The following is a 56860-nucleotide window of genomic DNA, read 5'->3' as shown; positions in this document are numbered from 1 at the left end:
GGCACAAAGATAACAAATAGCATCGGCGATCGGCTGAAGCCGCTCCTTCTCAGTCTGCTGGCGAACCGCGTAACCGGGGCAGATTTCCGGGCGAAGGGGTTTGCAGGCGAGCGCGTTCGTGATTCACCCTATGCGTGACGCTACCACCGACTGATTCGTTTGAAGGCTGTCGCTCGCGGAACTCCGCGGGTTGGTTACTGCGCTGATCGGCGAAGTGCGCGGTCCAAACATGGTTCGAAGTGGTCGATCGCAGGGCCGCGTCGCACGGTGCAGAAGGCCATGCATCGTTGATTATGCGCAAACTGCTATCGCGCGCCTAGTCGGAACTCGCGCATCGAACAGTACATCACATCGTCCGTCCCCAGCGCACCGGCGGCCTCCCCGCTCGCAATCCAAATAGACGTCTTTCAGCTGTTTGATTGGCATGTCAGCGTGAGCGAACGCGAGGTCCTGGGCGTCAGAAGCCGACAATGAAGCCGGACTGATTGCGATCAGCACGGTGCCGAGCGTCACAGGCGCGAGGGACTTAACAACTGACATGATCATTTTGAGATCCTCCCCAGCTCCCGTCGGTCAACATCCAGTCCTTGGGGTCGCAGGTGTAGTGCCGTTCGAAGGTCCCGTCCGCGCGCCGCTGCTTGTCGAAACCTCGATGTAAGGCTCGATCGCGCGCTCGTGGACCAGCCAAAGGGGATCTCGGCCGAGGCGTAGCCACTGCCGGCGGCCAACCGTTTCGGGATCGAGGCCGAAGCGATCCTGGTGCGCTCGATCGTCGTGCCGGCCGCGCCTGCCTCCGCATGACGGATGGCGCGGCTTCGCAAATCGCACATGATTTCGTCACGTGAGATGCCGATGTCGCCAAGGACGTCATCGGGTAAACGGCTCAACTGGTCCGTTGCCGACAAGAGAGCTTTTCGCTCGGCGCGGAGGCGTAACCACCTGCGAAATGGACCAATGGCGGCAGCATGAATTATAACCATGATCAGATCCTCCCTTCATTGATCTGAATTGACCGGTACGGAACGGCGCGAACGGCACTCCGGGCGAGAGCGTCAGGCGTCCGCGAGGCAAATTAGGCGTAGTGGTCGATGGATTGGTTTTGCCGCGGCGTGCCCATACGGCGGGCGGTGGCTGGCCCCGGGCCACGCATGTAATAAAGCTCCGGGCGGTAGCGCGGCGCGACGAATTTGCGAAACCCCGCAGCAAGTTTTGTGACGGGAGCCAACAATTTCATGACTGTTCCCTTTCCCTTCGCCGGCTTGCGCACGAGCCGGCGGGCCTGACGTTGCAACAAGGATATGACAGTCGAACCAGGCTCGGCTGTGGGAATTCCCACACCGGGGAAAACATTGGCGAAATCCGCTCCCAGTTTGCATCCCGGAAAGCGGGACCTACGGCCATCAAATTTCCTTGGATAGGGAGTAAGGTGAAGTACACTTGATTGAACAAGAGACCGTTGTGACAGGCTCTCTGGCCTTCATCTCAAGACTTTGCGATGCCGACCTGGCCGCGCTGACCAAACGGTGGCACGAGCGCAGCTATCGACACAACGAGCTAATCATTTCCCACGGCGACACTGGTCGCGATGTCTTCTTCCTGCTGGAAGGACGTGCTCGCGTGACACTGGTTTCAGCGGACGGCAGGGAGATAGCGTATCGCGATGTCGAACCGGGTGACATTTTCGGGGAGCTCGGAGGCATTGACGGGATTGCACGCTCTGCCAGCGTAGTCGCGCTGGAGGCAACCCGCGCTGCACGGCTGTCCGGCACAGCATTCCGGGATATCGTGATGACCCACCCGACTTTTGCCTGGGTGCTGCTTGAGCATCTGTCTGCCCAGCTCCGGCGCATGACCGAGCGGGTATTCGAATACAGCACTCTGGTCGTGCGAAAACGGCTGATCGTCGAGATCCTGCATCGGGCGGAGAAAGCCGCACTCGTGGACGGCGAGGTGTCCATAAGCCCGGCACCGACGCATTCCGAGCTGGCGGCAACAATGAGCACGCACAGGGAAGCGGTCTCGCGCGAAATGAGCGACCTCGCCAAGAGAGGCCTGATCGAAAAGCGCGGCAGCAGGTTATTGCTGCATGACGTCTCGGCACTACGGGCGCTGGTCGACAAGAAGGAATAGCGAAGGCTGTCGCTGCGGCGGGGGGCACCGCACGTTTCATACTCCTCGGCCGCAAGTGAAGCGTTCCCGCATCTCCCGGTTCAAGGTGATAAAGGCGCTCCCGACATAGCGTCCTGTGCCACGCTCGGCCATTAGGGCGAAAGCCGGCTCGGCGTAGATGATCGACTGGATGTAGAACGCTTCGTGAGGGGGATAAATCCCGCCATACTGAACTGCAGTCAGCGTCTCCCGCCCTTTCCGAGTGTCTTCGTCCAAACCTTCCACGGCAATGCTCCCGATCCCGTCTTCTGGCCCCACTTAGTCCTTCCCGAGGACAAGGCGCAATCGTCGGTCGAAGTAACGCTTGTGAAAGACCTCACGGCCGCTCCGGAGCTTATAGGTCGTCCAGAAGTAAATGGCGTTTCTGTTGCTGCCGGCGAGATCAATCCCGGCCATTGCCTCCATGTTCGGCCTCGAAGCGGTTCGGCGGCATTCCTCAAGAAGTGCCTCGAATGGCACCGTCAGAAACTGCTTCAGTTCCGCTTCCGCGAACAGGTCCTCCACGGGATCGAACTTGCCGATGCCGACCCGCTCGCATTCGCCCAGCGGCCTAGCTGGCTTAATGCTGCGAAACGCTAGTTCAAAACCCCTGATTTCCCCCCTCCACCGGTCGCCGGTCCATCACCTCGCATACCCGCGCGGCGTGTTCAGGTTTGACACGGGGACCCAGGCACACGCGACGAAGCGCATCGTCGAGAAAGTGCTTAGGCCCGGCTTGGCCAGTAACGAAGCGCCATTCCTTCTCGTGAGCCCATTCACCGCGCTTGCGCGTGATGCGAGCAATCACCGCCTCTTCGAGATGCTGCGCCCCCATGTCGGCGAGCGTGAGCGATGGCAGAGCGTTGCGCGCGCATAGGTCACCGGGCGCAGTTTCTCTGCATGGAAGTCACTGATCATGAGGTCAGCAGTATCGAACTCTAGGCACATGCCCGCGAAGTTGCTGCCGTGATAAGCCCACATCGGCAGATGGGTGGGCCGATCTTGCTCATGAGGTTCTGGGCTTTGGTAACGTTCTCCAAGATCAGCGCCATCAAGCAATGCTCCGTTCGTAACAATCAAAGGCAACGTGGGACCCCCTGTCAGGAAGGCGCGGCGACTACTTCGGCACGGCTTTGAGCATTTCACCTTTAATCCTGACGGTCTCAAGCTTGTACGCCCCGCCGTCGTTGTTGAACCATTGACACATAAACCCGCCGGCACTCTGCGCCTCGTTGATCGTCATGTTAGGACCGCCAGACTTTAGCTCCACCACATCGCCAACTTTGAAATCAGACATAAATTCTCTCCCAATGTTTGAGAACGACCAGTAATCAGACGTGGGACGCGGTGGAAAGCGGAATGGAGACCTAGCTAGATTTAGCGTAGCACCCCCTCCTCCTCGGCAGCGGCCTCGAAGGCTTTACGAACATCCCTGGGTGACACCCGGCCCTCAAAGGCGTCGCTGCAGGCTTGCACCGCCAGATTCCACTTCGGTCCCCTCTCGGTCCACTTCATGAGTTCCTCGGCGGCACCCTCGACATTGTTGCAGCCGTAGGTGACCCCAAGTCGGTCAGTCTTGACGTACACCGGAGGGGAGAACCAATGGGTTGCCATGAGGGGGCCGCTCTGCGCTCATCATCGAAGACCGTGGGCATACCGCTTCGCGAACCTGAGGTCCGCTTTTCGTTGCCAGACGGGCAGAGCGCCTAAACTTCAAATCGCACGGCCCAGAGCAGATGAAACTACAGCCGCATGTGTTGCCGGCAGTTCGAACAGCATGGGCAGGTGGCGACACTCGGCTTCGTCCACGATCAGCGCCTCAATAGTCGCGATGGAAAGATGGCTTCTGAGGCGCAGCCGGACAACCGCGGCGAGCTTGTGAACGGGCACCGGTACCGCCCCGGCGTACTGGTCTAGAAGATTGTTGATCTCGGCAACTACTTTTGGATCGACGGCGTGGGGCAATGGCAGCATGAGAGCGCTTCCTTTCGGAAGTAACTCTAAGCCGATCGGGGCGATGAGTCTTGGCGGGTACGTTTTTAACCAAATGTCGCGGACATCATTAGACGTCAGGTCACGCTCGTTAGCGTTGCGCGCATTAGAGCGGCCAGCGCCCGCTGCACAGCCAATCGCAACGCAAGCGTGAACCATTCTCGCGTTACTGTGTTTGTAGGGATGCCGCGCTATTTCTTCGACTTCACCGACACTGGCAAAGTCTTCCTTGACGTTGTTGGTACCGATCTCCCGGACCTCGAAGCTGCAAAGGCGGAGGCGGTAAAGGCCTTGGTTGAGATTACCAAGGATAAGCTGCCGGATGGCCCTTTCGAGAATTTGTGATGACCGTTCGCGACGAGTCCAACGAAACGTTCTTAGAGGCTATGATCAAGTTTGAGATGCGGGCGCGCTAGCTCTGCAAAGATGGTTTCCGATTGGTATCACTTGATAGACAGCTCTCGCTTACAAATAGACAGTTCTCGGTTGAATGAGCGTCGCGCGCGCACAGACATCGATGACCTTCGGCTCTCACTTGATGAAACCCGCCGCGTAATTGCGGCATCCCGTAAGCTGCTGGACCGGATGGCGAACCGGTTCGATGAACACGAGTGGAGGGTTCCTACTCTGGTGAGAGATACACCTTGGCTTCCTTGGCGGCAGCCTCAAAGCCCTTTCGTACCACCTGAGGGTCAATCGGATCGCTCTCTAGATCTGACAGGCAAAGGTTCACCGCCTTGTGCCAGCGGGTCCTCTGCGGGTCCACCTCTTGAGTTGCTCAAGGGCTGCCCTCGCATTGTTGCAGCCATGCCTGTCGCCGGTCTCAGTCTTCACGAACACGGGAGGGACGAACCAATGGGTTGCCATTGAGGGATAATTAGAGGGGGTGGAATGTTTGGTAGAGATGTCTGGGCCGGTGATCGAATTTGGCTCGCGCGAAGAGCGATGCGACCTGCTAATCAGGAAAAAGCCTACCCTCCTCCTTAGCGGCAGCCAGGAATGCCTTACGGGCCTCCTCAGCTTCCATCTCGTCGAATATCACGGCCATGCAAACGCTCACCGCGAGGTCCCAGCAAGGGCCACGCTTCGTCCACTTCAGCAGCTCCTCGCCGGCTGTCTCGGCGTTGTTGACGTTGCGAAGGGTCCCGGGACGCTCGGTCTTGACGGGGACCGGAGGGGAGAACCAATGGAGTGCCATACAGTCACTCTTTGTCGGCCCTATCAAGTTCCTGCAGCAAATGCTTTTGCTCAGCCGGCAGCTCCCGTTCTACGGGCAGATTTAGCAGGTTGCGAAGGTGATTGCGGATTACCTCTGAAGTGATCCACCGCCGCACAACTTCGGCAATAACCTTCTGTTTGGCTTTATCGATTTCAGCCATGTTCGGGCCTGCATGCTTAAAAGGACCGAACTGCACCGCGAGCGGATTTGTTCCTTTGAATGATGGGCGGAATGTTTGGTAGAAATTTCTCAGCAGGGGATCGGATTACTGGCTCGCGCGAGGACCCCCTGCCCTCTCGACCCTATAGAGCGCGCCTCGATCCGCCTTTGGTCCCACAACCCCGGATCGGTCGTCCCGACGTACACCTGAGGTCGAACCAATGGGCTGCCGGGAGGACTATTCGTGGAGGTCGAACGCGACTGACAGTCCGAAGGCCGGGGCCGCAGTGACTATAAGGTAGACCAGCTCATCGTCAGTAACCAGCAGATACGAAGAGTCTCGGCGTATCTCTGCGATGGTCTCCTTTACGGATAAGACTTCACCGCGAGAGGCTTGCAGGATCACTTTCTGAACAAGGTCCTTCGTGGCAGCTGCGGCGGGTGGAGAGTTCGGTTGATCGCCCATCCTGGGAGCCCCCTCAAGCTAAACCCAAGCGATCATTGATGATCCACAGTGGTAAAAAATCAACATACGATTTCGTGTGAAGGGGGCGGAATGTTTGGTAGAAATTTCTGAGCGGGGGATCGGATAACTGGCTCGCGCGAGACTCCCCCATGCGCCCTTCGCTTTCCGCCAGCGAGGCCGTAACATGTTGTGTCGGAGAGTTGGACCCCAACATGGTGAGTCTGAGCCAGAAGTTACGGAGCAAGCAGCCGTTCTGCATCTATTGTGCCGGATCGACTCGCGGCGTCGACATCGACCACGTACCGCCAAGGGGGCTGTTCGATGGAAAGTGGCGACCGAAGGGCGGGGAAGTGACTACCTGCAAGCAATGTCACTGAAGGGACACGCGAGATGGACGATGTCGCGGCGTTCGCAAGCCGCTTCCTGCCCAACCCGACGACGGCTGAACAGCATGACGACGTCAAGCGGTCGATCAAATCTGTGTACCGAAACTATCCCAGCCTAATCGCCGAACTGGGCAGACCGAAGGAGGACGGCCGCTACGTTGAAGGGCGGAGGAGTGCTGGCGGCGAACGGGCCGATCATGTCCTCCGTAATGACTACCTTCGCCGCTCGCATGGGTTTGCCCTTCACCACTGGGTTACTGGGGAGATTGTCGGCCCGGCTGGTGGCGTGTTTGCGCGATGGCATTCAAACTATGAACGATTTCAAGGCCGGCTGCCCCAAGCATTTCTGGACATCCTCGGGGCGGATTACACCATGTCGCAGGGCCGGAAGAATGTGGGAGATCAGTTCAGCTTCAGGTTTGTCAAAGGCATGGAGCTTGGGGTGACCGGGTATTGGGCAACGTTTCGGCAATCGTTCGCGGTCATGGCGTCCGTCTCCCAAAACATGGCTGAACTTCGAGACGCGCCCCCTTACCTTGTGCGGCGACCGGGGTTCCTCAAAGGCCATTCCGTCAAGTTCTTGGGGTCTTGGCCCGGTCAGTACGGTCGGCCGTTCCTGACGCCCTATTCCTTCACCAAGTGACCCACCGAGGCGCCAGGACGGGCAAGGGAAGACCTTGAACGATTCGCAAAAGAGCGCGGTCTGGCGGTGGCCGCCTGGTATGAAGAGAACGAGAGTGGGGCAACCTTGAAGCGTCCTGAGCTGGATCGGCTCATGCGCGATTGTCATCCCCAAGACGTGCTGTTGGTGGAGCAAGTTGATCGTCTTTCCCAGTTGAACGAGGCCGATTGGGAGAAGCTGAGAGCCGACCTGAAGGCGAAGCAGGTGCGCGTCGTGGCGCTGGACCTGCCGACATCCTGGCAGGCTGTCAGTGATGGAGGCGACGAGTTCTCCCGGCGCATGGCCGAGGCGATCAATAGTATGATGCTGGACATGCTCGCAGCCATTGCCCGCAAGGACTACACCGACCGAAGAACGAGGCAGGTCCAAGGGATCGAGAAGGCCAAGGCCGACGGGCGTATGCGGGGCCGGCAGGAGGACGCGAAGCGGAACGCCGCCATCTCGGCGATGCTGAAGACGGGCGCAAGCTGGAATCAGATTGTCGACGTAATGGGCTGCTCTCGGGCGACCGTGGCGAAGCTGGCAAAGCGGGACAGGGCAGCGTAGCGAGGAGCGCTCCCGCGACACCTTGCCTGCTTATCGCCATTCATGCGACCGCGTATGCGGGGTGGCTATTTTGAAGACCAGAAATTTTGCAGATGGATCACACTACCCCTATCGTGACCGAACTCGATGACGGAGAGGAAGAGCGCGACAGTCCCTTCAATGCCTATCGGTTCGCCGCATCGGAGAACACCAAGGGTATCGTCCAGGAAGCGGATCGGGCTGCTCCTGAACTGCGAGGCCCATGTCGGGCTCAGGACGAACAAGCGCCGGAACCGGGATCAGGAAACATTCGACCTGACCGTTGACGCCGTTCTGTCGGGCCTCATGCACCATCACGTCGCCGAGGATCCAGGCGCTCCAACCGCGTTCTCGGCACAAAGAGCCGCTATCGACCACGCGTGTACAGCAAGATGTTCCCACACATTCTCGACCTCATGGCGAAGCCAGAGATGGATTATATCGAACAGCAGATCGCTGCGCCGGTGGAAGGCGCTGCCAGGGCGACGGTCATCCGGTCCGGTCTCCGGCTTCTTGACCGGATCGCTGAGCATGGGGTCGGAATCGATGACCTCGACGAACATCCGCACGGCGAGACCATTGTTCTGAAGCGCGTCAAGCTGGTGTCTACAAGATACTCAGCCAGAACAGGGCTGGCACCTCGATCTGCCGCCTTTTCTCGTTGCGGAAACGTGTATGCTGCAGCTTAGCGCGCTGTTTCCGCCCGGGTGGAGCTAGGCTGTCAGTTTAGTGAAGTCGTGGCGCCGCGCGCGAACATGTGCCAGCAAATTCGTTTCGTTTACGACCCCTGATTGAAAGAGATTCAGCGTGGTCGAGACCAGAATCTGACCGTCTATCGAAGTGCTGTACCATTTAGCGTCGGCGGTTATCTGGTCGACAACCCGCTGGCAAATCGCCCGATCTTTAGGTCTAAGGAACTGACTTTTCAGCACTGGTAGCATCTCGATGCCTTTAAAGGGGAGTCACTTGTCTCCCACGCGACCACGCGTGGGTCTCCCGAGAATGGATACTAAACGCATCTGGACAGAAAATTGCCATTCGTTTGAGCGGTACCGATGCGGGGCGTTGGGTCGATGACGTGGTTGCGATCCCGGCCGCGGTACGGAGGCGGGTCACCGACGACCGCCTCAGGGATACACGCACTTCCTTAGGGGGCGGCCCAGCGGCTTGGGTTAGGGGGCCGCTTGGCCTGACCAGCGAGCGTTCGGGAATGCTCGACTGACTGGTTAGTACATTAGACAAATCTAATGTACTTGAACCATGCGAACAAAGTACGCGGCGGTAAGAAAGTGGCTGGCACGATTCACTTACCGCGCGCTTTTGCCTTGGGTTCTGGCGAGCTTTCTGACGGGTTTGCAGCCAATTTTGCAGATCGCCGATCTGTTACCCACAGGGACTTTTTCCTCGCCACCAAATCATCACGATCGCCCTCAGCGGTCGCTCGGCTATGCATCGCAGCTGTGGCGTAGTCGGCTCTGTTGGTTCGATAGTCTTCTTTTTGGACAGTCATCGTTTGCTCCCAGTTTCATAGCCCGTCTTTTTGCCCTGGCGGGGAGATTAACTGCCGGTGCCTTACGCGAGTCAATCGATTAAACGACCACCCCGCAGTCGCGAGGGACGGGAAGCAAGCCGACAATTTTGACGTTGGAACGGCTTACAAAGTGCCGGCAACACAGCCGCCCTTTTGTCGGTGTGCGTTGATCGCGTCCATGTTGCCCTTCAGCTCCCCGATACGAGCATGCGCTGAGGGCGGGACGAAGTCTATGTGCCTTGATGGGATGCGGATTATATTCCTATTTTGTGGATGCCGCACCATCGCCGACACGAAGCCGTGCCGGTCCTACGTCCTTCCTCTACGACCGCACAAGATTGTCAACAATCTGTAAAAGTTTTGTTGACAGATAATTGATTTGAGCCTTGACTCACAAAAGTCCGCGTATCGGTCGAGTTCTGTCGCAACAATGCGCGGCCTCCAAAGGGGAAAGAACAATGATCAACAGACGTTCAATAATCACATTCGCCGCACTCGGCGCCGTCTCTGCGCTGGCAATCATGGCCGGCGGCACAATCACAGTGCAAGCCGCCAACAAGGAACTCAAGATCGGCTTTGTCGGCGTGACGAGTGGCGCGGCCGCTGCGTGGGGCACATCCAACGTCCGCTCGATGCAGACGCGCGCCGCCTGGATCAACGAAACCGGCGGGGTGAAGATTGGTGACGAGACCTATGACATCAAAATCGTCACCTTCGACGATCAGAAGGACCCGAAGCGGGCGATCGCCGGCATGGAGAAGATGGCCCAGGAGGGCATCCACTATGTCGTCGGTCCGAATGTCGACGACGGCGCGGCGGCGGTGCGTCCCGTGGCAGAATCCAAGGGCATCATCTATTTTCCTTACGCATTCCCGAAGGAACTCTACACCCCGCCGGCGTCCAACGCCGTGCTCGGCATGATCGCCAACTACCAGTCAGCTCCGGCGATCTACAAATATCTCATGGAAAACAGGGGCGTGAAAAAAGTCGCCTTTGTCGCCGCCAACGAATCCGATCCGCTGAGTCAACGGGATGGCGGTGTTGCCGCGGCAAAGGCGCTCGGGCTTGAGGTTGTAGCTGCCACGGACGTCTACCAAAACGATACCCGCGATTTCACGCCGGTACTGACGCCGATCGTTTTGCAAAAACCGGACCTGCTGGTGCTTTCGGGTGTCGCGCCCGGCAATGCTCCGCTGCTGATCCGCGCCGCGCGCGAGCTCGGCTACGAAGGTCTGATCTCCACCGAAACGGCGCAGGATGCCAAGGTGCTGGAAGAGGGCGCGGGCGAGTTGGCCAACGGTTTCATCTCAGTCGGCGGCGCATCGACGCCCGAAATCGCATCCGACATGATGAAGGAGTTCGTCGACCGCTATACGAAAATGTTTGGCGAATACAATGACGAGTCCAACACCAAGGTCTACGCGCTCGAATACATCATCGAGACGCTGAAGGCGAACCCGGCCGCGATCGACAATGTCGAGGAGTTCAAGAAGACGATCGACACTTTCTCGGCGCCCAATCCCTATCTGAAGGGCGATGCCAAGCTGACCTATGTCGGAATGACGTCGTTTGGCCAGAAGCGCCAGCTTTCGGTCCCGATGGTGGTCACGGAATACCGCGACGGCAAGTTCGAGACGCTCTTCGTCGCTCAAGTCGATTGACGCAATTGCACTGAAGCGGATTGCCGCAGAGGCTCGTGCATTCGCCTTGAGCCTCTGAATGGACGGGAACCATCCTGATGGAACAAGTCATCGCCAACGGGCTTTATCTTGGTGCGCAATACGCCTTGATCGCGCTCGGTCTGACCCTGATCTTCGCTCTGATGAACGTGCTAAACTTTGCCCATGGGCAGATGTACGTTCTCGGTGGCTTCATCACCTACACCGTCTATGGCCAGCTCGGCATGCCTTTCGTCGTCGCGCTCGTCGCGTCCGGGATCACGCTGCTGGTCATTGGAGCGCTGGTCGAGAAATTCCTTTTCAGAACGGTGATTAGGCGAAGCGTGCGGGAGGAAAGTACGATGCTTCTCGCGGCGGCGGTCGCATTCTTCCTCGACGCCGTGATCCTCCTCCTGTTCGGCGAAAAGCAGCGCGGCGTGCCGAAGATCGTCAACGGCGTCTTCGTCTCCGACAGCCTCATAATGCCTTACGACCGGCTGCTGGTCGGCGCACTCGCCATACTGTTCATCGCCTCCTTCGTGCTTTTCATGCAGTACAGCAAGCCGGGACGCGCCATGCGGGCGCTGGCGCAGGACCGGGTCGCGGCACAGCTTATGGGCGTCGAGGTCGACCGCTATTCGATGATCGGCTTTGCGCTCGGCGCGATGCTTGCCGGCATAGTCGGCGGGCTGCTGGTCGCCATCACCGGCGTCAATTCGGGCATCGGCGGGCCGATCTCGATCAAGGCGTTCTTGATGGTGATGATCGGCGGCGCCGGCGTGGTCAGCGGAGCGATCGCCGGCGGCTTCATCCTCGGCATGATGGAATCGGTCGGCCTGACGGTGCTACGCCAATATGGCGACGTCACTTATCTCGTCATCTTCGCCGCGCTGATGGTGTTCCTGAGCATCCGCCCGAACGGGCTCATGGGCAAGCCGTGGGGGTGATCGACATGAAGCGTACACGCAACATCCTCGGCGTCGCTGTCTTCCTGCTGGTCGTACTCATCGGCGTGCCCTGGCTGATCGAGGCGACGGGTCGGCTCGACCTCTACTACACGCTGACTTCGGTCGCGCTGCTCAGCATCGCCAGCGCCGGGGTGTGGGTGACTTTCTACATCGGCCGCATCAATATCGGCCAGGGTGCCTTCGCGCTTATGGGCGGCTATGTTTCGGCCATCCTTGTCGTCCAGTATGGTGTGTCGTTCTGGCTGACACTGCCGCTGGCTGGGCTATTCTGCGCCGCTGCAAGCGTGCTGATCGGGCTGCCCATCCTCAGGCTTCGCGGCGTCTATTTCGCCATGGTCACGCTGGTTTTGACCGAAGTGGCGCGGCTGCTCGCACTGGCACTGCCGATCACCAACGGAGCCAAGGGCATGGTCAGCATTCCGCTCCCCGGCGGCATCTCGATATTCGGGCTGACCATCCTTCCGGATTTCGCGACGCTCGCCAATCCGCGTCCCGCCTTCTATCTGGTGTCGGTTGTGCTGATGGTGCTGTGCTTTGCAGCGCTCTACCGCCTAGTCCATTCGCGCATCGGCAAACTCTGCCAGTCGTTGCAGCAGAACGAGGAACTGGCCTCCTCGATCGGCGTCAATATCGCCTATCTGCGCGTCATCGCCTACGCCATCTCCTCGTTCCTCGGCGGTCTCGGCGGCGCGATGTTCGTCGCCATCTCTCAGTCGATCTATCCGTCCAGCTTCACCGTCACCGACTCGGTGAACTTCATGCTGAACTGCTTCCTCGGCGGGCTCAGCTACGTCTTCGGGCCGATGATCGGCACCTTCGTGCTCTATTTCGGCTGGGATTTCCTGTTCGAGACCGGCGAGTTCCAGTTGCTGATCTTCTCGTCGGTGCTGATCGCGCTGATGCTGTTCCTTCCCAACGGCCTGCTCAGCCTCCGGCTGTTCGGCAGGAAGCAGGGCTAGGACCATGACTGACCTTCTCCAGATCAAGGCAGTGACCAAACGCTTCGGCGGGCTGGTCGCGGTCAACAATGTTTCCTTCGCGGTCCGCGAACGCGAGATCCTTTCCGTCATCGGCCCCAACGGCGCCGGCAAATCGACGCTGTTCAAGCTGATTTCCTCTTTTCTCAATCCGACCTCGGGCGAAGTGCTGTTCCGGGGAGAGCGGATTTCAGGCCTGGCGCCGCATATCGTCGCCCGGAAGGGCGTCGTGCGCACGTTCCAGGAGACGACGATCTTCAAGGGCATGACGGTGCGCGACAATGTCATAATCGCGCATCACCTGCGTTCCAATGCCAGCCTTGCCGGCTTCTATCTCGGCACGAATACCGCACGGCGCGACGAAGATGAATTCGGCCGCTCGGCCGACGAGATCATCGACTTCCTCGGTCTCGGCGCGCAACGGCATGAGATCGCCAGCACGCTGCCGCACGGCCATCTGCGCGCGCTCGGGATTGCCATCGGGCTCGCCACGAACCCGACCGTCCTTCTGCTCGACGAGCCCTTCGCTGGCATGAACCATGACGAAACCGTGCGCGCGGTGGAGATGGTGCGCGGCGTGCGGAAGCGCGGCGTGACTGTCCTGCTGGTCGAGCACGATATGCCCGCCGTCATGAACATTTCCGACCGAATCGTCGTCCTGAACTTCGGTGTGAAAATCGCCGAGGGAACGCCGAAGGAAATCCAGGAGAACGAAAAGGTCATCGAGGCCTACCTCGGCGCCGAAGATGAGACGATCGGATTTTAGCCATGAGCGAACTGCTGAAAGTCTCCGACGTCGAACTCTACTACGACCATGTCTATGCACTGAAGGGTGTGTCGCTCAACGTCAACGAGGGCGAGACCGTCGCGCTAATCGGCGCGAACGGCGCGGGCAAATCTTCGATCCTGCGCGCCATCACCGGCCTGAAGAAGGTCCGCAGCGGCGAGATTCATTTCCAGGGCCACCGCATCGACGGAACGCGCCCTGACGAGCTGGTCAGGATGGGCATCGCCATGGTGCCGGAGGGTCGGCGCGTCTTTTCCTACATGACGGTGCGCGACAATCTGATGATGGGCGCCTTCACCCGCATCGACAAGGCCGAAATCGCAAGGACGCTGGACATGGTGCTCGGGCGCTTCCCGCGCCTGAAGGAACGCTATTCCCAGACGGCGGGTACGATGAGCGGCGGCGAACAGCAGATGCTGGTGATCGGGCGGGCGCTGATGGCCAAACCGAAGCTTCTGCTGCTCGATGAACCCTCGCTCGGCGTCGCGCCGAAGCTCGTTCAGGACATCGCCCGCTCCATCGTGGCGATCAATCGCGACGAAAAGGTCAGTGTTCTCTTGGTCGAGCAGAATTCGCGCATGGCGCTGCGCATCTCGCAGCGCGCCTACGCACTGACGACCGGAAAGATCGCGCTGGCCGGACATTCGGCTGAGCTGCTTGGCGACGACCGGGTCAAGAAACTCTATCTCGGCGGCGAAATATGAAAGCGCAAATGGACGTACTCGTCGTCAATCCCAACACCACCGCGTCCATGACCGAAAAGATCGGCGAGGCGGCGCGCCGCGCGGCTTCGGCCGGCACCAGGATCATCGCCGTCAATCCGAAGGACGGGCCGCCGAGCGTCGAAGGCTATTTCGACGAGGTCTTCGCCATCCCGGGAATGATCGGCGAGATCCAGAGACATCCGGCGGCGAGCGCCTGCGTCATCGCCTGCTTCGACGACACCGGCCTCGACGCAGTACGCTGCGTCGGCGAGATGCCGGTGGTCGGCATCGGCGAAGCGGCGTTTCACATGGCGAGCCTGATTGCCGGCAAGTTCAGCGTGGTGACGACGCTGTCGCGTTCGGTGCCGGCGATCGAGCACAATCTGGTGCGCTACGGCCTCGCCAGCCGCTGCGCCAGGGTGCGGGCAAGCGACGTTCCCGTTCTGGAGCTCGAAGTGCCCGGCTCCAACGCCCGCCATCGAATTTCGGAGGAGATCGAGCGCGCCATCCGCGACGACCGGGCCGAAGCGATTGTGCTGGGATGCGCCGGCATGGCCGACCTCGCCGCCGCGCTCAGCCGCGAACATAGCCTTCCCGTGCTCGACGGCGTCGCCTGCGCAGTAAAACTCTGCGAGAGCCTCGTCGGCCTTGGCCTGTCGACCTCAAAGCGCGGCGGCTACCAGGTTCCACTCGAAAAATCCTTCGCCGGAATCTTTGCGCCCTTTTCGCCCTCCGGCCGTCTATCCTGATGCGTGCAAAATTGTTGACATTCCCACACAGGATGTTCGATGTGCGGCCGGAAACGCGGTGTTCGTGCCGCTATGCGATCCGGCCGCCGGGACAATGAGACGATGGACCTGCTTGGGCCAAAGCCACGGGATGGCGACAAGCCGACGATGCGCTGGTTTCCGGTCTATGCCGGCCTGCGCGACGCCATCGTCAGCCACCGCCTCGCACCGGGCACAAAACTACCCGAGGACGAACTCGCCTCGATCTATTCGGTGAGCCGCGCGGTGATACGCGCGGCGCTGCAGGCGCTGTCGCATGACCGCTTGGCTCGGCTCGAGCCGAACCGCGGCGCGTTCGTCGCCCAGCCGACCAAGCAGGAAGCGCGCGAGGTCTTCGAGGCGCGGGCGCTGATCGAGCCCAAGGTCGCGGCGCTTGCCGCCGAAGTGGCAAAGCCGGCCGAGATCGCGCAACTGCGGCTTCATCTCGAAAAAGAGCACGAGGCCCTGCATGCCGGCCGCGACAGCGACGCCATCATGCTGTCGGCAAAATTCCATGTCGGCATAGCCGAAATCGCCGGCCATTCTATCCTGACCGCTTTCGTCAAAGACCTGCTGTCGCGGTCGTCGCTGATCATCGCGCTCTACTGGCGCCGCCGCGACACCACCTGCGAAAGCCACGCCCATCACGCCCTCGTCGATGCCATCGAAAAGCACGACGCACAAAACGCGTCCGACCTGATGCGAAGCCATCTCGTCGAACTTCTGTCGGGCCTTGATCTGTCACTTGGCGAGAAGAAGCCCGAGAGCCTGTCGGACATCTTGCGCTGATCTGCGCTGTCAAACTCTTCGCCAAGCTTCGCATTGCAGATGTCGTCGCGATGCTGGACGAATATCGGATCACCCGCAACCGACACCGGCCAACGAAGCTCGCGCGTAAGTGGCCGCTCTCAAAGGTAGTTAAGCCGAAGTGCCATACTTGATCGCCCCCGATTGGGCGCTCACGGCGAAGCCAGGATGCACGTCACCCCGCAATCCTGACCTGGCGCCTACCCCTGAAACGTCCCAATGCGACATTTCTACTTGCCAGCAACGCGACATTCGAACTTGGTTGCAACATGATCCCCGGTTGATTGGCGATCCTGCTCCCGGTCCACCGGGTTCCGAAACGGCACTATCGCCATCTTGGGACGTTCAATGCAGGGAACTTCGCGATCCGACCCTTCTCGGACCTTCCCTGAATGCAAGATCACGGGCAGGTTCTGACCCTCATTCCCGACCTTGACAGCCAAGTGCAATATGCGCCAGTTGCGTCTTCGGTCGTTGCAAGCCGTTGACACGATATGATTCAGCATTGTTGGGCGGTAGCCCGAGGATTGAATCCGATATTCGCCTTGCTGGAATGTCTAATGCGACTGCGTCATGATCTTTCCGGCCCTGTCGAGCGACGCTGCCAAAGCCGGTGACGCCAATGCAGGTGACGAGGTCAGGCTAGATCAGTGCAGCAGATCCGCCCGGCGACTTTTCTTTTTGCGGCCCGAGCCCTGCGGGACATGGGCGACGGCTTCGTGGCCGTTCTGTTGCCGGTCTATCTCCTCGCATTAGGCTTCGCGCCTCTGCAGGTCGGCATCATTGCAACCGCATCGCTGCTCGGTTCAGCGCTCTTGACCATCGCCGTCGGACTCCTTGGTGCCCGACACGATCACCGCCAACTCCTGCTTACCGCCGCCAGTCTGATGGTCGCCACGGGTGTGGCCTTTGCTGTCGTCCACGACTACGCGCTGCTTTTGGTGATCGCCTTCGCAGGCACCATCAACCCGTCGGCCGGCAGCGTCAGCGTATTCGTGTCCTTAGAGCATGCCGTGCTAACACGCGAAGTCACCGACGCCGCGCGGACCAAGATGTTCGCGCGCTACAGCCTTGTGGGTGCGCTCGCAGCCGCGGTTGGCGCGCTCGCTTCGGCGACACCTGATCTTCTGGCTCCAGCCGGCCTCGATCAACTCACCGGCATCAAGGCGATGTTCGTGCTCTATGCGTTGCTGGGCCTGCTCGGCGGTCTCCTTTACGCGCAGATCCCGCAGCGCCGTCCAACGTCGGACTCCGGCAGCACGTCCGCGCTTGGCCCCTCGCGGAATATCGTTTTCAGGCTTGCGGCCCTTTTTAGCCTTGATGCCTTTGCCGGCGGCTTCCTCGTCCAGTCGTTGCTTGCCCTGTGGCTTTTCGAAAAATTCGACCTGTCGCTTTCGGAAGCGGGCTTTTTCTTCTTCTGGTCCGGCGTCCTTTCGGCGTTCTCATTCCCCGTTGCCGCCTGGCTGTCGCGGCACATCGGACTCATCAACACGATGGTGTTCACACACATTCCGTCCAGCATCGCCCTGATGCTGGCGGCGCTTGCGCCGACGCTCCCTCTGGCGCTCGCCCTGCTGCTGATCCGTGCCGCGCTTTCGCAGATGGACGTCCCGACGCGCTCATCTTACGTCATGGCGGTCGTCACGGAGGCGGAGCGGGCAGCAGCCGCGAGCTTCACATCGGTACCTCGCAGTTTGGCTGCCGCAGCCAGTCCCGCCCTGGCGGGCGCTCTGTTCGCTGCCTCGTTCCGGGCATGGCCCCTCCTGATCTGCGGCACACTCAAAATCATTTATGATCTGCTGCTGCTGATGCAGTTCCAGAACGTCAAGCCGCCAGAGGAACGCTGATATTTGGCTTGCTTGACCCACCGGGAGGGATCAATCGGGAAGGCAAATGTTGGAAAGGTGATCGATCACTTCGGCTCTGACTCCGGACTTGTCGAATGCCTAATGTGACCCGACATCCTCGACGCGAGGCCTGCAGACCATCACCCGCCAGCGCAGCAGACAACGAAAGTCTCCGCTGGGCTCTGCCGATCAGGCAGGCCGTGCTTTGTAAAAGCGGCACCAACCATCGGGGCTGATTTCACCTGCGACAATCTCGGATGCATTCGGCTTCAGGAAATGGGAGCACCCGGCCCAGCGGCGACCTTTGTTTGGAACATCCTAATAAAGCGCCACAGGCTTTGGGGTTGTTTCGGCGGCCGCGCCGCAGGCTGACCTGTCATGCAGGAAGCAAGCCCACCTGCACCGGCAATCGCCGCGCCGGTCATCGACACCTTAAGAATTTCCGGCGAGACAGCGCTTGGCCTGGCTCACGTTGTGCCAGAGCAAGGCCGAGATGGCCGTCATAGTGCTCCTTCTGCGCAAAATGTCGATCGGTTCCACTCCTCCTGCCAGGGGTCGATCAAGTTTAAGGACCCGACGTCTCCTCCCGGCTCCAGGTCTATTTCGATAAAACCGTGCGTCACCGTCCTGCTTCCTTGATCCCTTGCCTTCCCTTACAATCCCTTCCGGATACAGAGGAGTTCCGCCATGAGCGAAGACGCCGTCAACATGTCGATCCGCAAGTTCCTGAAGGAAGTCGGCGTCACCTCCCAGCGCAAGATCGAGGAGACGGTGCGCGAAGGGCAAATCGGCGGCAAGAAACTGAAGGTCCGCATGACGCTGACGGCGGAAGGCACCGGCCTCAACCACGTGGTGGACGGCGAGATCGAACTTCCATAAGCCGGGCGAAGCGACCTAGCGAAACGGCCGAGGCGGCCGAAAGCGGTCGAGACGGATCAGCGGTTGGAATGGCGTCTGGCCGTGTGGATGTAGTACCGTTCACCCCACGCTCTTGCGACTCTGACGGAACGCGAAACACCGATCCTTTCCAGTCGTTGGTTCAACGAATCTATGGAGGCGCCCGACGAGGATATGCGGTTGTCGAGGAACCGGGCCGACGTATCGTCGCGGAGGAACTTGATCGGAACGGCGATGTGCTACCCCTGGGTTGACGCGGCGGCGTTCGCCCGCTGCGCCGTTACGTGAAGCGGCCGGGCGACCGTCTCCAACGCCGGTTGCCCGTTTGAAACTCGAGCGCGGCCGCAGCATCGATTTGATCTGTCGCCGGCGCGCAGCCTCTCCAGCGCCTCCCATTCGCCATGCAACCATTTCCAAGGCTGGCAGGCTAATTTTGATGGGGCGCACCTCGTCCACTCTGGCGCCCGATCCCATATCGCTTTGCTCAACGACGAATGGTCCTGTCATCGCGGCCATAGTCGGCCGCTGATTTGATATCCCGCAGTTCATCGGGCCGCATCAGGACGGATCGAGGGGGCGCCCTGTTTCTGGCGCTGTTTTGACAGGGAGCGCGTTGATCATTCGGCTCATCGCGCCTTTGTCGGGGCTGCAAAGACGGCCGGACCATATTGGCAGCGCTCATCACGGATAGAGGAACGGCGGCGCCCCGTTCGCCCGGTATCAGGGAACGATATCGCCCCCCATGTATTAGAAACTGATGGACACTATGGAACCCCACGGCCACGGGATAGCGGCCGATATTTTGACATCAGAAGTTGCCATTGCCAGGCAGCGCATCCATCGGACCGAGCTCGCGCTTCAACGCACTGAAGAAATGCTGGCCAAGAATCTCGCGCTGCGCAGCAGGATACGAGCTGCGGTCGAGGCCGCAGACCGCTTGGTGAAGATCGATCCCCCCAGCTTTGAACGGCGTCGCCCAGGTTGAACTGGGCCGGCGCTTCATTCGTCGCGCCCCCACCGGCCACCGGCGCCACCACTCAAGCACCGCGGCAACCATGTCCACAGACAGCGAGCGCGGTTCATCGTGGGCGGACTGGTGCTCGGCCAGGAACCGATCGTCGTCCATGCGGCCGATGGCTTCAGCGACGTGGGCCAGCGATTGGTCGATCCAGGCCACGGCGGAGCGATCGGTCGACGTCATGCCGACGGCTCGGTGTCGGGGATGCTCGGGGCGGCAGTGGGTAGTGGTACACTCGCCGGAAAGGTCGGCAATTGGCGCGTTGTGCCGGTTCGGAACCGGGTGGACCTGGGGAGAATCGTCAATCAACCTTGGGTCTGTTACACTTCTCCGAAGCTGACGTTCGCGGTGCGGCCCGGAATGCCACCGAACCTGCCGACATCATAGCCACGCCTCGAGTAGAGGCTTCGTCTCGAGCACCTCGGCACGGTTCCGTTCGCGCGATAGAAGCAGCGGTTGGCGATTGAGCAGCATGGAGTCGCCGAATTCATGCGCGCGGTATCGATACGCGGTGAAGGCTGCGGAGGCCTTAGCGAGCAGAGCATCATCGGCAAAGGCGCGCAGGAGCTCGAAATGGCTTTCGCCGGGCTGGTGGACGCCTGTGAGAATCGCATCGACCACGCGAAGCCGCGTGCCCCGCGCGATGCGCCCTGTCGCAATGCCATTTCCGGCACGCACATTGCCGCCGGGATTGGCGGCTGCTTCAAGTGCGCGCACTACGCTTGTGCCGATCGCAATGATGCGGCTGCCGCGCAGCTTCGCCCGCGCGACCTGCGCCGCGGTGCGCCCAGGGATGCGGTATGGCTCGTCGAAGGGAAGGCGCGAGTCGAGCGCGGGATCGCCGGTGGAAGACACGCCCGCAGCATGCGTGAGTGTTGCAAAGCCAACGTCGTGCCGACGCCAGGCTTGGAGCGTGCGCCAGTCGAGCGCGAAGCCTGCCGACGGCGCCTCGAACGCGACCGGCCCGGCGGCAATCTTCGTCCAAACATCCCACAGTGCCAACGGCTGGGGAACATGCGCGTATTGGATCGGCCGGCCGTGCTGCGCCAGTCCTGCAAGCACCGCTGCGCGGTTGCCTGGGAAGTGCAACTCGAGAAGGCGTGGATGGTCGAGAAGGCGCTCGACGACGGCGTCAAGCGAGCCGAGCCGGAGGCGATCGCCTGGTGACAGCGGAGGTGGAGGCAGCCGGTCTTCCGTGCGCGTGCGGTGATCGCCCGAGCCGAAGGCAATCGCCACGAAACGGGTTGGATCGGGAAGTGACAGCCAGCCCGCCAGGCGGATCTCGATCGCCTCACCGCTTGGGACATGCGTGCCGTGCAAGCTGGCAGGCAAGGTCGCGGCGTCATTGGCGACGACCTGATCGCCGGGACCGAATAGCGTCGCGATTCCAGCGCGCGGCAGGTCGCGCATCGTGCCGTCCGCCTCGACGACCAACAGCCTGGCTGCGCGCCGATCGGAACGATCGGCGGCAATCATGCGCATGCCCCGGCGTGAAGCGTAGCGCGGACCTGTAACGCGTCGATCATCTTTTCGATGATCTCGGCAGCAGCCAGTTCGGGGCGTTTCAATGTAGACGGATCGGCGTCAGGAAGCGCTAGCGCGTGCAGCGGGGTGTCCATGTCGCCAGGGTCGGGTGCGAGGAGCCGTATGCCGTCGGCTTTCGCCTCCTCCTCCCAAATCGCCGTCAGATGGGCAAGAGCGGCCTTGCTCGCCCCATACGCGCCCCAGCCGGGATAGGCGTTCACCGCCGCGTCGCTGGAGATGTTGATCACCATCGCGCCACGGCCCTCGCGTGCGGACGCGGCAAGCGCACCGAACAGGGCCTTCGTCAGCCGGAACGCGCCGACCAGGTTGACCGCGAGCGCCACTTCCAGCTCCTCGCACTCAGTATCGGCGAGGAGCGCCAGAGGGACAGGGCCGAGGCTCGAGGCATTGTTGATCAGGACGTCGAGCCCGCCGAGGCTGGCAGTGACCTGTAGTGCGATCGAGTAGGTGTCCTCCTTCTTGCCGACGTCGCCGACAATGCCGTGCGCGCCCGTCTCGTCAGCGATGCGTTCGACATTCGCGGCGGTGCGAGCGACGAAGGCCACGCACGCACCCTGCGCGGTCAGCTGCCGCACAAGCGCCATTCCGAGCCCGGAGGTGCCGCCCGTGACCGCCACGCGAAGTCCTTGAAGATCAATATTCGACTGCATTGCCGGTGCTCCTTCAAGCTTTATGGCCCTTGCTACAAGTTCAAGTTAACTTGAAGTCAAGCGGGAATCGTGCTTTCGTTCATGCATGGATTCCATGCTGACCATCACCGACGTGTCGCGGCGCAGCGGCGTCGCCTCATCGGCCCTGCGCTTCTACGAGGAGCGCGGGCTGATCGCGTCCGAGCGGGCCGGCTCGGGACACAGACGCTATCCGCGATCCGTGCTGCGCCGGATCGCCTTCATCGTCTTCGCGCAGCGAATTGGGCTGACGCTTGAGGAGATCGGCGCCGAGCTCGCCAAGTTGCCAGCCGATCGCGTGCCGTCGCGTCGGGATTGGTCGCGGTTGTCGGGCCAGTGGACTAAGCGCATCGACCAGCGCATCGCCGAGTTGCAGCGCCTGAGGTCCGGGCTTACCGAGTGCATCGGTTGCGGCTGTCTGTCGATCGACCGGTGTAGCCTTGCGAACCCTGCCGATATGGCAGGACGCAAGGGGCCGGGGCCGAGGTATTGGCTGGGGTGAGTTGGCAGCGTGCCTGTCACTATTGCAGGACTCGGCAGCGCAAGACTTCGCCAAGTGCGAGACGCTGCGGCCCGGTAAGGTTCAGCGGCGGTATTGTTCGTCGCTGACTTTCTCCATCCGCTCGACGGCCTTGCCATCAAGTGCTTGCGTCGTCCTGCCAGACGGTCGTTCCTTCTAAAAACGCGGCTGCATTTCAGCAGGCCAAGCGAAATAAGGAAATACGTCGAACTGCTCCGGATGCGGCAGTCATCAACCTCTTCAGTCCCGCCCGAAACGTTTGAGTATTGGAGCCGTTGCGCGTTGGCACAGGCTGATCGGATTGATCGGCGGTTGGGGAACCTTTCCAATCGTTGGTTGATCGCCCGAACGGTACTGCATTCGGTACCGCATGACCCAAGGCTTTACGTTAAGTATCCGAATTTCTCAGCTTTTTCGGCGCAGTTCGTCCCATCCATCATCGTCCCGACTCGCAATTTCGAGTTCGTGGTTGCTCGATCTCGATTTGCTGTCAGGCCGCTTGCCGACGATAGCAAAAGAACGCCTCTTCGATAGTGGGTCTTGCGATGTAGCGGTCTCCCGCTACCAAGAATTTCTCAAGTAAACTTGACAATCGGCTAGCCCTTAAAGCTGGCCGATTGTGTTTCGCCATGTTGCAAGCAGCCACCGGTGATTTGCAAGGATTTCCTGCGACACTCGGCAAATCCACGCGACACGCGCGCGACATGGATTGACCTCTTCAGGAACCGGCTTCGAACCTGGCCCTGGCAGCTTGGTTCCTTTCGTTATGCTTGCCACCGAGGCCGCGCGAGCGAACTTGCTGACACGTGGCTACTGGTGCCCAAACTGCCGAAATCAGTCTTGGGGAAAGACCACTACCAGGAGCGATTTGGTACGCATTTCTAGACCAGAACCGTGGAAAGCAAGTCTGCATTTAGACATGTCGGTACGAATCTGTACCTAAGCTCCGATCTGACGCTGAAAAATGCGTTCACCATTGCTTCGCAAGGATCTGAGGAGGATACGATCGCTTGCTGATCGTTAGGGCGCAAGCGGCTGAGAAATGGCTGAGGTGTGCTCGTGCTCTTGCTCCAAAACGGAGGCTGTGGGCATGGCTCAGCTTCAGCAATCGATCCTTCGCAACCGTCTGCTGGCTTCGTTGTCGCCTGACGACTTTGTCCTGGTGCAGCCGCACCTGGAGGCGGTGTCGTTTGGACTGCGCGAACATCTGTTCAGAGCCGATCAAAGGATCACCCATGTCACCTTCCCCGAATATGGGGTTGCCTCAATCGTCGCCGACACCGGGGAAGGACGGTTCGAGGTCGGCATGGTGGGATCGGAGGGCCTGGTGGGTGCCCCCATCGTGCTCGGCGTGGACCGTTCGCCGCACACCTGCCTGGTCCAGGTCGCAGGCGAAGCATTCCGCATTGGGGCGGGCGAGCTACAGGCCGCTATGGACCATAGCCCCGCGCTGCGCGCGCTCCTTCTGCGTTTCGTGCATACCTTCATCGTGCAGGTCAGTCAGACGGCCTATGCCAACGCCGGCTACTCCGTCGAGGAGCGGCTCGCGCGCTGGCTTCTCATGACGCACGACCGGCTAGAGCAGGACGACATGCCCATCACCCACGAATTCATGAGCATTATGCTGGGCGCGCGTCGTCCGGGCGTGACACTTGCAGTGCAGATGCTGGAGGGCGCCGGTGCGATCAGGGCCACGCGTGGTCGCGTCGGGATGAGGGATCGAGCGAAGCTGGAACAGATCGCCGGCCAGTCCTACGGCTCGCCGAGAGGGAATACTCCAACGTATTCCAGTTCCCGATCAAGCGAGAGAGAGATGAGTGGCGGACTTGCGTTACTTCATGAACATTCGTTACCGCGGTCGGCTGATACCCGATCACGAAGGTGACGAACTGGCAAACGTGGAGGATCTGCGCGAGCATGCGCTCGCCACCGCGCACGATCTCGTCTTCCGAACCCGCATGGACAGCCTCTACGACTCGTCCCTCTCATCGCGCAAATTAGACACAACGCGGCGGTTCTGCGACCTGCAGGCGGTGTCCGGGCAGTCGCGGACGAGCCTGTCCTTGCCGTAGCCCTTGGCCCACATGCGGTTGCGGTCTATGCCGCCGGCGGCGAGGTAGTCCATCACCGCATCGGCGCGCTGCTGCGACAGCGCCATTTCACTTGCGCCGGGATCGTCGGCGAAACCCTGCAGCTTGAGCAGCCAGCGCGGATGCTTTGTTAACCAGGCGATCTGGGTGTCGAGGGTGGCCTTGGCGACAGAATCGAGCGCGGCCGAACCTTGCGTGAAATAGGTGCGGCGGCCGACATTGAGGATAAAATCCTCCTCGCTACCCGGCTGCACGTTCTGGAAGCCGGCAACCTCGGTGTTGGTAATGTCAGGCGTGGAAGGGGCGAGCGTGTTGCTGGTCGAGCAGGATGCGACCAGCATCAGCAGGCCGGCAGCGAGCAGCCGGCGCGTGTTTTCAATCATACGGTTCATGAGGCGCCAATCATTCGACAGTGGTGGAAGCGGGCGCCTGGTCGGCGATGTGCGGCAGGACCTGCACCGCGGTGCCGATCGGGCAGCGCTGGTAGAGGTCGATGATGTCTTCCGGGAACATGCGGATGCAGCCGCTGGAAGCGTCGGTGCCGATGCTCCATGGCTCAAGCGTGCCATGCAGGCGGTAGCCGGTGTCAGCGCCGTCGCGGTGCAGATAGAGCGCGCGCGGCCCGAGCGGATTGTTGGACGCGCCGCCTGCGATCATGGGCGGTAGTTCCGGCCTGCGCTTACGCATTTCGGGGGGCGGGACCCAATCCGGCCACAGCGCGCGGCGGTCGATCGTCGCGCGGCCGTACCATTTGAAGCCGTCCTTACCGACGCCGACGCCGTAGCGGATGGCGGTCTTGTTTTCCATGATGACGTAGAGGAAATGGTGGCGGGTATCGACCACGACGGTGCCGACCGGCTCGCTGCTGAAATACTTGACGATCTGGCGATGCCATCTCTTGTCGATCTTGGCGAAGTTGGTCTTGCGATAGACAAAATTGTTGTCGCTGGCGGTACCCGCGAAAAAGGATTTTGCCGCCGCGGCTTGAGCAATATTGCTGGTTGCACCCACCGCGACCAGCGCCAGGCCGCCGAGCACGACACCCCTGCGTGACAAAACCATCGGCAATATCCCCCATGCCAAAAGCCTAGCTCAACCATAGTTGAGAATTACTTCGCCTCAAAGTGGAAAATGCCGCGTTGCTGCAGTCCGCCGGAAGCGGACTGGCGGGCGGTGAACAGATGCCATTCCAGCACTCCGCTGTACGCGCCCGCCGGTGCCGCAACGAAGCTGCGCCGAGTTAGCCTTGAGCACGAATGTGCATGACGGAGACGAGCCAAATCCCGTCGTCGACTTTGGTGATTCCGAGCCTCTGGCCGGCGAGCGTTGCGCTCGAAGCAGAGCGGTCGCGCTATTCTGCCAGCCTCCTGCATAGCCGCATTCCGTCGCGATCGACTGCATCGCTCTCAGAAGGCGCCCGGCGGCGGAAACGGCTAAAACGCCTGCTTTTTCGCCGGCAGCTCAGCCGCTTTCCGTCGAAGGGTGAACCCGTTGCCTAGTCCGAAATGGTTACTTGCGCTGCAGCTAATGTAGTCACATTCTTGGGCAGTCGGAAGCCGCATGGATCGGCCAGGCGCGAGTAACCTCTTCGCCGGCGTCTCAAGGCAGTCGACCACACGTTTGCGGTGCTCTAAGGGGGGAATCAATGAGATTGGCGATTATTTGTGCGGCAATGGTGATTGCCGTATCCACCGCAGCCGTTGCGCACGAGAAAAAGAGGGTGGTCAACACAGCGTCGGCCTGCGCCGACGTGTCGCGCAGCACGATCAAGAAAACCAGGGAAACAAAGCTGGATCGCAGTTCAACCGGAACTGCCTCCAGCGGGATTTCGAAAGGCAAATCGGAGCCGCGCCTGGGCTATGAAATGGTTAATCCTGCAATCATATCGATCTATTAGCTGCGGAAAAGCAGGCAAGTCTATCGGCGTCCCGGCTACGCAGGCTTGATCCTGCGGGACAGAAGTTGCCACTGCCTGCGCTCAATGTTTGATGCGGTCGCGCCGTGCGTACCAAAGCATGCCGAGCACGTGGAGCGGGCCGCTCAGCGCCGTGCCGCCGGGGAACGGCAGCGTCGACAGGTTCACCCTTGCCCGAATAGCCATGCGCAAAATAGACCTCGCCGTAGCGGCCGACATGCGGCAGGCGCGGTGTCGTCAACTGGCATTTGCATTGAGTCGCAGCCGAATGAAAGTCATATCGGGCGTGGCGCTGTAGCCGAAGGCTGAGGTCGGAATCAGAAAGGCACCTACGCTCAACGGCCATTCGCCCGGCGGACCCGCCAGATGACATTACCGACGTCGTCGGCGACGAGCAGTGCGCCAGTCTGATCGATAGCTACGCCGACTGGACGGCCCATCGCCTCGCCATTACGCCCGATGAAGCCAGTGAGCACATCTTTCGGAGGGCCGCTCGGTTTGCCACCACGGAACGGCACGAAGATCACCTTATAGCCGCTATGCACGCTTCTATTCCACGAGCCGTGCTGGCCGACGAAGGCGCCGTTGCCGTAGGCCGGACCGAGCCGGGCGCCTTTGGAGAAGGTCAGTCCCAGCGAGGCGGTATGAGAGCCCAGGGCGTAGTCGGGCTTGACCGCCGTCGCCACGAGATCGGGGCGCTGCGGCTTGGCGCGTTCGTCGACGTTCTGTCCGTAGTAGCTGTAGGGCCAACCATAGAAGGCGCCGTCACGAACCGAGGTCATGTAATCCGGCACGAGGTCGTCGCCGATCTCGTCACGCTCGTTCACGGCGACCCAAAGCTCGCCAGTTTCAGGATTCCAGGAGAGCCCGTTCGGGTTGCGCAGGCCCGAGGCGAAGACCCGAGTACGACGGCTCGACCGATCCACTTCAAGGACAGCGGCGCGGTTCTTCTCCGCGGCTATGCCGTTTTCTCCAACGTTGCTGTTGGAACCAACGGTGACATAGAGCTTGCGTCCATCCGGACTTGCGATCACGTCCTTGGTCCAATGATGGTTGAGGTCCCCGGCCGGCAAGTCGATGATCTTTTCCGGCGACGTGCTGACTCGGGTCTGGCCGTTGGAATAGGGGAAAGCGACAAGCGCGTCGGTATTCGCGACAAAGAGCTTGCCTTTGGACAGCGTCATGCCGAACGGCGAATTGAGGCCTTCCGCGAACGTCGTTCGCACATCCGCAATGCCGTCGCCATCAGTGTCGCGCAGGAGCGTGATGCGGTTGGCGCTTTTGGTTGCGGCGCCGGCCCGCTTCATAGCCAGGTCCATGAAGACCTTTCTAAGACTGAAGCCTTCGTCATGCTTGGCAGGGGCATTGGTATCAGCAACCAGCACGTCGCCGTTCGGAAGCACATGCAGCCAGCGCGGATGGTCGAGGCCGGTAGCGAAGGCGTTCACTGCCAGCCCCTTCGCCGGGGTCGGCATACCTCCTTTCTGCCAGCCTTTCGCCTCGGCGATGTTAACAGTCGGGATCAGCGTCGGTCTTGGTTTCGGTAAAGTGGGGTTGGGGCCATAGCCGATTATTGCCTCGGCTTTTTGCGCCGGAATGCCAGCGCAGCTCGCCATGACGGCTCCCAACACCGCTACGAGTACGCTTCCTCGGAAGCCGGCATGCATCGGAAGTCCCTTCGCATGGATTTGCGTCGTGCTCTTTGTGTAAACGGAAATCAGTGGCTTATTCTTCCAATTGCTTCGAAACAGCGGCGCGTGATCCGAGGGCCAGGAATTCGCGACAGATCTGCTCTCGGTAGAAATATGGCGCGAGGAGATTGTGGCAACCGCCCGAATATCTGTCGCGCGATATGAATCTCACATTCGTATCGCGCGAAATCGATACGGCTTGCGCTTTTCGGTATCGAGTTGCTCATGGGCCAACATGCGTTGGAAAGGAACGAGACCGTGAACGGCGGGACCCACAATGACCCACCGATTGCACTGGCTGGTGAAACAGCTGTTGTCGCTGCTTAGCAAGGCGCTGCAAATCTGCTAAAGTCTGCGGTGGGAGGAGACGGATATCCAATCGCTGCCGATAGCACATCCAAGTGTAGCGAAGGCGACACCCGGCGCATCACTTCCGCTCGCCTATTCCCTCGCGACGCTCTGCTGGCTCCTGTCGGCCGGCGTCTATATCGCCGCCAAGTGGGTTGCCCCCGAGATGCCGCCCTGGGCGCTCTGCTTCTGGCGGCTGACGGTTGCCTGCGCGATCCTGCTCCCTATCGTCCATCGTCATCACGGGGCGATGCTCGTGCTGATCCATTCCCGGGTGATCGAGGTGCTGGTCATCGGCGCCATCGGGCTGACCTTGTGTCAGGGCATGATCTACACGGGCCTCAACTACACCAACGCGACAACCGCCGGCATCATCATGGCGCTGTCGCCGATCATGACAATGGTGCTTGCCCGCTTCGTGCTCGGCGAGCCCCTCGGTGTCTGGAAAGCGCTTGGAGCGCTGGTCGCTCTGGCCGGGATGGTGGTGATCGTGGCGCGCGGCGACCTTGCCGCGCTGATGCAGCTGCAATTCAATCCCGGCGAGTTGTGGATCGTCGGCAGCGCCTTTTGCTGGGGCCTCTACACCGTGCTGCTGCGTCGCGCCAAATTCGCTATCGAGCTTCTGCCGATGGTGGTCCTGCTGCTGGGAGCCGGCGCGCTGGCCGCACTGCCCCTTTATCTCTGGGAACTGTTTTCCGGGGATCGTTCGGCGCTGCATGCGAACGGCCTGCTGGCCCTCGCCTATGTTGCTGGCCCGGGCGGCGCCCTGATGTACTATCTCTACAACCGTAGCGTCGAGACGCTTGGCGCCGGGCGCGCCAGCATGCTGCTCTATCTGCAGACCGCCTTCGTCGCTGTTCTCGCTTATCTGTTCCTCGGCGAAAGCTTGCACGACTACGATCTCGCCGGCGCCGCCCTCATCATCGCCGGCCTGCTGCTCGCCACAGCGATCAAGCCGAGGCAGCGCACGGTGCGTGTCGCGTAGTGAACCTCAGCACCGCCGCTTCGGCCAGCAACTCGTAAGTCTTTGACAGTCCTTTCGGCCGGTGCAGCCCATGACATTGAAGGCGGCGCGTGTTGGATCGCCATAACATCTTCTCAGCGGGAACACCGCCATGGCCGCGTCGAGCGGTGATCAATGCCGTTCAGCCATCATGCCAAAGGGAGACGGCTCTCGTGCCCGCCCATCCTCGAGCTCGAGCATCGAATCGAAATAAGTTTTCCAGCGCGTATCGTGGGTCACAACGCAGATCGCGACATTGCGGCTGTCCGCCAGATGCCTGAACACCTTCATCACCATCTCCGCCCGTGTACCATCCAGTGCGGCGGTAGGTTCGTCGGCTAGAATAACGGTGGGATCGTTTGCCAAGGCCCTGGCGATTGAAACACGCTGCTGTTCGCCGCCGGAAAGTTGGGAAGGATAATTGGAGCCGCGATGTTCGATGCCCAACGCGGCGAGAAGCCGGCTGGCTCGCGCCTGCGCCTGCTGGCGACCGACATCATTGACCTGCATGGCGATGGCAATGTTTTCGGCGGCCGTGAGAAAGGGGATCAGGTTCGCTTTCTGGAACACAAACCCAAGATGGGTCCGCCTGAAGGCCCGTAGCTCGTTGAGCTTCGCACCGGGACGCGAAATCACCTTGCCGTCGAACAGGACCTCTCCCGTTGTCGGTGTCTCCAGCAGACCGGCAATCATCAGCAGCGTCGTCTTGCCGGAGCCGCTGGGCCCGACGATACCGGTAACACTGCCGGGGCTCAAGGTCAGCGAACCTGCCGCCAACGCGGTGACCGGCGAGCCGCCGCTCTCGTAGACCTTGCTGGCATTCCGAACCTCCAGCGTGGCGAGGCGGCGCTTCGACATCAGGCCAACACTTCCTGGGCACGGACCGCGAGCGCGCGACGAATCGCAAACCAGCTGGCCGCAAGGCTGAGTGCCATCAGCACGAACGACAACACGCCAAGATCGGATTCGGTCATCAGCACAGTTCTCGGAAATCTCGGATAGATCGTAAACGAGATGGCTATGGCCAGAACGAGGCTGCAAAAGCCGATCAGCCCCGCCTGCTGCGCAATCATGCCGATGATCACCCGGTCACGGGCGCCGATCAGCTTCAGAAGTGCTATCTGCGCGACCTTCTCGATTGTCATCGTATAGATGGTCAGTGCTATGACGGCGCAGCAGATCAGCAGCGTCATCGTCGTGAAAGCCAGGATCTGGACGCGGAGCTTGCCGAGGCGGCCGTCCAGTAGAAGCGTTTCCTGGTCCTGCTGCGTGAGGACCTCGACGTCGCCCCAGCGTTTGATCGAGTCACGCACGACCTCCTTGTCAGCGCCCGGGAGAGTTTCGACGATGACCGCAGCGACACTTCCGGTCTCGTCGCCGAGACCCATGCGCGTCTTGCCCTTGGCCGCACGGTTGAGGAGGATCGCCTCGCTGGGCAGCAGTCGGTTGATGACCTGCGCGTCCGGGATGGTGACGAACAACAATCCGTCGCCACCCATGTCGACCTGCCCGGACGACACGCCGACAATCGTATAGCTATCTCGTCCAAGCCGGATCTCGTCACCCACAACCAGGCCTAAAGTCTTGTCGGCTATGGCCTCGTAGCGATTTGATTGGAAGTACCGGCCGGCGATCAACGGTATCCAGCTGCCACTGTCGCTTGGATAGTCCACACCAGTGACGGACATTCGCAGCGGAAGCCCGTCAATTTCGAACTGCTGGTTGTATTGGATGAACCGGCGCGTTGCCGCCACACCGGCCACACCGGCCACGCGGCGATCGAGATTGGCCGGTACGGCGGAGGATTCGGCGAACGGTCCGGACTTTCCCCCTTCGACGACCCAGAGGTCGGCACCAATGCCGTCGATCACGATCAAGGCTTCGTAGACGATGCCGCGATACATGCCCAGCATGCCGATCGTCGCCGCCATCAGCAGGCCGACGCCGAAAACGGTCAGGATGAACCTCAGCAGGTTATGCCTGATATCTTTGACCGCGAGATTCACCTGCTCAATGCCTGGAGGTTAACCGCTTGGTACTGGAAGCGGCCTGTCGGACTGAGCACGACATCACCGACCTTTAGGCCGCGCGTGATCTCGATATCGGTGCCGCTGGAGTAGCCCAGCGAAACAGGAGCCCAATAGGCCCGCCCGTCATGTGCAATCCAAAGACCCACCCGTCCCTGGTTTCTCGCCAGGAATCGCTGTGGCACCGCGATGCCCGGTGACGGCGATTCCGCTTGGATGGTGACGCTTGCACGCTGACCCACAGCCCAGTTCGCCGGCACCTCGCGCAATTTAAGATCGACCGTGAACTCGCGCGTCTCTTGATCGACCTGCCGGCCGATCCGCGCAATGGAAGCAGCGTAGGGCCGTTGCGGATCCGATGAGAAGGTGACTTTGGCTACTTGCCCCGGCCGAAGCGACCCCATCGCGGATTCGTCGAAGCGCGCCATGACCAGCAATGACGTCGGGTCGACGATCTGCATCAGTTCGACGCCCGGAGAAAGCAGGTCTCCCACCGTGCGGCTGCGGGAAACCACCACCCCATTGACAGGCGAGCGTATCGAGGTTTCGCCGAAACGGCTCCGTATCTGCTCGACCTCGGCGGAGGCGGCCGCGGCCTGGGCCTTTGCGCGCTCGATGCTAGCGGTCGCTCGCGCCAATGCGGCCTCGGCTTGCTTCTGGGTGCCTTCGAAGAGGTCGAACTCGGCCTGAGAAATCGATTTGCTGGCGAGCAGGCTCTTCCTGCGATCCAGATCTGCCTTTGCAGTACGGGCGGCGATAACCAGCCGGTCACGCTCCAATTCGGCCTCGCGCACGCTCTCCGCCGCGGCCCGGTCGTTGGCGACCGCTGCGGCAAGCTGATACTCGATTTCAGTCGCGTTTAGCGTGGCGAGGATATCGCCGGTCTTTACCTCGTCATTCCGGTCGACGCGAACGTCGGCCAGGAATGCCTGGATCCTTGCCGTCACGACGACCTGGTTGGTTGCACCAAGGAGGCCGGGTCCGGCGATTTCACGCGCGATCAGCCTTCGCTGGGCGACATAGGACTCCACCTGAGCAGGCCAGATATACCAACCAGAAAAGAGCCCGACTGCCGCCAGAACGGCAAACAAGATTAAGATGAAGCGAATCACGTGCCTTTTACCTGCACCGGCTTCCACCGGCCCCGCTGACCCCTGAATCGACGCATCACTATATCGCCGCCTGCTCGGCTGCATCGACCGCCGGTTGCCCAGCCAACAGTCGTTCGATGACTTCCCTCAGGATATCTTCTGCTTCTGCACGGTCATAGCCCAATTGGTCGAATATCAAGGTCAGACCAAGACCGTTCGCGGTCGGAAAGGTACGCAGATCCATCTCGCTGGTACGTGGTTTTTCTCGTCGCATGTCAGGCAGGGGCGTCACTTTGAACATGCCGAGATCAAGTTCGCCACCGGCATGGGCCCTTTGAAGGGGGGCCGACTGCGTGGCGCGTGTCCATCTGTCGACTGTTTGGGTGCCGGCGACGAAGAGGGAGGTATAGGAGCCCTTGGCCACGACTTCGTCATGCACGTCTCCGAAGTAGTTCGAATCCATGAAGGGCGCGAACTGGATAGCCTCTTCGATCCCTTCTCCGAGCGAACCGGCTAACGCTTCGATTGTCTCGAACCGAGACAGCCGCGCACGCACAGGGACGTCCGAGGCGACGAAATTGACATAGTTCTCCAGCCGCCGGTCGTGGCGCAACGCTGCTGGAACCTGCATCACCATATCGTCCACGCCGCCGCGCGACCCGATGGTCTGCGCAAAGGCCGCGATGATCATGGCCGTTTCCGTCGTGCCGGCTGCCCTGGCACGCTTGCGCAGCGCATCCTGCTGGTCGCTGGCTATCGAGAGCGTCACGTCCTCGCTAAGGCTGCAATCGATCAGGTTGACATTCGTCCGGCGGCCTTTCGCCTTGCGCCCGAGATTGGGAATTTGCGGCAAGGGCTCGGCGAATACCTTGCGCAGGAATGCGTCGCGCCGTTCGAACGAACCAGGCTTTCCGACATGGTCGAAATCCCGGATGAATCGGTCGATACTCATTTCCACCGGATCAAGAGGCAGGCCGAGATAAGCCTTGACTGTTTCCTCGACGATGAGGCCGAGGGAATAGCCGTCAACAACGAGATGATGTGCCTTGGCGACGATAAGGTCGCTCTCGGAGCCGAACCGGATGACGGTGACACGGAACATCGGCGCCTGGATATCTATGCCTTCCTGCGCGAGTTCGGTTGCGCGCTCCAACGCTTCGGATTCGTCGGCGACTTGCTCGACCCTGAAGAAATCGGTCGGCGTCCTTTCCAGATACGCGCCGTATCTAGCCCCCTTGCGGAAGAACCGGGTACGCATCACCTCGTGTCGCGCCATGACCGTTTCGATCGCCCGTCTGAGACGATCGGCGTCCATTTGCGGCCGGATCTTGAACTCCTTGCTTACAATGAATGCGGCACGCGCATGCGAAGTCGCGTCTGGATGTTCCTGGAAACGCAGTAATCCCAATTGCGTGCTAGTTACTGCTATCTCTCTTTCGACGTTGGGCACGCCGTCGAGCGGTGAGCGCTCGACATCCTGGCCTCCACTCGGCTGACCGGACCACTCGCGCAGACTCCAGCCCATTGCGATGGGCACCAGGCGGCCTGACGTTTCGAGCTCGCAGGAAAGCTCGTCGAGAAACTGATCGAGTAGCAACCGCGCTGCTGCTTCTTCGACAACGTCGAGATCCACGGTCAGCCGGCAGACAACGCCGGCTTCGCTGGTCGCTGCGGACAATTGTATCTCGTGCGCGGATGCGGGGATCGCATCGAGAGGATGGTCCAAGGCGGCGAGCGCCGTAACTTGGCTACGGTCGAGAAAAGCGAAGCCGAATTGGCGCAGCGAAACATGGCGAATGCGCAGATCTTCTTCGAGCGCCAGTTCCAGAGACGACGTATCCATTGACCGATGCGCGTGGCCGTTTGCGTCGGCACGCTCGACCTTCCTCAGCAGATCGTAACCGAGTTCATTCATGGCTCGCAGGACAATCGGATAGGACCCATCCAAGGGGCCTATCAATCCGCTTGGTGCTCCCTGCCCGCGCTCGCTATACCAGCGGTCGACGACGATTGATCGGAGCGAGAGGCGGCTTGCCAAGGCCTTGGCATAGGCGGCCAGAAAGCGCGCGGCCGGCAACTCCGATCCCGACGCGAATGCTGCTGCTGGAAGCGTGATCTCCAGCAACCCGACACGGCCCCTGTTGGTTCCCATACCGACGGGAGACGCGGCACGACTGCGGCCGGGGATCGGTGCGATCGCAGGCGCGTGGTGAAGTATCTCCTTCCAATAGGCGAGGTCGCGACGATACTCGCTCGATCCGGGCATCGGATGAGCTGCGCGCGCGTAGTCGGTAAAACTAGGCCCTGCTTCGACCGCTTCTGCTTCGCCTTGCACAAGCTGCGCAAGCAAAAGATGAACCGACAACGTGTCCGCAGCCGCGCGATGAGCCCGGATTTGTAGCTCGTGACCGCCATCCTGCCGCTGCCACGCGCCGATCCGCCATAGCGGACCAGGCAGCGCCACATCGCCCAAACGACCGCCCGGCGAAAGCACTTCAACAATCGGTTGAGCCTCGAAGCCTATCTCCACGGCGCCGGACGCCGATATCGCACCGGTCATCCGGAGCGCGTCGTGTCGCTCGACCAGTCGCGCCAATCTTGTCGCAAGCGCGGCCAGCGACACGCCAGGCTCAATACTCGTCTCGACCAGGATCTGATTGTCCGCCTTTGCGACCGCCGACGACATCGGCAGTCCGTCCAGCATCATCGCATTGACCTGGCGGCCAAGAGGCCGGAAGGCTTCCTGCGCTGCAACGCCATCGGAACTCGCTTGTGCGGCCAGGACCTGCAAGGCGGACGCCTTCAGTTTCGCCTCAAAAGCGGAAGCAACGAGGCGCGACAGTCCCGCGATCGTCGGCGCTTGCAGGAACTTGGCGACAGGGATGTCGACTTCGACCTGAGCCTCGACGCGATTTTTCAGTTCGAACGATGAGAGGGAGTCGAGACCGAGCTCACTGAGCTTGCGGTCATCCGCCAAGGCGCTTGCCTCGACCTTGAGGACTTTCGCCACTTCGCGCCGGATCATGTCGGCGAGCAGGTCGTCCCACGCCTCGCGCGGCGCGGCTGCAAGCTCGGCCTGAATGCGAGACCGCCCTCCGGTTCTGTCTCCAAGCAGCGGCGAAATCCTCGGATTCGTCGCTGCGCCGGGGTTCGTGCGAGCGATCGCAGCCCAGTCGATATTGGCAAAGCCGAGATTCTCCGATCTGGCGCGCACAAGATAGGACAGGGCCGCCGCCGCTTCAGAATCCTGAACCGGCTTGATGCCTACGCTATCGAGATAGTTGGTCATTGCTTCCGACCTGGCAACGAATCCACTGCCGGCGATCATGCCCCAGGCGGTGGACGAGCCGGCCAGGTTGCGACCCCTGCGGTACGTGGCGATTGCGTCCAAAACAGAGTTGGCCGCTGTGTAGTTGGCCTGCCCAGACGAACCGATAACCTGCGCGATCGACGAGAAATTCACGAAGAAATCCAGCGGAATATCGTGTTCGACAACGGCGACATGCAAGTTCCACCCGCCGGCTATCTTCGGCCTCAGCACGCGGTCGATCTTGCCTGCATCGAGCTGCGAGACGAAAGCGTCCTCTATCACCGCGGCGCCGTGCACGATGCCGCGCAGAGGAGCGTCACCCCCAGCATATTCGCCGATCAGCCTGCCGACGGCAGTAGCATCGGTCACGTCCAGAGCGGCGCGAACGATGCGCGTGCCACGTTGCTCCATGATCTCGATGGCCACAGCCGCTTCGGCATCTGGAACACCGCTTCGATTGGCAAGGATGATGGTTCCCGCGCCTTTCTGACTGAGCCACTCGGCGATCGCAACGCCAAATCCCTTGAGCCCACCAGTGACGAGGTAGGAAGCCTGAGCGGAGACGGCGAACTGTGCGCCGAGGTCAAGTTCGATGTCCACGGAAGGTTCGTCGAAAGTGACGATCACCTTACCGATGTGCAGCGCTCGCGAAAGCATGCGCATGGCTTCTGCCGCGCGCGATGCCGGGAAGCGGGTCGCCTCCAGCGGCTTATAGACGCCGGCGGCAACCTTAGCCTCCACCTCCACCAGCAATTGCCTGAAGAGGCTCTCCTTCTCGACGGGGAGCGTCGAGAGATCGATGACCGAATAGGCGTTGTTGCGATAAAGCGAGCGAAGCCCGATCGGCTTGTCGTCGGCGAGATCGCGCTTGCCGATTTCGACCATCCTGCCGAAGGGCGCCAGGCACTCCAGACTCTTGTCGATGCCGTTGCCAGACAGCGCGTTCAGCACCACGTCGACGCCGCGGCCACGCGTAAGGGAACGCACCTCGTCGGCGAAATCGAGAGCGCGCGAGTTCATGACCTCATCCACGCCCCATGTCTTCAGGAAGGCGCGTTTTGTGTCGCTGCCTGCAGTGCCGAAGACTCGAGCCCCCACATCATGCGCGACCTGGATGGCGGCGAGCCCGACACCACCCGAAGCCAGATGGATCAGCGCGGTTTCGTCCTGTGCCAATCGGCCGATATGTTTGAGAGCGTAGTGAGCGGTAAGGAAGGCTGTCGGGAGGGTCGCGGCCTGGATCAGATCAATACCATCGGGTACGCGCATGGCGAGATCCGCCCGGAGCTTGGCGAAGCGTCTGAGGTAGCCCTTGCCCATACCCATGATGCGATCGCCGGGCTTGAGATTGGTCACCCGTTCGCCGACCCTGCGGACGGTGCCGGCGAACTCCAGCCCGAGATTGCGCCAGTATGCCTCGTCATTCTCCAACTCGTCCGGCAAGATGCTGGTGGCCGCCATGATGTCGCGGAAGTTCAATCCGACCGCGGCGACCTCGACCATGACCTCGTCTGGCGCCAATTCGGGATCGGCGATTTCGCGTAGTACGATGTTGTCGATGGTGCCAGGCCCCGTCATGGTGACGGCGAAGTTGGAAGAATCCCGCGCGGTCTCCAGCGTCCGCCGCAACGGCGCCACTTCGTGCAAAGCCAGTTGCTCCAGCCGCGGGACATAGCGTTCGGCGCCACGCAGGATGAATTCCGTCTCTGCGGTTTCCTCCAGCACGGCGCCCGAAATGCTCACCCCCGACTGCAGCGATGTGGGATCCGCATCGATAAGGCGGATGCCCAAACCTTTGAACTCGTTTGCCATTGTGCGAGCAATGCCGATTAAGGCGCTCTCACTCAGGCCTGAAAGGCTCATCGGCTGGTCACCTTGCACAAGCCGGCTGCCGGACGTGACGACAACCAGTTCGGGCCGCTGTTCGGACGAACTGTGCAGCCGGTCGATGACTTTTCCAAGCGTGATCAATTGGTGCACGATAGGCGTGATCCTGGCGAGAAGCTCGTCCCCGCCTGCTTTGTCGTCGAGTTTTTCGGGGGTGGCGGCGCTGAACAGGATGCCACCTGTCCCACCCGATTTGGTCATGAATGCCCGGATCGTGGCGAGCGCTTCATCCGCATCGAGGTTCAGGAACGGCGCGGGGTTTGCGACCTCGACCGTCGCTCCGCGGCTAACCAGCTCAGCCAATGTCGCTTCGAGGCGCTGGGTTCCATCACCCACCACCAACCAGTGGGCGCAACGCAATGAGGGCGCTGCCGGTTTGGCTTCCTGCTTCTCGAAATGCTCCTCGAAAACACTGGAGCCCGAGCCGGCACCTTGCTTGGCCCTGCTGCTCCTGACCTTGCCCAGCGCCTTGGTCTGAAGGTTGTCGAGAACGATGAGCGGCTGCCCTTCCGGCGAGAACACGCTGAACCGCATCGAGTACGGGTCGAGACCCGGCTGGATGTCGACGATCACCTCGGGCGTCAAAGGAGCGCCCAGCAGGATCTTGCGGGCGCCGGTCGGCAGGCGCAACTGATACTGGGCCTTGTCTTCATTAGCCGGCGGCAGCGATTCACCTGGAACCCACACGCCGTCTCGATGTGAAGCCAGGCCGATGCCGGCCTGGAGCACCGCGTCCAGCAATCCGGGGAAGGCGAAATACTGCTTCGCCAAGTTGGGATCCTTGCTTGACAGCTTGGCAACCAGGCGGTCGCCGACAATGTCGAGTGCGTTCACCGACTGGAAATAGGGACCGTATTCAAGCCCGTGCCGTTCGGCGAGACGGTAGAATTCCGTCTTTTCGACTAGGTTCGGGCGATCCAGCAGCAGGTCGGCAGGAGCTGGTGCAAGTTCATATTTGTGGCTGAAGCCATAAGCTTCGGCACGCGTCCTCCAGCCATCCTCCGAACCTCGATGGAACGTGGCGATGCGCAGCCTGCTACCGACCGGATCGAACGTCGTCGTAAACAGTACGACGTCGTCCTCCGCGATGGAAAGCGCTTCGTACAGCTTGAAATCACGCAGTTCCACGGACTCAGAGCCGAAATGGTCGCGCAGTGCGGCCCCCATGATTTCGATGTAACCGACGGCCGGGAAGAGGCAATCGCCGCTGACCCGATGGTCAGCCAGGAATTTGAAGCCTCTGAGCGTGATTTCGTTCGTCCAGGACGGCGCCGCAGTGAAGTCGCGCCATCCAAGCAGTGCGTGCCGGGGTGCCTCGAACAGGAAGTTCTTGGTTTCCTCGGATGTATTCAGCAGGCGCTGGTTGTTCCAGGGTAACTTGGGAACGGCCACGTGGCCACTCAACGATTTCGGCCGGTCGAATTCGACGCCGGCAACATGAAGGCTGCCCTCGGCCCGCGCCAGCGTCCAGAAATCGTCAGTTTTGCGATCGAGCGAGTTCACCGCGGCGGCGTCTACCCCGCGCTCCTGCGAGATGCCTCGGATGAGCGGCGTCAGCGTGCGGTGCGGACCTATTTCCAGGAAAGTATTGATGCCGAAATCGAGGGTGAAATCCAAGGCCTTGGTAAAGCTGACGGGTTGGCGCAAATTGGCCCACCAGTAGTCGGCGTCGAACTTCGTCTCGAATATGCCGGTGACCGTCGAGATGATCGGCAGACGGCCTTCTTTCCAGGCGACCGGACCCAGTTCGCCAAGGAACCATTCCTTGCAGTCTTCCAGATGCGCGCTGTGCCATCCGAAATCCATGGTCATCCGGCGGGCCGTCGCATCGGGATAGGCTTCCGCGACCTTGGCCAGCACGCCAAGCACCGCGTCCTCCATGCCGGAAATCGTTTGCGCGATCGGGCCGTTGTAGGCGGCAATGACAACGCTTTCGTCACCGGGCAGCAAAGGTTCGAGTTGATGGACCGTCAGCCCTATCGTGGCCATTGCACCGCGCCGCTCGCTCTTCAGCGGGATGAGGCCGCGTTTGGCAATGATGCGAGCCGCCGTCTCGATATCGATGATACCTGAAACGTAGGTGGCCGCGACCTCGCCGAAGCTGTGGCCGATCAGAAGCTCAGGCCGCACGCCGGCCTTTGTCCAGCGCTCGTAGAGGGATATCTGCGTGGTGAAGATGGATGCCTGGGTAACGTCGGCATCGTTGATGCGGGTCTTCGTCTCGTCCCGCAGCATCTCCTCGACGGTCGACCAGCCGACCATCGGACGCAGCACTTCGTCGAACATCTCGGCGGTTCGGCGAAACGCACGGTCTTCCTTCAACAGGCGGCGCGCCATGGCCCACCACTGGCCGCCCTGGCCCGAGAAGGCGATGGCGAGCCGACGGTTGGATGCCCTCCCGGTGATGATGGTTGGCCCTTCCGCGCTTTGCTCGATGGCTCCCTTAGCCAATGCGCGCAGTTGGGTCTGGAGCGCGGCACGCTCCGGCTCGACGATGAGCGCAGCCCGTTGGGCGAAGTTATCGCGCGCGCTGCTCAAATGGGCGGTGATGTCTTCGACCGGCGTCTCCGCAAGGGAGCCTCCCTGCTCCAGCGCATCGGCTAGACGGCCGGCCCACAGTTCCAGTCCCGCCGTGCTGCCGGCCGAGATCGGGACGGCTATCGGATGGCCGGCTATCACCGGCCTTGGCGCACGGTTGGCGTTCGCGGACAACCCCCGCCATCCTTCCACTGCGATGGAGGCATTGGTGCCGCCAAAGCCGAAGGAGTTGACGACGGCCAGGACCGGCCGGCCGTGATGGTCGATCGGCGTCGGCGTGGTTGCTACAGCGATGTTGAGCGCGTCGAACGGAATGCTCGGATTCGGGCGCTCGAAATTCCGGTTCGGCAGCACGATGCCCTTTCCCGCCGTCAGCACCGTCTTGATGAAACCCGCAATACCGGACGCTGATTCGAGGTGGCCGAGATTGGGCTTGAACGATCCGACATAGGCCGGCTTTGACCGTGAATTCACACCGAACACGCGGCCGATGGCAGCCGCCTCGATTGGATCGCCGACCGGCGTGCCTGTCCCATGGGCCTCGACATAGTCGACATCGGCCGGATCGATGGCGGCGCCTTCCACCAGCGCCTCCAGCATCTCTTGCTGTGCTTCCCCGCTCGGCGAGGTCAGGGTGGGCGTATACCCGTCCTGATTGACCATCGAATGACGGATCACGCCATAGATCCGGTCGCCGTCGGCAATTGCCCGGTCAAGAGGCTTCAGCAAAACGAAACCGCAGCCTTCGCCGCGCACGAACCCGTCCGCCCTTTCGTCGAAGGTGTAGATTCCGCCGGTCGGCGAAAGCATGTTGGCGCTGGAGAATGCGATAAACGGGCCTGGATCGAGCATGCAGTTGACGCCGCCGGCGAGCGCCGTCTCACAGGTGCCGGTGCTCAGGTGGCGCACCGCTTGGTCGATGGCAACGAGCGCCGACGAGCATGCCGTGTCGACGGCGATACTCGGCCCTTTCAGATCGAAACGGTGGGATATTCGGTTGGCCGCGATCGAGAACGCCGAACCGGTGCCGGCAAAAATATCCCCACCACCGACACGTCCGCGGCGCAGGTTCTGCGCGAAATCGTTGGTCGAGATTCCGATGAACACGCCGGTGCGCCCGCGGCGCAGGTCGGCCAATGTGCGCTCGGAATCCTGGACGGCCTCGAAGGCCACTTGCAACGCCAGGCGCTGCTGCGGGTCCATCGTTGTCACCTCGCGGGGCGACATGTCGAAGAAACTCGGGTCGAAGCCGAAAACGTCGCTGGCAAGAAACCCACCCCAGCGCGTCCGCATCTTTCCCCGGGCATCGGGCTCCGGATCATAGAATGCATCGACATTCCATCGATCCGCCGGGATATCGACGATGCCGCAGTTCTTCTCCAGGAGAAAGTTCCAGTACGAGTCCGCGTCCTGGATTCCTCCAGGAAACCGGCAACCAATTCCGATAACTGCGATTGGCTGTGTTGACTCAATGACCTGCTGAGGGGCATCGCCCCCACGATGAATGTTCATGCCCAGACCCCCGCCTAGTATACACCGTGGGTTGCCCAACCCACGGCGCACTTACAGTCACGGCGTATTTAAGTGCATGTCCTAACGGAAGCTCCAAGAGCAAAACTCGCCAGGTTAGCATTTTTATCGCAAAATGTGTCTTTTAAGCCGATTTGATTACTTTTTAGGCCAATTTGATTAGTTTTTAGGCCGATGTGGCTGCTTTTGAAGAGAAACCCGTCCGCTCGATCCTCGTCGCCAAAAACAGGCGTCCCCGAGGCCCGTTCCGGAGCGTCAACGCAATCCCAAGTCGAAATCGAAGCGGCGTGCGACGACCTGAGGACTGCGTGCACTCCAGGCGACGGCGGCCACGTGGTGCGCGCTTGGGCGGAACTCAATGAGCCTGAGGGGTTCAACCAATTCCAGTGGCGGCGAGAGGATATAGGCCTCGCCGCTCCCGTCCATCCCAATCTCGAGTCCCACCCCGGAGAGGCCGACGCCGGCAGCCTTGAGCACGGCTTCGCGACAAGTCCAAAGCCGGCAGAACATGAGGCGGCGGGCCTCTGGCGCCAGTGACTCAAGTTGTGCGATCTCGCCGGGCGCGAACAGAGAACGGGCCATGGACATCTCGCCGCTCCGCGGGGCGACGCGCTCGACATCGACGCCGACTTGCCCGGCGGCAGCCACGGCCACAAGGGCAAGATCCCCCGAATGCGAAAGGTTGAAGGCGAGGCGCCCGTCCGCAAGGAACGGCTTTCCCTGTGGGGTCTCCCGCAGATCGAGTTCTCCCGGCGCTCGGCCGGTGTACATGGACAGCACCCGGCGTAAGCCGGCATGAGCTGCCAGATGGCGCCGCTGATCCTGCTCGAAAACAAACCGTCCGCCCCTGGTCAATTCGGCTGGATTGAGCACGGCCATGTCCGACTGCGAAAGGGGAGCATCGAGAGCAACCCGCCACACATGGACGTCGATCCCGAGAGCCGGCACCACCCGCCCACCGCCGTGCGGCAAGACAACTCCGCTTTGCTTCATCTTACAGTTTTCCCGGCCGGGCGAGAGGTAGGGCTCGGCCTGCTGCAGCAATACGGCATTGACGACTGCTCCCCAAGCTTTGCCCGTTAACACCATAAACCTACGCGATTCTTGTGACACCTCTCGGCACGCTCATCATCGGCCACGCTCTAACGCGCCAGAGTGAACCAGTCCAAAGGCCGGAGGGACTTGGCTGCGATGCGGGTGCGCACCGATTTGGAACAACGAGCCTCAGAGTACCACCCGAAGCGGAGTCAGGTCATTGAAGCCGGCTGTTGTGGCGCAGCACGAGGCCGACCGCGCCGAGCAGTGCGTCGTTCTCCGTGTGCTTGCCAACGATTATCCGCGTGCGCAGCGCAGGCGCCACATCGCGGGACTTGATGAGCGTATGGCGTTCATATGACGCGATCAGTGGCGCCAGGAGAATGTCGCCCGCCAAGGCCATGCGGCCGCCGATTATGATGAGCGGCGGATTGAGCACCGAACCGATCAGGCCAAGGCCACGGCCGGCGAACTCTGCGGTGTCCTCGATCATCCGCAGCGCCCTCACGTCGCCCTGCTCGGCCATCATGATCACATCGTCCATCGTGACCGGCCGCCGCACGATGCGCGAAATCTGCTCGAGCGGCCGGGCAAAGCTGGCATAGAGCTCCAGGCATCCGCGATTGCCGCACCGGCAAAGGTCGCCGCCGGGATCGATGCTGATGTGCCCGAATTCGCCGGCGCCGCCGGCGATGCCGCTCACCAGCCGGCCGTGCTGGACAATGGCCCCGCCGACGCCCAGATCGACCTTGAACAGCACGAAATCGTCGTGGCCGACGGCCGCACCCCACATCAGCTCGGCAATGGCCGAGCAGTTGCTCTCATTGTCGGCGAAGATCGGCTGTTCGAGGACCGGCCCGAACACATCGCGGATGTTGACCCCGGCCCAGGTCGGAACAATACTCGCGCGCAGCACCACTCCTTCGCGGCTGACTGGGCCCGAGACGGAGACCCCAACCCCCAGGAGCCCCGCCATCGGCAGACCGTTCTCTTCGTAGCATCGGGCAATTACTGACTTGGCGAGCTGGGCCGCCTGTTGCGGCTGGTAGTCCAGACCCATGGGGATAGTTTGTTCGGCAACGAAAGAATGCGAGACGTCGGCGACGACGCACCGCATCTCGTCGAGGCCCAGGTGGATGCCGACGCAGGTGCCCGCAGCGGGATTGAGCGTCAATGCCGTGGCCGGCCTGCCAATGCCCCTGGCCGCGTCACGATGGGCCGAGGATTCGATCACCATCCCTGACTTTCTCAAGCCGTTGAGCGCGGTTGAAACCGTCGACCGCGCCAAACCGGTAATGCGGGTAATTTGCGACGCGGAAAGCACGCCGCGCTCGCGCAAGCATCGGACGATCAGGCTCTCCGGCGACGCGGACGGCCTGTCGATCAGCCAATTTCTAAGCGAAGGTTTGTTCATGATGAGCACAAAGCATGTTGACTGATAGCTCAAATATGTCATCTTGGAAAGAACGGAGATTACTGCATCTCGCCGGCCACGACCTCAAATCGCAGGCCACAAGCGGTCGAAACGAACCGTGCATCACATATGGGAGTGAAACGATGAAATACCTGAGGACGGCCTTTGCGGCCGCTACCGCCTTCACCTTGATTACCGGAACAGCGCTCGCGGAGCCGAAGACCAACCTCTTGCATCAATGGGCCACCGGATCGGACGCCCAGGCTATCGCCAAGCTCGGCGAGATGTTTACCGCCAAGGGTGGCACCTGGCAGCAGACCTCCATCGCAGGCCATACGGCCAATACCCTGGCCAAACTGCGTGCCGATGTGATCGCCGGCAACGCACCTCCCGCTGTGCAACTCAAAGGCCCCGAGATCGCCGAATGGAACGAGACGGGCATGACAGCCAATCTCGACGACCTGGCGAAGGCGGAAAATTGGGAGAAGGTCGTCGCTCCCGAATTGCTGCCGGTGATGAAGCCGACCGGGAATTGGGTGGCAGCGCCGATGAACATCCACCGCATCAACTGGCTGTGGGCATCGCCGAAGGTCATGAAGGACGCGGGCGTCACCGAGATGCCGAAGACATGGGCGGAATTCAACGCCGCCTGCGACAAGATCGTGGCCAGCGGCAAGATCTGCATTTCGCACTCGACCGCCGACTGGACCGACTCGACGGTCTTCGAAGTGGTCGTGTACGGTCAGGACCTCGATCTCTACAGGAAAGCTTTCGTCGAGGGCGACGTCGATGCCATGCGTAGCGACGGCATGGTCAAGGCCTTCGAGCAGTTTCGCACCATGACCTCGAAGTACATGGACCCCGGCATGAACGGGCGTGACTGGGATACCATGTCGCATCTCGTCGGCCGCGGCGAGGCCGCCTTCCACATCATGGGCGACTGGACGATCGGCCTGCTGACGGCCGGCGGCTTCAAGGAGGGCACCGACTATGTCTGCGCACAGGCGCCGACCGATTGGGGCAAGCCCGGCTTCATCTTGAATTCGGACTCGGTCGTGTTCTTCAAGCAAAAGGACCCGGACTACATCGAGGGACAGAAGCTGCTTGCCAGCATCATCCTGTCGCCCGAATTTCAGACCATTTTCAATCAGACCAAAGGGTCCATCCCGGCCCGCCTCGACGTCGATCTTTCGAACGGCTTCAATCCCTGCCAGCAACTCTCGCAAAAGGATCTGCAAGCCTCGATCGCCGCCGGCACGCTCGTGCGTTCAATGGCGCACAACATGACGGTTCCGCAAAAGGTCCGCGGCGCAATAATGGATAGCATCACGGAGTTTGTAGCAACGCCGGATATGAGTGCGCAGGACGCGGCCAATGCGATGGCGGATGCGGCCGAAGCGCAGGAGTGACGCTGCCGATGATGGCCGGGGCGAAGCGCCTGGCCAGACCTCGCCGGAGCAGCCCGATGTCCACCCATGATCTGATTGTACCAGCCGCAGCTGCCGCGGCCCGTCCGTGGCGCGAGCGCCTGGGCACGATGGTGCCCATTCTGGTGCTGGCGCCATCGATAGCGGCGAGTTTCATCTATGTTTTCGTCTTCACACTCTGGACGCTCTACATCTCCCTGTCCAATTCGTCGCTGTTGCCGACCTATGGGTTCGTTGGCCTGGACAACTACGCTTCGCTTTGGGCAAACCGGCGCTGGAACATCGCCTATACGAATCTCTTCCTGTTCAGCGGCTTCTATATCGTAGGCTCGATGGCGGTTGGCCTGCTGCTCGCGATCGCGATCGACCAGCGCGTCCGCGGCGAGGCGGTTTGGCGCACCATCTTTCTGTACCCGTTGGCGGTGTCCTTCATCGTCACCGGTACGGTGTGGAGCTGGCTGTATAACCCTGTCGACGGTATCCAGGCCTTCGTTCGAGGGCTTGGCTGGACCGACTTCAGCTTCGCCCTGACGGCCAACCGCAACACCGCGATCTATGCGGTGATCATAACCGGTATCTGGCAGTCGTCCGGCTTCGCAATGGCACTTTTCCTGGCTGGTCTGCGGTCGGTCGATCCGGATCTCGTCAAAGCCGCGCAAATCGACGGCGCGTCGGTTTTCCGGACCTATCGGAGGGTCATCCTGCCAACCATCGCTCCGATATTCCTGGCGGTGGCGGTCATTCAGATACAATTCGCCATCAAGACCTTCGACCTGGTGGCGGCGCTGACGCGGGGCGGGCCAGGCGTGTCCACGACCTTCCCCGCCATCTATGTCTACGACCTGATGTTCCAGCGCGGCCAAATCGGCGAGGGTGCCGCCGCGGCGATGATGATGCTCGCGGCGGTCGCGGTAGTGCTGGTGCCGTACTCCTTGTGGATCGTCTGGCGCCGGCGGGCGGAGGGCCGCAATGGCTGAAGTTGCCCCTAATGCCCGTTTTGATCCGGAGGAAGCCGCTGCCACGCGCCGGCATTTCTGGAGCCGCTTCCTTGTCTATGCCGTGCTGACGCTTTTCGCGGTCGTCTATCTTGTGCCATTGCTGGTGGTGATCTTCAACTCATTGCGCGAGCAGTCGGAGATTGCCCGCAACGGCCTCATCTCCGTACCGCGCAGCTTCCGGTTCGATGCGTGGGCGCAGGCCTGGGGATCCTACTGCGTCAGCGGTACCTGCGAGGGCATGAAGCGCAATTTCTTTAACTCGCTGGCGATGACGATCCCCGCCACCATCATCTCGACCATTCTCGGCGCCATGAACGGCTACATCCTCTCCAAATGGCGCTTCAGGGGTTCCGAACTGATCTTCAATCTGATGCTGCTTGGCGTATTCATGCCCGGCCAGATTTCGCTGATGCCGTGGGCGTTCCTGCTCGGCAAGCTCGGCCTGACCAATTCGACATATGGGCTGGTGCTTATCCACGTCGTCCAGGGCATCTCGTTCACCACCCTGTTCTGCCGCAATTTCTACGTCAGCATACCGGACGACCTGATCAAGGCGGCACGCATCGACGGCGCCGGCTTCTGGCGGATCTTCCGCAAGATCATCCTGCCCCTGTCGCCGCCCATTCTGATTGTCACCGTCATCTGGCAGTTCACCGGCATCTGGAACGAGTATTTGTTCGGCGTCGTCTTCACATCAGGCCAGCAGCAGCCCATTACCGCGGCACTGGTCGCGCTCACGGCCGGCGGCACGACCGCGCGTGCTTACGATGTGATGAGCGCAGCCGTGCTGATCGGCGCGTTGCCACCGCTGCTGATCTATCTGTTCGGTGGAAAATACTTCGTGCGCGGCCTCACCCAGGGCGCCATCAAATGAGGCGTCGCCCATGTCCGCGTTGATGATCCGCAACCTTCACAAGAGCTACGGCTCGCTCGAGATTCTTGCCGGCATCAATCTCGAGGCTAAGACCGGAGAATTCGTCGCCCTTGTCGGCCCGTCGGGTTGCGGCAAGTCAACCTTGCTCGCCATGATCGCCGGCCTCGAAACCGTCACGTCGGGCGAGATATGGATCGGCGACCGGCTGGTGAACTCCGTGCAACCCAAGGACCGCGACATTGCGATGGTGTTCCAGTCATACGCCCTCTATCCCACCATGACAGTGCGCCAGAACATCACCTTCGGCATGGAAAGCCGCGGCGTGCCAAAAGCGGCGCAGGCGGAAGCTGTCCAACGGGTTGCCGCGCTCCTGCAGATCGAACAGTTGCTTAAACGCAAGCCCGGCCAGCTCTCGGGCGGGCAGCGGCAGCGCGTCGCGATGGGGCGCGCCCTCGTACGCGACCCAAAGCTGTTTCTGTTCGACGAGCCCCTGTCCAACCTGGACGCCAAGCTGCGCGTCGATATGCGTACCGAAATCAAGAAGCTTCACCATCGCGTTGGCAAGACCACGGTGTACGTCACCCATGATCAGGTCGAGGCGATGACGCTTGCATCCCGCATTGCGGTGATGAACCAGGGCTCGGTCCAGCAGTTCGACACGCCGAAGCGGATCTACGACCGGCCGACCAACATGTTCGTTGCCGGTTTCATGGGATCGCCGGCGATGAATTTCATCCCCGCCCGGCTTACCGGCTCGACCAGCATCTCGGTACGCGCCGCTGACGGCAGCGATGCCAGCCTTGCCCTTGCCGCGCCGATGTCCGCCGGTGCGCCAAAGGACGTCGTGCTCGGTATCCGGCCGGAACACATCTACCGTTTCACGACCGATCTGAAGTCGCGCAAACCTGCTGTGGCGTCCATGCAGGCGCCGGTCGAACTGGTCGAGCCGACCGGGGCCGAGACGCTTGCCGTGCTCAGGCTGGGTGACCTGGAGATCACCGGCCGTTTCGAGCCGGACGACGCTCCAGTCATGGGCGAGACGATAACGCTGGGCATCGATATGTCGCGCGCCTGTCTGTTCGATCCAACAACCAAGGCGCTTCTGTAATCGATGTCCGTACAATTCGCGACTTATCCGAGCTTGACCGATCGGGTCGTGCTGATCTCCGGCGGCGCCTCCGGCATCGGCGCCGATATGGTCCGTGCCTTCGCCTCGAATGGCGCCCGGGTAGCCTTTCTCGACGTGCAAGACGAGCCAGCGGAGGCGTTGGTGAGCGAGCTCGCTGGTGCCGCCGGGCAGGCTCCCTTATATCTCCATTGCGATGTGACCGACGTCGATGCGCTAAAGGCGTCGGTAGAAGGCGTGCGCGCGCGGCTTGGTCCGGTCGCCGCCCTGGTGAATAACGCCGCCAATGATCAACGCCATCCCATCGACGCGGTAACGGCCGACTATTGGGACCGCAGCTTCGACGTCAATCTGAGGCATCACTTCTTCGCCGCGCAGGCTGTGCATCCGCATATGAAGGAACTCGGCTTCGGCTCGATCATAAACTTCTCTTCCATCGCCTGGCGTTTCGGAGCGGACCAGATGGTGGCCTATGCCACCGCCAAGGGGGCTGTGGTGGCGCTGACGCGTGCTTTGGCGCGCTCGTTCGGACCGGATAACATCCGCGTCAATGCGGTCGAACCCGGCGCCGTCATGACCGAGCGGCAGCGCGAGCTGTGGTTCAAGACGCAGGAGGCAGTCGACCAGACGGTGCAGCGGCAATTGATCCGCCGCGTCCTGCTGGGCGAGGAGATTGCACGCACAGTGCTCTTCCTGGCAGCCGACGACAGCCGCATGATCACCAAACAGTCCATTACCGTCGATGCTGGTCTGCGCTAGTGACGCTTCTCCGCTCTCCATTGGAACCGCCAAGCTGATGCTTCGTCTCGGCCTCAACCCCTACGGACTGACCTATCATCTCGGACTGCAGGGCCGCGGCACGCCACGGCACAATCCGGACGGCGTGGGGCTGGAAGGCTTCATTACGCTGGCGCAGGAACTAGGCGCACGCACGCTCGAGATCTACGAACCCTGGTTGACCGACTTGACTGACGCCGAAATCGTCGCCCTGCGCAGGCGTCTTGCCGCGCTGGACATCGTCCCGGTGGTGAGCGGCGGACTGCTGGTGGCAGGTCCGCTGGACAACGCCTTTCGGGCTGCGCGGCTGCTCGAGGCGACGACGATCCGTATCGCACTGACGCCTGTCCTGTGCGGCGACCGCAATGCGTGGGGACCGAAATGGAGTGAGTTCAACGCCACGATTCGCGCTGCCTTGACGGAATGGGGGCCGCGTGCGGCGGCCGAGGGCTGGATGCTCGGCATCGAGAACCATCAGGACTTCGGCAGCGACGAACTGGTTGCGTTCTGCGAACTCGGCAGGCCGGGTGTCGGCATCACCTACGACACCGGCAACACCTTTCCTGTCGGCGAGGCGCCGCTTGCCTTCACGCGCCGGATCGCGCCCCATGTCCGCCATGTTCACCTCAAGGATTATCGCATTCAGTTCACGGATGAGGGCTACCGTCTGGTCCGGTGCGCGATCGGCGACGGCGCCGTGCCATTCGCCGAACTGGCAGCCATCCTTGGCGAGCACCACGACACGCTGACGGCGGTGCTTGAGCCAGGCGCGCTTGAGGCCCGTCACGTTCGCTGGCTCACCGACGACTGGTGGAACGGATATGCGCAGAAGACCGCCCGGGAGTTCGCCGCGTGCCTGAGTGCTGCGCGCGTGAACCGCCTTGCGGACGACGCCGACTACCGCACGCCATGGGAACGGGACGATGACGGCGCGCTCGTTTCGTACGAGCTCGACATGATCCGGCGCAGCGCCGCCAACATGAAGAAGTTCGATTTCATTGCAATGGAGAAATCAGCATGACTGCCCGAGAACTCAGCGGCCTGACCGCCTTCGTAACCGGCTCGGGACGCGGCCTCGGCCGCGTGATGGCCGACCGCTTGGCCGGACTTGGCGCAAACGTCGCGGTCCACGACCTCGATTGGACTCGGCCATCTCAATATGGCGAATTCGCGGATCTCGGCGACTCTGCCCGGGGCTTGGAGAAGCATGGGACGCGGGTGACCGCGGTCACCGGCAATATAGGCGACAAACAAGCTGTCGCCGATATGAAGAGGAAGATCGAGGCCGATCTCGGCGACGTGCACATTCTGGTCAACTGCGCCGGCGGCGACATCGGCGCCAAGGGCGTAAAGCCCAATCCCAACAACGCACTCGATATCGACTACGAAGACATCAAGGTTCTAACCGAGAACAATCTCATCGGCACGATGCTGGTCTGCCAGGCGTTCGTTCCGCCGATGGTCAAGCGCGGCTCAGGCTCGGTGATCAACATCGCCTCGGCGGCAGCGCATATCGGATGCTCGCCCGAGGTGGTCTACTCGACGCTCAAGGCGGCTGTCGTCCATTATACGCGCTGCCTCGCCAAGGAATTGATCGACGATGGCGTACGCGTCAATGCGGTGAGCCCTGGCGCCACCAAGACGGCACGGTTCCAGGCGAGCCGCGTGGTCGATCCGCAGCGCATGGATTCGAGCAAGAAATCGCTGAACCGGTATGCGGAGCCTGAAGAGATCGCCGAAGCGGTGGCCTTCCTCGCCGGCCCGCGCGCCCGCTTCATCAACGGACAGGTCATCCGCGTCGACGGCGGTTTCACGATCTTTCCAGGTTAAGCCGCGACAGTTCACATCGGCTGCCCAGCTAAGCCTCGCCATCGAGCGGGGCACACAGCGTCACCGGGTCGACCAGACCCACCCGCGCTTACGTTCGAAGCTTCGGTCCGTCGCGCGTCCGCATGAGCAGGATCGCCGCTATTTGACGCCCACGCTTTCAGGCCAGAGGACCTGGATTTCCTTTGGCAGCGCATCCCGCACCTTTGCCGACTGGCCAAGGTCGATATGCCGTGCAAGCACACGCAGCACCGAGCGTGCCGCATCCCCGGGATCGACAGCACGGGTCGATTTCAATTCATCGGCGATGTGTTGCAGGAACTCCTCGAGCGAGCGTGTCTTGTCGGGCATGTCGGCGGGCCGATAGCGATCATAGTAGGCCGCACGAGCAGCGGCAGTTCCGCTCCCAATTTGGCCGCCAGTCCGACCTGCAGCCTGTCCCGAAGGGTTCGCAGAACGGCGCCCAATGTATGCCAGGCGACGTGTCGATCCGGACCAAGATCCACCATGATCTCGTCTAGCCAGATGTTTGTTATTTGCAGCGTTTTGTCAAAAACGTCCAAGCCGGTTGCGCTCATCGTCGCCTCCTCGAAAGGTTCTGCGGGCGAAACGGCGACCGGAGATAATTGTTTCGCGGTCCTGTGAAAATCGCCTGGCAAAGCGGCGGAAAGCGGTTCGGTCGGAGAGCCTGTCGGGGGTTGGTCTGCTCGACACTCTGCATCTGCCGGATTTCGGCGATCTGTCGGAAGTGGCCGTTTTCCACCACGTTGAGTGCAGTCACCGCGGCCAGATTGTCGCCTTTCATTCCACCGTACGGCCTCGCGATAGGCGATTCCCTTGAAACGGATATCGCGCACTGCCGCTAGAACGTCGCACCGGCTCGGATGTCCCTTGGATACAGTGCTGGCGTCTTTGATCGCGGCAAGAAGAAGACAGGCCGAATCGTGGGCGTTCACGGCATAATTGCCGATCGGTCCGAAGCGCGCTGCATAGCGCGCGGCAAACTCGGCCGAACCGCCACCCTGCCCGGTTCGGGCGTGGCGGAAAGCACGAGAACGCCTTGGCCAACACTGAGCTTGCGCTTATCGGTTCCGAACGCCGTCAGCAATGAGACCAGTCCTCACGTTGCCCGAACCCGGCTTTTGCCGGATATCTCTTGACCGATTGAGCGGCCCGCGCCGACAATGGCATTGGGAAGATGGCGGGATGTCGCCCACGGTGTTCGGCACCACTTGGCGAAAGCTGCGAAAGGGTTGTCATGGATTGGAAGCTGGAACTGGTCCCGGTCCCCGTATCGGACGTCGACAATGCCATCGCCTTTTATGTTGGGAAGGTCGGCTTTCACCTCGATCATGATCACACGGTAAGCGACGAGATACGTTTCGTGCAATTGACGCCGCCCGGTTCGGCCTGTTCGATTGCCATGGGCAAAGGCATCGTCGACAGCACCCCGGGATCCATACGGGGTCTGCAGCTGGTTGTGCCCGACATCGATGAGGCGCACCGGCATCTGGCCGCCCAAGGCATCGAGGTCAGCGATATCAAGGATTTTCCCTGGGGCAGATTTGTCTTCTTTGAGGATCCTGACGGCAACACATGGTCTGTCCAGCAGCTCCCTCCTCGCAACTGAAGCGGCGCGCTGCGGCAGGACGATGCTCGACCCAGACGCGATGACCAAAAGAAAAGGCCGGACTGTTGAGCCCGGCCAAGCGTGAAGGTCTGTAACCTCCAGAGGGGAACGCGCCGGACGCAATGGGAGGAGACATCCGACGCAATCCGCATATGGGTCTCTACTGGTGACGTTTCAATGACATGCAGTGGACCAATGTCGCTTCGCCATAGAGCCAGGAAGGTAAAGCATTCGAAGGGACCGGTGGATCGCGCCGCCTAGTTGACACAAAGGTCGCCGAATGCAGGCGGCTCCTTGCATAGGGACTTCAGTCTGTAGGCCTGTCGACCAAGGGCCTGCACAGCCGAACTTTGGTCCGAGGCTGCTATCGCAAAAGCCCGAAACGCGAGAGTTTCAGGAACCGAGTTCAGAAGAGCCCCGTTGCGATGCCGACTGTTACAGGAGGCCGCTATGGATTCGAGCGTTCACCAGGCGCGTTGGCTGCTTTTTCCATTATTTGGCCTGTGTTTCGGGATCGCAGCCATTGGATTTATTGTTGGCTGACGGTGAGAACTCGGCGCCCCCGCCGAGAGACGCAACGAAGCGAAGGCAAAAGACTTGCGCAGTAAATAGTCCCTTCCTGCGCCAGCGAGGCCCACCAGTTACCCTCGTGGGACTGGTGGGTCTTGACCTTGCCGATACAAACCATTGTTTTAAGCATCGCACGAATTCGAACAGGAGGCAGCACGAAAGGTCCGTATGATTAAGGGGATTTCCGCCATGCGACTGGCAAGTTCATTGATGACGACCCGGAGACGAAGGACCGGATCTTCGCGAGGACGTCATGTCGGCATTTCTGTAGTCGTTTTGACCTTCGTTCTCGTCGTGAGCCCCTATCGCGTCGTGTTCGACGGACTATCGCAGCCGCTCGGCCCGCTGGCTGCCTGGGCCAAAGACGGCGGGAACGGCAACGGCAATGGCGGGAACGGAAATGGGAATGGGGGCGGCAATTCCGGCAATCCGGGTGGAAACTCCGGCAATTCAAACTCGAATGCCGGAGCCGGCAAGGGCAAAGCAAAGTCGCAGGACGACAATCTCCCTGATCCCGCCGCCGCGGTAACCCCGGGCAGCAGGCCAAAACTCTTTATCAATGCAACCACGGGAGACCGGATCGAGGTGAGTGGGCCGAGCATTGGCGTGGTGCATTCGAACGGCCTCAGCGAGCGCGTTGATAGCGGCCAATATGAAATGCGCGATGCCAAGGGCCGTACCATCATTCGGCGCCTGGCGACGCGTTCCGATCGGGACAGGTTGCTTGAAATGATCAACTGACGGCCAGATCACACAGCCGCCCCGTGAGGCTGTTTCGGCTCAAGCATGATCGCGAACAGGCGAATGCCGGCGCTCAGTCGCATCGCGTAAAGTCATTGCGGCTTCGGTCCTGTTGCTGACGTTGAGCTTGGCCAGGATTCGCGTCATGTGGTGCTTTATCGTTTTCTCATGCAGGTTCAGCCGAAGCCCAATCCGTTTGTTGCTCAGGCCCGCGGCAACCAGCGTCAGGATCTCCCTTTCGCGGCTGGTGAGTTCGGCAAGTCCGTCGGCTTTCGCCGGCTCATTTGATTGAGCCGACAGATCGGCCAACAGGCGTGCCGACAATTGTGGACAGACATATCGTTCGCCCGACGCTACCGTGCGCAGGATCGTAGCCAACGTCCTCGATCCGACCCCCTTCAGAACATAGCCCCTTGCCCCGCTCTGCAATGCGGTCATCACGTGCTGGTTTTCTTCCGAAACGGTCAGCATCACGATTTTCAGTGCCGGATGGCTCTCCAGGGCCGGTCCGATCACGCTGAGGCCGCCTCCGGGCACCGAGATGTCCATCAGCAGAATGTCGGGCCGCCGGTCTTCGACTATCCGCAAGGCATCATCCCTGCTGCTTCCTTCGCCGACGATCTCGAACCCGCCGATCTGATCGAGCGTGCGCACAACGCCTTCCCTGAACAGCGGGTGGTCGTCAACGATGGCGAGCCTGATGGCTGCTGTCATGTCTGCCCCATTTCAACGATGTTGAGAGCCATTTTCACGATCGTGCCACTTTGTGAGGACGTCACGGTAAACTGGCCCCCGAGGCTTTCCACCCGCTCGCGCAGCCCAACGAGCCCCAGCCCCTCGGGACGCACGATTTGTGGATCAAAGCCGGGGCCGGCGTCGGACACTTCGATACAAACGCGTTCGCCGTCGAAATGTTTCTCGACCGACTGACCTTCACCTCCGGCATGACGGAATCCATTGTTCAGCGTCTCCTGGACGAAGCGGAAGATACAGATCCTGGCCGCCGGCGACAGCGGTGTATGGCCGCCGGTCATGGATAATCTTACTTTGACGCCGGTTCGTTCTTCGTGCGCCTGTACGGCAATCTGGAGAATTTCACCCAGTTCGGCATGCTCTATATGCGGCAGGACAAGGCCCTTGCTGATGCTCCTGATCTCGCGCATGGCATCGTCCAGATGTGCTTTGATGGCCCGCAATTCCTGCGCACGCTTCGATTGCGGCGTAGCAGGATCGGCAATGACCGGGCTATCGATCCCCAGCGCCGCGAGAGCAACCAGTTGCGCGGGGCCATCGTGCAAGTCCGCGCCGATGCGCCTGAGATAGCGTTCGTTGAGTGCGGTGGCACGCTGCGAAGCGCGCTGCACCCGCAGCCTCAAAAGTCTGTTTTGAGCGAGCAGATCGGAAAGCTCGGCAATGCGCTGCTTCAACGAGCGGCTCTGTGAGCTGATCGTGCGGCTGCCACGGAACACGATTGCCGACAGCCCAAGAAAGAAGGCCGCTGTGACGGCGGCAACGTCCAGCCAGGTTCGAATGAGTGCCTGATGCAGGTTTTTTTCAAAATCAGTGGCGACCTCGTAGAATTCCGAAACGGCCACCACTTCCCCCGACCATGGCTGCAGCACCGGATTGTAAATCTCGAGGAGATGCAAGCCGCTGGCTCTTTCGGCCTCACTGTCTGGATCGTCGAGCCTGTCGAACTCCGAAACCATTTGGCCGGCGAATGCCGCCCGGAGATTGTCGCTGGGTTCAAAGCGCTTGCCGATCAATGTCTTGTCGGTCGAATACAGGATGGTTCCGTCGCGACGCCAGAGCTTGAAGGATTCGAGCCTTGTGCCGAGTGCCCCTTGTCCCAGCGTTTCATCGAGCGCATGGGCTACGCTCTCGTCGAGGACTTCGCTCTTGCGCATATCCGGAAGCAGCGGCGCAATAACGCTGTCCACGTAAAGAGCCGTAGCGGAAGCCGAATTCTGCGTGACCACGGTTTCTATATGGTTCGTGACTGAAATCCCCACCACCACCATGGCCGACAGGGAGAATAGACCACCCGCGAGCAGGAACTGCGTGGCCAGCGACAGCGCGTTCCAGCGGTCTACGAGGCTTGTCAGCCTGTGTGGCCTGGTATTCCGCATAGCCCGCTCGGCAGCACGCCGCGCCAGTGGCGCGATTCTGGAGAGCCGGCTAATCCGCTGTCGAACGTCGCTAAAAGACGCCATCCTAGGTGTGTAACCGATCAATCGCGATGGAACTAGGGCCTGATGAGAGGGCGAACAGCGCATCCGACGCTTTTTTGCGCAAATCGTCTCATTGCGTCGTTCGGTAAAGCTCGGACGCAGCCTGCTTCAGCGCCGCCCGCCCGTCCGGCCTCAGATACATCATGTGCCCGCCTTCCAGCACCTCGCTGCGAATGGGCTTTGCGCCGGCAAGCGAAGGAATTTGACCAAGCAGGTAGCGCGAGCCCATGTACGGCGTCACCAGGTCGCTATAGCCGTTGACGATCAGCACGCCGAGGCTGGGGTTCAGCGTGCGCGCCTGCTGAAGGTCGTCCATGACACCCGCATAGCCCTGACGCGTCGGGCTCGTTCCATAATCCCAATTGCCGCTGACTTCGCGGTTGAGCAGCCGATAGCTGATATCCGTACGGAAGTTCAATTCATCACGCACATAGCCGACGAAAGCGGAGGTAAGCGCCGGCACGCTTCGG

At 61.1% G+C, this 56860-nt stretch carries 51 protein-coding genes and 5 pseudogenes (1 of these 56 running past the window's edge); 30 read left to right on the top strand and 26 right to left on the bottom strand.

Going from position 1 to position 56860, the window contains the following annotated elements:
* Positions 1-1072: 1072 nt before the first annotated feature.
* Complete coding sequence (locus NKI63_RS05990) at positions 1073-1234, bottom strand: hypothetical protein (protein WP_352820715.1); 162 nt, start codon at positions 1232-1234, stop codon at positions 1073-1075.
* Between the two features lie 224 nt (positions 1235-1458).
* Between NKI63_RS05990 and NKI63_RS05985 the strand changes: the two genes are divergently transcribed.
* Positions 1459-2130 carry a Crp/Fnr family transcriptional regulator gene (locus tag NKI63_RS05985; RefSeq protein WP_352478425.1) on the top strand — a complete coding sequence of 224 codons (672 nt, stop codon included), beginning with the start codon at positions 1459-1461 and terminating at the stop codon, positions 2128-2130.
* 36 nt (positions 2131-2166) lie between these two features.
* Here NKI63_RS05985 and NKI63_RS05980 read toward each other — a convergent pair whose 3' ends face one another.
* Positions 2167-2394, bottom strand: coding sequence for a hypothetical protein (locus tag NKI63_RS05980; protein ID WP_352820713.1), 228 nt, complete (start codon positions 2392-2394; stop codon positions 2167-2169).
* Positions 2395-2475: 81 nt separating this feature from the next.
* On the opposite strand from NKI63_RS05980, the gene NKI63_RS05975 reads away from it, so the two are divergent.
* Positions 2476-2748: a hypothetical protein gene (locus tag NKI63_RS05975; RefSeq protein WP_352478423.1), complete on the top strand. Its 273-nt coding sequence runs from the start codon at positions 2476-2478 to the stop codon at positions 2746-2748.
* 517 nt (positions 2749-3265) lie between these two features.
* Here NKI63_RS05975 and NKI63_RS05970 read toward each other — a convergent pair.
* The 3 genes from NKI63_RS05970 to NKI63_RS05960 all read right to left on the bottom strand — a co-directional run bounded on the left by NKI63_RS05970 (position 3266) and on the right by NKI63_RS05960 (position 4122).
* Complete coding sequence (locus NKI63_RS05970) at positions 3266-3445, bottom strand: YodC family protein (RefSeq protein WP_352478420.1); 180 nt, start codon at positions 3443-3445, stop codon at positions 3266-3268.
* 80 nt (positions 3446-3525) lie between these two features.
* Positions 3526-3735 (bottom strand): DUF982 domain-containing protein, encoded by a 210-nt coding sequence (locus tag NKI63_RS05965; protein ID WP_352753646.1) that lies wholly within the window; start codon positions 3733-3735, stop codon positions 3526-3528.
* 126 nt (positions 3736-3861) lie between these two features.
* Positions 3862-4122 (bottom strand): hypothetical protein, encoded by a 261-nt coding sequence (locus tag NKI63_RS05960; RefSeq protein WP_352478416.1) that lies wholly within the window; start codon positions 4120-4122, stop codon positions 3862-3864.
* Positions 4123-4323: 201 nt separating this feature from the next.
* On the opposite strand from NKI63_RS05960, the gene NKI63_RS05955 reads away from it, so the two are divergent.
* Positions 4324-4485 carry a DUF6894 family protein gene (locus tag NKI63_RS05955; RefSeq protein ID WP_352702918.1) on the top strand — a complete coding sequence of 54 codons (162 nt, stop codon included), beginning with the start codon at positions 4324-4326 and terminating at the stop codon, positions 4483-4485.
* A 610-nt stretch (positions 4486-5095) separates the two neighbouring features.
* Here NKI63_RS05955 and NKI63_RS05950 read toward each other — a convergent pair.
* Complete coding sequence (locus tag NKI63_RS05950; RefSeq protein ID WP_352478412.1) at positions 5096-5338, bottom strand: DUF982 domain-containing protein; 243 nt, start codon at positions 5336-5338, stop codon at positions 5096-5098.
* Positions 5339-5342: 4 nt separating this feature from the next.
* The gene (locus NKI63_RS05945; RefSeq protein WP_352478410.1) at positions 5343-5519 is read right to left on the bottom strand and encodes a hypothetical protein; all 177 of its coding nucleotides are present in this window, start codon (positions 5517-5519) and stop codon (positions 5343-5345) included.
* 855 nt (positions 5520-6374) lie between these two features.
* On the opposite strand from NKI63_RS05945, the gene NKI63_RS05940 reads away from it, so the two are divergent.
* The 3 genes and pseudogenes from NKI63_RS05940 (at position 6375) to NKI63_RS05930 (ending at position 8305) form a co-directional block, all read left to right on the top strand.
* Positions 6375-7013, top strand: coding sequence for a hypothetical protein (locus tag NKI63_RS05940; protein ID WP_352820711.1), 639 nt, complete (start codon positions 6375-6377; stop codon positions 7011-7013).
* Between the two features lie 18 nt (positions 7014-7031).
* Positions 7032-7598: pseudogene (locus tag NKI63_RS05935) on the top strand (recombinase family protein); the annotation flags it as partial.
* Positions 7599-8047: 449 nt separating this feature from the next.
* On the top strand, positions 8048-8305 hold the full coding sequence (locus NKI63_RS05930; RefSeq protein ID WP_352506247.1) for a hypothetical protein: 258 nt from the start codon (positions 8048-8050) through the stop codon (positions 8303-8305).
* A gap of 614 nt (positions 8306-8919) precedes the next feature.
* On the opposite strand, the gene NKI63_RS05925 is transcribed toward NKI63_RS05930, so the two are convergent.
* Positions 8920-9126, bottom strand: a complete 207-nt coding sequence (locus tag NKI63_RS05925; RefSeq protein ID WP_352506248.1) for a hypothetical protein — start codon at positions 9124-9126, stop codon at positions 8920-8922.
* 479 nt (positions 9127-9605) lie between these two features.
* Here NKI63_RS05925 and NKI63_RS05920 point away from each other — a divergent pair, with 479 nt between their 5' ends.
* From NKI63_RS05920 to NKI63_RS30700, 10 genes and pseudogenes are all read left to right on the top strand, one after another.
* Positions 9606-10808: an ABC transporter substrate-binding protein gene (locus NKI63_RS05920; RefSeq protein WP_352478408.1), complete on the top strand. Its 1203-nt coding sequence runs from the start codon at positions 9606-9608 to the stop codon at positions 10806-10808.
* Between the two features lie 77 nt (positions 10809-10885).
* Complete coding sequence (locus NKI63_RS05915) at positions 10886-11752, top strand: branched-chain amino acid ABC transporter permease (RefSeq protein ID WP_352478406.1); 867 nt, start codon at positions 10886-10888, stop codon at positions 11750-11752.
* A gap of 5 nt (positions 11753-11757) precedes the next feature.
* Positions 11758-12732: a branched-chain amino acid ABC transporter permease gene (locus tag NKI63_RS05910; protein WP_352702916.1), complete on the top strand. Its 975-nt coding sequence runs from the start codon at positions 11758-11760 to the stop codon at positions 12730-12732.
* Between the two features lie 4 nt (positions 12733-12736).
* Complete coding sequence (locus tag NKI63_RS05905; protein WP_352478402.1) at positions 12737-13516, top strand: ABC transporter ATP-binding protein; 780 nt, start codon at positions 12737-12739, stop codon at positions 13514-13516.
* 2 nt (positions 13517-13518) lie between these two features.
* Positions 13519-14241 (top strand): ABC transporter ATP-binding protein, encoded by a 723-nt coding sequence (locus NKI63_RS05900; protein WP_352478401.1) that lies wholly within the window; start codon positions 13519-13521, stop codon positions 14239-14241.
* An 8-nt stretch (positions 14242-14249) separates the two neighbouring features.
* A complete protein-coding gene (locus NKI63_RS05895) occupies positions 14250-14990 on the top strand; it encodes an aspartate/glutamate racemase family protein (protein ID WP_352506250.1) in 741 nt (246 codons plus the stop codon).
* Positions 14991-15092: 102 nt separating this feature from the next.
* Positions 15093-15797, top strand: coding sequence for a GntR family transcriptional regulator (locus NKI63_RS05890; RefSeq protein ID WP_352506251.1), 705 nt, complete (start codon positions 15093-15095; stop codon positions 15795-15797).
* Positions 15798-16519: 722 nt separating this feature from the next.
* Complete coding sequence (locus NKI63_RS05885) at positions 16520-17662, top strand: MFS transporter (protein ID WP_352820729.1); 1143 nt, start codon at positions 16520-16522, stop codon at positions 17660-17662.
* A gap of 687 nt (positions 17663-18349) precedes the next feature.
* Complete coding sequence (locus NKI63_RS05880; protein ID WP_023679340.1) at positions 18350-18541, top strand: DUF6494 family protein; 192 nt, start codon at positions 18350-18352, stop codon at positions 18539-18541.
* A gap of 179 nt (positions 18542-18720) precedes the next feature.
* Positions 18721-18841, top strand: a pseudogene (locus NKI63_RS30700) (AAA family ATPase); the annotation flags it as partial.
* Between the two features lie 526 nt (positions 18842-19367).
* On the opposite strand, the gene NKI63_RS05875 reads toward NKI63_RS30700, so the two are convergent.
* From NKI63_RS05875 to NKI63_RS05865, 3 genes are all read right to left on the bottom strand, one after another.
* Entirely contained in the window at positions 19368-19760 is a 393-nt protein-coding gene (locus NKI63_RS05875; RefSeq protein WP_352820707.1) for a hypothetical protein, read from the bottom strand.
* A 198-nt stretch (positions 19761-19958) separates the two neighbouring features.
* Positions 19959-21053, bottom strand: a complete 1095-nt coding sequence (locus NKI63_RS05870; RefSeq protein ID WP_352478392.1) for an S-adenosylmethionine:tRNA ribosyltransferase-isomerase — start codon at positions 21051-21053, stop codon at positions 19959-19961.
* Positions 21050-21772 carry an SDR family NAD(P)-dependent oxidoreductase gene (locus NKI63_RS05865; RefSeq protein ID WP_352478390.1) on the bottom strand — a complete coding sequence of 241 codons (723 nt, stop codon included), beginning with the start codon at positions 21770-21772 and terminating at the stop codon, positions 21050-21052. The genes NKI63_RS05870 and NKI63_RS05865 overlap by 4 nt, the downstream gene beginning before the upstream one ends.
* Before the next feature lie 85 nt (positions 21773-21857).
* Here NKI63_RS05865 and soxR point away from each other — a divergent pair, with 85 nt between their 5' ends.
* The 3 genes from soxR to NKI63_RS30695 all read left to right on the top strand — a co-directional run bounded on the left by soxR (position 21858) and on the right by NKI63_RS30695 (position 24382).
* Positions 21858-22292 (top strand): redox-sensitive transcriptional activator SoxR, encoded by a 435-nt coding sequence (gene soxR / locus NKI63_RS05860; protein WP_127862987.1) that lies wholly within the window; start codon positions 21858-21860, stop codon positions 22290-22292.
* A gap of 1108 nt (positions 22293-23400) precedes the next feature.
* Entirely contained in the window at positions 23401-24195 is a 795-nt protein-coding gene (locus tag NKI63_RS05855; protein ID WP_352506254.1) for a Crp/Fnr family transcriptional regulator, read from the top strand.
* A complete protein-coding gene (locus tag NKI63_RS30695) occupies positions 24149-24382 on the top strand; it encodes a DUF6894 family protein (RefSeq protein WP_502894195.1) in 234 nt (77 codons plus the stop codon). The genes NKI63_RS05855 and NKI63_RS30695 overlap by 47 nt, the downstream gene beginning before the upstream one ends.
* On the opposite strand, the gene NKI63_RS05850 is transcribed toward NKI63_RS30695, so the two are convergent.
* On the bottom strand, positions 24280-24792 hold the full coding sequence (locus NKI63_RS05850) for an OmpA family protein (protein WP_352478386.1): 513 nt from the start codon (positions 24790-24792) through the stop codon (positions 24280-24282). The two genes, NKI63_RS30695 and NKI63_RS05850, sit on opposite strands and share 103 nt — an antisense overlap.
* 10 nt (positions 24793-24802) lie before the next feature.
* Entirely contained in the window at positions 24803-25462 is a 660-nt protein-coding gene (locus NKI63_RS05845) for a L,D-transpeptidase (protein ID WP_254817044.1), read from the bottom strand.
* A gap of 583 nt (positions 25463-26045) precedes the next feature.
* Between NKI63_RS05845 and NKI63_RS05840 the strand changes: the two genes are divergently transcribed.
* The gene (locus NKI63_RS05840) at positions 26046-26297 is read left to right on the top strand and encodes a hypothetical protein (RefSeq protein ID WP_352736944.1); all 252 of its coding nucleotides are present in this window, start codon (positions 26046-26048) and stop codon (positions 26295-26297) included.
* A gap of 81 nt (positions 26298-26378) precedes the next feature.
* Here NKI63_RS05840 and NKI63_RS05835 read toward each other — a convergent pair.
* A pseudogene (locus tag NKI63_RS05835) lies at positions 26379-26556 on the bottom strand (FAD-dependent oxidoreductase); the annotation flags it as partial.
* A gap of 94 nt (positions 26557-26650) precedes the next feature.
* The gene (locus NKI63_RS05830) at positions 26651-27982 is read right to left on the bottom strand and encodes a PQQ-dependent sugar dehydrogenase (RefSeq protein ID WP_352820704.1); all 1332 of its coding nucleotides are present in this window, start codon (positions 27980-27982) and stop codon (positions 26651-26653) included.
* Positions 27983-28379: 397 nt separating this feature from the next.
* On the opposite strand from NKI63_RS05830, the gene NKI63_RS05825 reads away from it, so the two are divergent.
* Entirely contained in the window at positions 28380-29339 is a 960-nt protein-coding gene (locus tag NKI63_RS05825; RefSeq protein ID WP_352737025.1) for a DMT family transporter, read from the top strand.
* 150 nt (positions 29340-29489) lie between these two features.
* Here the strand turns inward: NKI63_RS05825 and NKI63_RS05820 are convergent, their stop codons facing one another.
* The 7 genes and pseudogenes from NKI63_RS05820 to NKI63_RS05790 form a co-directional block, all read right to left on the bottom strand.
* Positions 29490-30215: an ABC transporter ATP-binding protein gene (locus NKI63_RS05820; RefSeq protein ID WP_352478380.1), complete on the bottom strand. Its 726-nt coding sequence runs from the start codon at positions 30213-30215 to the stop codon at positions 29490-29492.
* On the bottom strand, positions 30215-31363 hold the full coding sequence (locus tag NKI63_RS05815) for an ABC transporter permease (protein ID WP_352506257.1): 1149 nt from the start codon (positions 31361-31363) through the stop codon (positions 30215-30217). The genes NKI63_RS05820 and NKI63_RS05815 overlap by 1 nt, the downstream gene beginning before the upstream one ends.
* Positions 31360-32496, bottom strand: a complete 1137-nt coding sequence (locus tag NKI63_RS05810; protein WP_352478377.1) for an efflux RND transporter periplasmic adaptor subunit — start codon at positions 32494-32496, stop codon at positions 31360-31362. Before NKI63_RS05810 ends, NKI63_RS05815 begins: the two co-directional genes overlap by 4 nt.
* Before the next feature lie 58 nt (positions 32497-32554).
* The gene (locus NKI63_RS05805; RefSeq protein ID WP_352820700.1) at positions 32555-41722 is read right to left on the bottom strand and encodes an SDR family NAD(P)-dependent oxidoreductase; all 9168 of its coding nucleotides are present in this window, start codon (positions 41720-41722) and stop codon (positions 32555-32557) included.
* 273 nt (positions 41723-41995) lie between these two features.
* Entirely contained in the window at positions 41996-42733 is a 738-nt protein-coding gene (locus NKI63_RS05800; protein WP_352506259.1) for a 4'-phosphopantetheinyl transferase family protein, read from the bottom strand.
* A 259-nt stretch (positions 42734-42992) separates the two neighbouring features.
* Complete coding sequence (locus NKI63_RS05795) at positions 42993-43949, bottom strand: ROK family protein (protein WP_352690000.1); 957 nt, start codon at positions 43947-43949, stop codon at positions 42993-42995.
* A 111-nt stretch (positions 43950-44060) separates the two neighbouring features.
* Positions 44061-44189, bottom strand: a pseudogene (locus NKI63_RS05790) (hypothetical protein); the annotation flags it as partial.
* Positions 44190-44332: 143 nt separating this feature from the next.
* Between NKI63_RS05790 and NKI63_RS05785 the strand changes: the two are divergent.
* From NKI63_RS05785 to NKI63_RS05755, 7 genes are read left to right on the top strand one after another with little or no spacing between them, the layout of a single operon-like run.
* Positions 44333-45598, top strand: coding sequence for an ABC transporter substrate-binding protein (locus tag NKI63_RS05785; RefSeq protein ID WP_352506261.1), 1266 nt, complete (start codon positions 44333-44335; stop codon positions 45596-45598).
* Between the two features lie 56 nt (positions 45599-45654).
* Positions 45655-46593 (top strand): carbohydrate ABC transporter permease, encoded by a 939-nt coding sequence (locus NKI63_RS05780; RefSeq protein WP_352466746.1) that lies wholly within the window; start codon positions 45655-45657, stop codon positions 46591-46593.
* Positions 46586-47488, top strand: a complete 903-nt coding sequence (locus NKI63_RS05775) for a carbohydrate ABC transporter permease (RefSeq protein WP_254817037.1) — start codon at positions 46586-46588, stop codon at positions 47486-47488. The genes NKI63_RS05780 and NKI63_RS05775 overlap by 8 nt, the downstream gene beginning before the upstream one ends.
* 10 nt (positions 47489-47498) lie before the next feature.
* Positions 47499-48596 (top strand): ABC transporter ATP-binding protein, encoded by a 1098-nt coding sequence (locus tag NKI63_RS05770; protein WP_352506263.1) that lies wholly within the window; start codon positions 47499-47501, stop codon positions 48594-48596.
* A gap of 3 nt (positions 48597-48599) precedes the next feature.
* Complete coding sequence (locus tag NKI63_RS05765; protein WP_352506264.1) at positions 48600-49373, top strand: SDR family NAD(P)-dependent oxidoreductase; 774 nt, start codon at positions 48600-48602, stop codon at positions 49371-49373.
* A 37-nt stretch (positions 49374-49410) separates the two neighbouring features.
* On the top strand, positions 49411-50412 hold the full coding sequence (locus NKI63_RS05760) for a sugar phosphate isomerase/epimerase family protein (protein WP_352702894.1): 1002 nt from the start codon (positions 49411-49413) through the stop codon (positions 50410-50412).
* Entirely contained in the window at positions 50409-51221 is an 813-nt protein-coding gene (locus NKI63_RS05755) for an SDR family NAD(P)-dependent oxidoreductase (protein WP_352702892.1), read from the top strand. Before NKI63_RS05760 ends, NKI63_RS05755 begins: the two co-directional genes overlap by 4 nt.
* 138 nt (positions 51222-51359) lie before the next feature.
* Here the strand turns inward: NKI63_RS05755 and NKI63_RS05750 are convergent.
* Positions 51360-51796 (bottom strand): annotated as a pseudogene (locus NKI63_RS05750) (DUF2267 domain-containing protein).
* A 680-nt stretch (positions 51797-52476) separates the two neighbouring features.
* On the opposite strand from NKI63_RS05750, the gene NKI63_RS05745 reads away from it, so the two are divergent.
* Together NKI63_RS05745 and NKI63_RS05740 are read left to right on the top strand one after the other, a co-directional pair.
* Positions 52477-52848: a VOC family protein gene (locus NKI63_RS05745; RefSeq protein WP_352647488.1), complete on the top strand. Its 372-nt coding sequence runs from the start codon at positions 52477-52479 to the stop codon at positions 52846-52848.
* Between the two features lie 846 nt (positions 52849-53694).
* Positions 53695-54159, top strand: a complete 465-nt coding sequence (locus NKI63_RS05740; protein WP_352702887.1) for a hypothetical protein — start codon at positions 53695-53697, stop codon at positions 54157-54159.
* A 39-nt stretch (positions 54160-54198) separates the two neighbouring features.
* Here NKI63_RS05740 and NKI63_RS05735 read toward each other — a convergent pair whose 3' ends face one another.
* The 3 genes from NKI63_RS05735 to NKI63_RS05725 all read right to left on the bottom strand — a co-directional run.
* Positions 54199-54873 (bottom strand): LuxR C-terminal-related transcriptional regulator, encoded by a 675-nt coding sequence (locus tag NKI63_RS05735; protein WP_352478353.1) that lies wholly within the window; start codon positions 54871-54873, stop codon positions 54199-54201.
* Positions 54870-56288 (bottom strand): sensor histidine kinase, encoded by a 1419-nt coding sequence (locus NKI63_RS05730; RefSeq protein WP_352776987.1) that lies wholly within the window; start codon positions 56286-56288, stop codon positions 54870-54872. The genes NKI63_RS05735 and NKI63_RS05730 overlap by 4 nt, the downstream gene beginning before the upstream one ends.
* Before the next feature lie 172 nt (positions 56289-56460).
* Positions 56461-56860, bottom strand: partial view of a S10 family peptidase gene (locus tag NKI63_RS05725; protein WP_352702883.1) — the 3' portion only. 1118 nt of this gene lie beyond the right edge of the window; only the last 400 of its 1518 coding nucleotides appear in the window; its start codon lies beyond the right edge, outside the window — the gene reads right to left on this strand; its stop codon occupies positions 56461-56463.

Source organism: Mesorhizobium sp. M0410, from assembly GCF_040321435.1.
GTDB lineage: Bacteria > Pseudomonadota > Alphaproteobacteria > Rhizobiales > Rhizobiaceae > Mesorhizobium.
This window is presented reverse-complemented; position numbering and strand designations above follow the sequence as displayed.

Coding starts and splice junctions, on each gene's coding strand:
- NKI63_RS05990 (WP_352820715.1), bottom strand. CDS start 1,234: ATGAAATTGTTGGCTCCCGTCACAAAACTTGCTGCGGGGTTTCGCAAA.
- NKI63_RS05970 (WP_352478420.1), bottom strand. CDS start 3,445: ATGTCTGATTTCAAAGTTGGCGATGTGGTGGAGCTAAAGTCTGGCGGT.
- NKI63_RS05960 (WP_352478416.1), bottom strand. CDS start 4,122: ATGCTGCCATTGCCCCACGCCGTCGATCCAAAAGTAGTTGCCGAGATC.
- NKI63_RS05955 (WP_352702918.1), top strand. CDS start 4,324: ATGCCGCGCTATTTCTTCGACTTCACCGACACTGGCAAAGTCTTCCTT.
- NKI63_RS05950 (WP_352478412.1), bottom strand. CDS start 5,338: ATGGCACTCCATTGGTTCTCCCCTCCGGTCCCCGTCAAGACCGAGCGT.
- NKI63_RS05945 (WP_352478410.1), bottom strand. CDS start 5,519: ATGGCTGAAATCGATAAAGCCAAACAGAAGGTTATTGCCGAAGTTGTG.
- NKI63_RS05940 (WP_352820711.1), top strand. CDS start 6,375: ATGGACGATGTCGCGGCGTTCGCAAGCCGCTTCCTGCCCAACCCGACG.
- NKI63_RS05930 (WP_352506247.1), top strand. CDS start 8,048: ATGGATTATATCGAACAGCAGATCGCTGCGCCGGTGGAAGGCGCTGCC.
- NKI63_RS05925 (WP_352506248.1), bottom strand. CDS start 9,126: ATGACTGTCCAAAAAGAAGACTATCGAACCAACAGAGCCGACTACGCC.
- NKI63_RS05920 (WP_352478408.1), top strand. CDS start 9,606: ATGATCAACAGACGTTCAATAATCACATTCGCCGCACTCGGCGCCGTC.
- NKI63_RS05915 (WP_352478406.1), top strand. CDS start 10,886: ATGGAACAAGTCATCGCCAACGGGCTTTATCTTGGTGCGCAATACGCC.
- NKI63_RS05910 (WP_352702916.1), top strand. CDS start 11,758: ATGAAGCGTACACGCAACATCCTCGGCGTCGCTGTCTTCCTGCTGGTC.
- NKI63_RS05905 (WP_352478402.1), top strand. CDS start 12,737: ATGACTGACCTTCTCCAGATCAAGGCAGTGACCAAACGCTTCGGCGGG.
- NKI63_RS05900 (WP_352478401.1), top strand. CDS start 13,519: ATGAGCGAACTGCTGAAAGTCTCCGACGTCGAACTCTACTACGACCAT.
- NKI63_RS05895 (WP_352506250.1), top strand. CDS start 14,250: ATGGACGTACTCGTCGTCAATCCCAACACCACCGCGTCCATGACCGAA.
- NKI63_RS05890 (WP_352506251.1), top strand. CDS start 15,093: ATGGACCTGCTTGGGCCAAAGCCACGGGATGGCGACAAGCCGACGATG.
- NKI63_RS05885 (WP_352820729.1), top strand. CDS start 16,520: ATGGGCGACGGCTTCGTGGCCGTTCTGTTGCCGGTCTATCTCCTCGCA.
- NKI63_RS05880 (WP_023679340.1), top strand. CDS start 18,350: ATGAGCGAAGACGCCGTCAACATGTCGATCCGCAAGTTCCTGAAGGAA.
- NKI63_RS05875 (WP_352820707.1), bottom strand. CDS start 19,760: ATGACGTCGACCGATCGCTCCGCCGTGGCCTGGATCGACCAATCGCTG.
- NKI63_RS05870 (WP_352478392.1), bottom strand. CDS start 21,053: ATGATTGCCGCCGATCGTTCCGATCGGCGCGCAGCCAGGCTGTTGGTC.
- NKI63_RS05865 (WP_352478390.1), bottom strand. CDS start 21,772: ATGCAGTCGAATATTGATCTTCAAGGACTTCGCGTGGCGGTCACGGGC.
- soxR (WP_127862987.1), top strand. CDS start 21,858: ATGGATTCCATGCTGACCATCACCGACGTGTCGCGGCGCAGCGGCGTC.
- NKI63_RS05855 (WP_352506254.1), top strand. CDS start 23,401: ATGGCTCAGCTTCAGCAATCGATCCTTCGCAACCGTCTGCTGGCTTCG.
- NKI63_RS30695 (WP_502894195.1), top strand. CDS start 24,149: ATGAACATTCGTTACCGCGGTCGGCTGATACCCGATCACGAAGGTGAC.
- NKI63_RS05850 (WP_352478386.1), bottom strand. CDS start 24,792: ATGAACCGTATGATTGAAAACACGCGCCGGCTGCTCGCTGCCGGCCTG.
- NKI63_RS05845 (WP_254817044.1), bottom strand. CDS start 25,462: ATGGTTTTGTCACGCAGGGGTGTCGTGCTCGGCGGCCTGGCGCTGGTC.
- NKI63_RS05840 (WP_352736944.1), top strand. CDS start 26,046: ATGAGATTGGCGATTATTTGTGCGGCAATGGTGATTGCCGTATCCACC.
- NKI63_RS05830 (WP_352820704.1), bottom strand. CDS start 27,982: ATGCATGCCGGCTTCCGAGGAAGCGTACTCGTAGCGGTGTTGGGAGCC.
- NKI63_RS05820 (WP_352478380.1), bottom strand. CDS start 30,215: ATGTCGAAGCGCCGCCTCGCCACGCTGGAGGTTCGGAATGCCAGCAAG.
- NKI63_RS05805 (WP_352820700.1), bottom strand. CDS start 41,722: ATGAACATTCATCGTGGGGGCGATGCCCCTCAGCAGGTCATTGAGTCA.
- NKI63_RS05800 (WP_352506259.1), bottom strand. CDS start 42,733: ATGAAGCAAAGCGGAGTTGTCTTGCCGCACGGCGGTGGGCGGGTGGTG.
- NKI63_RS05785 (WP_352506261.1), top strand. CDS start 44,333: ATGAAATACCTGAGGACGGCCTTTGCGGCCGCTACCGCCTTCACCTTG.
- NKI63_RS05780 (WP_352466746.1), top strand. CDS start 45,655: ATGTCCACCCATGATCTGATTGTACCAGCCGCAGCTGCCGCGGCCCGT.
- NKI63_RS05775 (WP_254817037.1), top strand. CDS start 46,586: ATGGCTGAAGTTGCCCCTAATGCCCGTTTTGATCCGGAGGAAGCCGCT.
- NKI63_RS05770 (WP_352506263.1), top strand. CDS start 47,499: ATGTCCGCGTTGATGATCCGCAACCTTCACAAGAGCTACGGCTCGCTC.
- NKI63_RS05765 (WP_352506264.1), top strand. CDS start 48,600: ATGTCCGTACAATTCGCGACTTATCCGAGCTTGACCGATCGGGTCGTG.
- NKI63_RS05760 (WP_352702894.1), top strand. CDS start 49,411: ATGCTTCGTCTCGGCCTCAACCCCTACGGACTGACCTATCATCTCGGA.
- NKI63_RS05755 (WP_352702892.1), top strand. CDS start 50,409: ATGACTGCCCGAGAACTCAGCGGCCTGACCGCCTTCGTAACCGGCTCG.
- NKI63_RS05745 (WP_352647488.1), top strand. CDS start 52,477: ATGGATTGGAAGCTGGAACTGGTCCCGGTCCCCGTATCGGACGTCGAC.
- NKI63_RS05735 (WP_352478353.1), bottom strand. CDS start 54,873: ATGACAGCAGCCATCAGGCTCGCCATCGTTGACGACCACCCGCTGTTC.
- NKI63_RS05730 (WP_352776987.1), bottom strand. CDS start 56,288: ATGCGGAATACCAGGCCACACAGGCTGACAAGCCTCGTAGACCGCTGG.